Origin of the sequence: Psychromonas ossibalaenae ATCC BAA-1528 (assembly GCF_000381745.1) — a bacterium.
Lineage (GTDB): Bacteria > Pseudomonadota > Gammaproteobacteria > Enterobacterales > Psychromonadaceae > Psychromonas > Psychromonas ossibalaenae.
This window is the reverse complement of the sequence record NZ_KB906978.1, coordinates 57,672-113,638: the sequence shown is the minus strand read 5'-3', so window position 1 is coordinate 113,638 and position 55,967 is coordinate 57,672. Positions and strand designations below refer to the sequence as shown.

The following is a 55,967-nucleotide window of genomic DNA, read 5'->3' as shown; positions in this document are numbered from 1 at the left end:
TTTACAAAGATCAATTCCTCTTTAGCTCAGTTGGTAGAGCAACGGACTGTTAATCCGTGTGTCGCTGGTTCAAGCCCAGCAAGAGGAGCCACATTAAAACCCTAAGTTCTAGCGAACTTAGGGTTTTTTTTTTGTATTTAATAAAGAGAGTGTTTCTTTTTGCAAATATCCGGTACACTACGTACCCAATTCTAAACAGAGTAAATATAACTAAATGACCCTACTTGTGATCTATTTAATACTGGCAATCGGCATATCGTTTATATGTTCGGTTCTTGAAGCTGTATTATTATCCGTTACGCCTACCTATGTTGCACAGATAAGAGAGACAAAACCAACCGGCGCAGCTGTTTTAGAAAAAACAAAAGCACAGTTGGATCACTCCATTTCCAGTATCCTTATTTTAAATACCTTTGCCCATACAATGGGAGCCGCCGGTGTTGGTGCACAAGCTATTCGTATATACGGCGATAAGTGGGAAACATTAATCGCATTTTTATTAACGCTGGCTATTTTATATTTCTCTGAGATTATACCTAAAACGCTGGGGGCTACTTTTTGGCGTCAGCTTGCCGTACCGTCTGCTTATGTAATCAACTTTTTAGTTAAATTAGTTTTTCCGCTGGTGTGGTTGTCGACTCTCCTAACACGCTTATTCAGCGGTAATCGAAACGACTCAATCAGCCGTGAAGAAGTACTGGCGTTTACTGCGCTGAGTTATAAAGAGGGGGCAATCGCAACACAGGAAAACCAGCTTGTGGAAAATATTCTTAAGCTGCGCGAGGCAAAAACCGAAGATATATTAACTCCCCGCAGTGTAGTGCATGCATTATCGGAAATGATGACGGTTAAAGAAGCGCTGAGTGAAGAGCAGACCGCCTTTTTTACTCGTATCCCTGTCTATACCGAGGGTATTGATGCTATTTCAGGCGTGATTATTAAAGGCGAGTTGTATGAGTGTGAGCGTCAAGGTCGTGGTGATACTCTGTTAAAAGATATTAAAATGCCATTACACCGTATATCTGAAAGTTTTCCGGTTCTTAATTTACTTGATCTGTTTATTAAACGTCATGAACAGCTTTTTTTAGTAGAAGATCATTTTGGTCAAACAGCGGGAGTGGTAACGCTGGAAGATGCTGTTGAAACCCTGCTTGGACGAGAAATTGTTGATGAGAGCGATAACGTTGAAGATTTGCAGAAATTTGCTAAAGATAATTACCGGGACCGTTTACGTAATAAAACACAGAAGTCTGCTAAGTAATTAATTCTGCCTGTACCCCTGCCTCTGCTTAATCTAAGCAGAGGCAAACTCTTACCTTTAAGTTATCACTGCATTATCTGTACATTCTTTTTTAACTACCCCTAAAGTATTTGTTATTGTAATATTTTGTAACTATATGTATAGATGCTTGTTTAACAGGGCGGAGATAAGATAAGATCCTATAAATTTCACTGTTAATGGAAAGAGAAAAGAATGGATTCGGTTCAAAATCATGTAACAGCATTAGTAAACAGCGCAGACACACTCTTTATTTTACTGGGTGCGATCATGGTGTTTGCCATGCATGCCGGTTTTGCGTTTCTAGAAGTTGGTACGGTCCGCCATAAAAACCAGGTTAATGCTTTAGTCAAAATCATGTCTGATTTTGGTGTCTCGGCGCTAGTTTATTTCTTCTTCGGATACTGGCTTGCTTACGGGGTGACATTTTTCGACAGCGCCGCTGTATTAGCCGAAAACAACGGTTATGAGTTAGTTAAGTTTTTCTTCCTAATGACCTTTGCCGCTGCTATCCCTGCCATTATCTCCGGTGGCGTTGCAGAACGCGCACGTTTTAATCCTATGATAATCGCCGCCGCTTTATGTGTCGGTATCGTTTACCCTTTCTTCGAAGGTCTTATCTGGAACGGCAACTACGGTTTTCAGAGCTGGCTTGAAAACAGCTTTGGTGCAGGATTCCATGACTTTGCAGGCTCAATAGTTGTGCATGCTGTCGGCGGCTGGATTGCTTTTGCTGCTATTATCATTCTCGGCAGCCGTAACGGTCGTTATCGTGGTGGAAAAGTTGTTGCATTTGCTCCCTCAAATATTCCTTTATTAGCGCTTGGCGCATGGATTTTATCTGTCGGCTGGTTTGGTTTTAATGTTATGTCTGCGCAGGCGATTGAAGGCATCAGCGGTCTGGTAGCGATGAACTCATTAATGGCAATGGTCGGCGGCATTATCAGCTCCTTAGTGGTCGGCAAAAAAGATCCGGGTTTCATCCATAATGGTCCGCTAGCCGGGTTAGTCGCGGTTTGTGCCGGCTCTGACATTATGCATCCAATGGGCGCATTAGTGACAGGCCTGGTTGCCGGTGGACTATTTGTATGGCTGTTTACTTACGTACAGAATAAATTCACTAGTTTTGATGACGTATTAGGTGTGTGGCCTTTACACGGCGTATGCGGTCTATGGGGCGGTATTGCTGCCGGTATTTTTGGCCTGGAAAGCTTCGGCGGTTTAGGCGGAGTTAGTTTTATCAGCCAGTTAATCGGCTCGATAGCGGGTGTATTAACAGCATTGATCGGCGGCTTTATAGTTTACAAATCGGTTAATCACTTTATGCCGATTCGACTCAGCCAGGAAGATGAGTTTAATGGTGCGGATGTTTCGATTCATAAAATCGGCGCTACTAATTTAAATAATAATTAGTCCCTGCTTATTTATCATAGCAAGGCAAATAAAGGCTCGTGATGAAAATCACAGGCCTTTTTTATATATATAGAATTTATTGGGCTGTGAATAGATCACAGCTTTATAATTAAAATTATTCTTATAAAAGGAATCATGATTCAGCATAATTTGTTAGAAAATTCTTTTGTTAGTATTGGTCGGTTTAAAATTTGTATTTGGAGAGAAAAATGAAAGTAGTCGAAGTTAAACACCCGTTAGTTCAGCACAAACTTGGTTTAATGCGTGAAGGTGATATCAGCACTAAGCGTTTTCGTGAATTAGCACGTGAAGTATCAAGCTTATTAACCTATGAAGCAACTAAAGATCTAGAAGTTGAAGATGTTACTATTCAAGGCTGGGACGGAGAAATCGAAGTTCAGCAGATTAAAGGTAAAAAAGCGACGGTAGTGCCTATTTTGCGTGCCGGCCTAGGCATGATGGACGGCGTTCTCGAGCATATGCCGAGTGCAAAAGTAAGTGTTGTTGGTATTTACCGTGATGAAGAAACACTTGAGCCGGTACCGTATTTCTCTAAATTAGTCAGTCAGATTGACGAGCGTTTAGCATTAGTTGTGGATCCTATGCTTGCAACCGGTGGTTCAATGATCTCAACGCTGGATTTAATTAAAGCAAACGGCTGTACAAATATTAAAGTACTCATTCTTGTTGCTGCTCCTGAAGGTTTAAAAGCTTTAGAAGAAACACATCCTGATGTTGAAGTTTACACTGCGTCGATCGACAGCCATCTAAATGAACAGGGTTATATTGTACCTGGTCTGGGTGATGCTGGTGACAAGATCTTCGGTACAAAATAAAACAATAATAGCTCTACTGCCGCTGTCTTAAAACTGCTGGTTTCACCTGCAGTTTTTATTTATTGACAGCTTAAAGAACAGCAATACTGCCGTCCCATGATCTGGACTGCAGTATTGTTTTAACCTTTTGGAGAAAGATATGTCGACTAATTCTATGCAGGAATTAGATGCACAACCCACCCCGCCTATTGAAGATATCACCGCAAATTTAAATGTTGTACAACAAGCCCTTGCCGGCGCACAGATGCTGTTTGTTGCATTTGGTGCTTTGGTATTAATGCCGTTAATTACCGGCTTAGATCCTAACGTTGCTTTATTTACTGCGGGTATCGGTACCTTATTATTTCACTTAGTGACAAAAGGGCAGGTACCAATTTTCCTCGCCTCGTCTTTTGCATTTATTGCACCAATCGCATACGGAATACAAACCTGGGGCATTCCAGCCACCATGTCGGGGTTGTTTGTTTCGGGTGTCGTTTATATGGTGATGTCATATGCGGTTAAACTGCGCGGTGTTGATTTTATTCATCGTTTATTACCGCCGGTTGTGGTCGGCCCGGTGATTATGGTAATTGGTCTCGGGCTTGCGCCGCTTGCTGTGAATATGGCAATCGGTAAAGCGGGTGACGGCAGCTTTGTATTAATTGAACAGAATACTGCGATGATTATTTCGCTTTCTGCTTTGTTGACCACACTATTAGTATCAACCATGGCTAAAGGTCTGTTTAAACTGGTACCAATTTTCTGCGGCGTAATAGTAGGGTACACATTGTCGTTTTTCTTCGGAGTGTTAGATTTTACCCCGATTGCTAACGCGCCCTGGCTGGCTATGCCTAACTTTGTTGCTCCTGAATGGAACTGGCATGCGATATTATTTATGATCCCGGTTGCGATTGCGCCGGCAGTTGAGCATGTTGGTGATATCCTGGCGATTAGTAATGTAACCGGTAAAGACTTTGTGAAAAAACCAGGTCTGCACCGTACCTTGTTTGGTGACGGGGTTGCAACGAGTGCCGCTTCATTATTCGGCGGTCCGCCTAATACTACTTACTCAGAAGTAACCGGCGCTGTGATGTTAACCCGAAACTTTAATCCTAAAATTATGCGCTGGGCTGCTGTTATTGCTGTCTGCCTGGCTTTTGTCGGTAAGTTTGGTGCTGTACTGCAGACAATTCCGGTTGCGGTGATGGGCGGTATTATGATTTTACTATTCGGCAGCATTGCATCCGTGGGTTTAAATACCATGATCCGTCACCAGGTTGATCTTTCTGATGCGCGTAACTTATGTATTGTTTCAGTAACATTAGTATTTGGTATCGGCGGTATGGCATTTGGTTTTGGTGCTTTCAGCCTGCAGGGAGTTAGTTTGTGCGGGATAGTTGCTATCACATTAAACCTGTTATTGCCGAAAATGAAAGATTAATAAGCCTTTAACTTAATGAGTTAGTGTTTACTCTTTTTCTTGACGCGTTTTCATCGGGCTTTCTGGTATTAACCTAAGCAATTTAACCTGACAAACGCAGTATCTGAGAAATCGGATACTGCGTTTTTTTGTTTCTGAAACAAGGGATTTTATGTGTAATTGCAGGCTGCACTCTTTTTAAGGTGAACTAGACTTAACTAACAGACAGAATAACTGGAGGGCTGAATATGAAGGTTTTGCCTGTTTATTTACTGTTAGTTTCTATGTTTTATTCTTTTACTGCTTTGGCTGCCGAGGTCTGGGTTATTCCTGTACAAGGAGCCATCGGTCCTGCATCTTCAGACTATATTAGCAGAGAACTGGATTTAGCAAATAAGAACCATGCCTCTTTAGTTATTCTTAAAATGGATACACCCGGCGGTTTGGATTCTGCAATGCGCGATATTATTCGCGCCATTACAGTTTCATCAGTCCCTGTTGCTACCTGGGTTGGGCCGTCTGGAGCTCGAGCTGCCAGTGCCGGTACTTATATTCTATTTGCCAGTCATTTTGCTGTTATGGCGAACGCCACCAATTTAGGGGCGGCAACTCCTGTATCAATTGGTATTCAGGGCAGTAAACCCTCTCCGGAACAAGAACAAAAGGATAAGCCGTCACAGGAAACTGAGGAATCATCAAGCCCGCCTGTGGCAGACAATAAAAAAGTATCTGCAAAAACCAATATGGAAAAAAAAGTAATTAATGATGCAACGGCCTATATTAAAGGGTTAGCAAAATTACATGGACGCAATGAACAGTGGGCTGAAAAGGCAGTTACGGAAGCTGCCAGCCTAGATGCGCAGGAAGCTCTGGCCGAAAATGTGATTGATTTTATTGCTGATGATCTTAAGCAGTTAGTTAAACTTGCTGACGGGCGCAGAGTTTTAGTTAAGGGAGCTGAAACGCGCCTGGATTTAGATCAGGTTAATTTTGTTGAACGAATACCTGACTGGCGCTTTGCTTTTCTTGCCACAATAACCAATCCCAACGTTGCTTATATTCTGATGCTGATAGGTATCTATGGATTACTGCTGGAGTTTTATAATCCGGGCCTTGGTTTACCCGGCGTATTAGGCGGTATCTGTCTATTAATGGGCATGTATGCACTGCAGATGCTGCCGGTAAATTATGCTGGTTTAGCACTGATCCTGCTGGGAATCGCGTTATTAGCCGCTGAAGCTTTCAGCCCAAGTTTTGGTATTTTCGGGCTGGGAGGTATTGCAGCTTTCGCGCTTGGATCCATCTTTTTGATGGACAGTGAGATGCCTGCATTTCAGATCGCCTTACCATTAATTGCCGGTTTCTCCATAACCTCAGTGCTTTTTACTTTTGTCATTATTGGTATGCTGTTGCGGGTGAGAAGAAAAGCAGTCACTACCGGTGTAAGCTGCATGGTAGGACAAACTGCAGCCGTTGTTAGTAGTTTCAACCAGGGAGAAGGCTGGGTGGAAGTCGGCGGTGAAATCTGGCAGGCACGTTGTGCACAGGATCTGCTGGAAGGCCAGCTGGCGGCTGTTCAGGCCGTTTCAGGTTTATGGTTACAGGTAACTTTAATAACAGAGCAGGAAATTCAGCAGGCTGCGGATAAATAGCCTGCTGATTTATTTATAAGGAGGAAAATCATGATGATTTATAGCGTAGCAAGTATTGTAATTGTTGTTGTCGCACTGCTTATCAGTATGTTTAAAGTTTTACGTGAATATGAACGTGGTGTGGTATTTTTTCTCGGACGTTTTTATCAGGTTAAAGGCCCCGGATTAGTTATTTTAATTCCAGTTATTCAGCAGATGGTTAGAGTTGATCTGCGTACCATTGTATTAGATGTGCCGACTCAGGATTTGATCACCAGAGATAATGTTTCGGTTAAAGTGAATGCCGTGGTGTATTTTAGAGTTGTTGATCCTAAGATGGCGATTAACAATGTGGAAAGCTATTTTGAAGCAACCAGTCAGTTATCGCAGACCACACTGCGTTCAGTATTAGGTCAGCATGAACTTGATGAGCTGTTAGCTGAACGGGACCGTTTAAATAAAGATATTCAGGTTATTTTAGATAAGCAGACCGATAACTGGGGAATAAAAATAGCAACGGTTGAGGTCAAACACGTGGATTTGGATGAAAGCATGGTCCGGGCTTTAGCGAAGCAGGCAGAAGCGGAGCGGGTAAGGCGCGCAAAAGTGATTCATGCAACTGGCGAGCTGGAAGCATCAGAAAAATTAAAACAGGCCGCCTTAGTATTAAATCAGGCGCCGAATGCAGTGCAGTTAAGATATATGCAGACCTTAACAGAAATTACCAATGAGAAAACCTCAACCATTGTATTTCCGATACCGATGGATTTATTAGCCGCTTTAAGCGGGCAGGGCAAAGCTGATAATAAAGAAAATGAGTAAAGTCCGATAAATGCCTCTGCAGGCTTGTTATGTTTATGTATTTATTGTGATCCTTGTCGTTTGTGTCGGTCATTATTATGACTAAAACAACAGCTGTTCTCAGTTTAGTTTCTATACTCATGTGGAACTATTATGGCTAGACTGAGGATGCTATCTGTAAAGTGGCTGCCAGTTTTACTGCACCTGCATTTTGCTCCCGCTCGTGGATACTGGTTAATAACACTTCTGTTTTATCTCCATCACTGTGTTAATTAATTGTTAGATGCTGTGCATTGTTAGCAGATGCACTTTAGTAATAACCATCTGTGTCATAAGGGTATTTGCCAGGTACTGCTGGATCACAAAAGCACCGGCCGTTGATAACAAACTGGTAACTTTATTGATTGCGGTCAATTTATCTGCTGTAAATGAGTCTTACTATTCTAGTCGGGTATTCGTATGCTGTACAAAACATTGGAAGTTAAGTTATGAATTTTTCACAAGTCTATAAAGCCGCACTGCAGCTGCTGGTGTTATTCCTGTTTTTTATCAGCACCTCTTTTTGTGCATTTGCTCTTTTTGTCAGCCCGCCTAAAGATCCCGTTCCTTTTATCCAGGAAGCTTTTCCGCAGTTAACTAAAATTTCTGATAAACAAGGGGATCCGCTTTTATGGACTATTTATCAGGATTCGCAGATATTAGGTTATGCATTTGAAACCAATGATATCGCGAAAATTCCGGCTTATTCCGGTGAGCCGGTCAATATGCTGGTGGTCATAGATCCGGCTGGAAAATATGTCAGCGCAAAAGTACTCGAGCATCATGAGCCGATTATTTTGGCGGGTATTCCCGAGAAGAAACTGTGGGATTTTGTAGATCAGTATGCCGGTCTGCTGGTCTCTGACCGTATCAAAGTCGGAGGAAAGGCCAGTCAGGGGTATGTGCCTATTGACGGTTTATCAGGGGCAACGGTTACTGTGATGGTGATGAATTCAGGCATCACTAAAGCAGCCAATAAAGCGGCCTTGTCGTTAGGATTAATTGAGAAGCAGTCCGAGATTATTCAGCCTGTTTCTACGATTAAACAAGATGTCTTTGTCAAAAAAGACTGGCTGGAGCTGACGGGGGACGGCTCAGTCAGAAAACTGTATTTAACCAATGAGGCAGTCCAAAAGGCATTTGTCGGTACAGAAGCTGAAGATGTTGATAATGTGCCGCCTTCTGAAAATAAAGCGATGTTTGCTGAGCTCTATTATGCCGTTGCTGACATTCCTAGTGTAGGTAAAAACCTTTTCAGTGATTCGGACTATGTCTGGTTAACCAGGGACTTAAAACCGGGTGAACATTTAATTGTGGTATTCGGCAACGGGTATTCTTTTAAAGGTTCAGGTTATGTTCGCGGCGGTATTTTTGACCGTATTCAGGTCCATCAGAATAATAATGAAATTTCTTTTCGAGATTTAGACCATAACCGTGTAACTGATATTTTCAGCAGCGGAGCCCCGAAATTTAAAGAGATGTCGGTATTTAAAGTACAGGGTTTTCATGAATTTGATCCCGGTGCCGGCTGGCAGATAGAGCTGCTGGTACGCAGACAAACCGGTCCGGTTGACAGCCTGTTCAGCAGTTTTAAAGGCGGTTATGATGTTATAGCACAGTATGTGGATACGCCGCCTGCAATTTATCCTGAACCTGAGCTGACCTTAAGCCAGCAGGTCTGGCTTGAGCATCAGGTTGAAGTAGTCGTACTGCTTGCTTTGATTATGGTACTGATGCTGATTCTGTTTTTTCAGGATATTCTGGTTCGGCATCCCACATTTATGCATAACCTGCGTCATGGATTTTTAGCGGTAACGGTAATATTTATCGGCTGGTCATGGGGAGGGCAGCTTTCCGTAGTTAATGTATTTACCTTCCTGCAGGCACTGTTTAAAGGCTTCTCATGGGATCTGTTTTTATTAGATCCGGTAATTTTTATTTTATGGTCGGCAGCCGCCGTAACGATTTTATTATGGGGACGGGCTGTTTATTGCGGCTGGTTATGTCCATTCGGCGCGCTTCAAGAGTTACTCAACGTGTTTGCACGTTATATTAAGATTCCGCAGGTAGAGCTGCCATGGGCAGTGCACGAACGTTTATGGGCGATCAAATATCTTATTTTATTAGCGCTGTTCGGTATCTCCTTAGACTCCTTAGCGCTTGCAGAGCAGTTTGCTGAAGTTGAACCTTTTAAAACGACCTTCCTGCTTAAGTTCGACCGGGAATGGCCGTTTGTCGCCTGGGCGCTGCTGCTGCTGACAGTAAATCTATTTAATCGTAAATCTTTCTGCCGTTATTTATGCCCGTTAGGGGCCGCTTTATCGGTTTCTAACAGTGTGCGTTTATTTGACTGGTTAAAGCGCCGTCCTGAGTGTGGAACGCCTTGTAAGACTTGTGCTAAAGAATGTGAAATTCAGGCCATTCATCCTGACGGGGTAATTAATATGCGCGAATGTCATTACTGCTTAGACTGCCAGATCACTTATTACAATGAAGAAAAATGTCCACCACTGAAAAAATTAGCTTATAAAAACCGTAAAAAAGATGAGTCAGGGATAGCGATAAGGGAGGTGTAGTGCCCGATAACAAGTATAAAAACAATCATTAGAGATAGATATCAAGGAAGTATAAAGCAGAAGTTTATTGGTCTGCTAAAGTCTTTAATGAGATTTTTAATATCGAGTCTAGCTTTAGAAGTATGCGTAGTAATAAGGCGCTAGGTTAATCACAGTCATATACAACAACAGGATGGAGATGTAAGCATGAGTGAAGATAAAACGGATCTACCACAAGAAGAGACACTGCCGAATGCAGAAAGGCGTAAGTTTTTTGGTAAAACAGCTGCTATTGGTGTCGGGGTAGCCGCCGCACCGATGACTGCTGCTATGTTTGCATCGATGGCAAAAGCGCAGGCTGCTGAAGTTGACAATAGTCCTTTTGTCCATCCTGGCGATCTTGATGAATATTATGGTTTCTGGAGCGGCGGTCACTCAGGTGAAGTGCGTATTATGGGACTTCCATCAATGCGTGAGTTAATGCGTATTCCTGTTTTTAATATCGACAGTGCGACGGGCTGGGGATTAACCAACGAAAGTAAACGTGTTAAAGGCGACAGCGCACACCTTTTAGCCGGAGATTCTCATCATCCGCATATGAGTATGACTGACGGGCATTACAATGGTAAATACGTTTTTATCAATGATAAAGCCAACAGCCGTGTTGCACGTATTCGTTGTGATGTGATGAAAACCGATAAGATGATCACTATTCCGAATGTGCAGGCTATTCATGGTATGCGTGTACAGAAAGTACCGTACACAAAATATGTTATCTGTAACAGTGAATTTGAAATCCCAATGGATAATAACGGTAAATCTACGCTGGAAGATGTCAGTACTTACCGTTCTTTATTTAATGTTATTGATGCAGAATCAATGGAGGTTGCTTTTCAGGTAATGGTTGACGGCAACTTAGATAATACCGATGCCGATTACGATGGTAAATATTTTGCCTCTACCTGTTATAACTCTGAAATGGGCATGACACTGGGAGAAATGATTTCTGCTGAACGTGATCATGTTGTTGTATTTAATCTGGCTCGTTGTGAAGCTGCAGTCAAAGCGGGTAAATTTAAAACCTATAACGGTAATAATGTTCCTGTAATAGACGGCCGTAAAGGGTCTGATGTCACTCGTTATATCCCAGTACCAAAATCCCCGCACGGGTTAAATACTTCTTCAGACGGCAAGTATTTTGTGGCTAACGGTAAGTTATCACCAACGGTTTCAGTTATTGCTATTGATAAATTAGATGATCTGTTTGCTGACAAAATCAAAGGTCGTGAAACAATTGTTGCTGAGCCTGAATTAGGCTTAGGTCCACTGCATACCGCCTTTGATAACCGCGGTAATGCTTACACCACATTATTTCTGGACAGCCAGATTGCGAAATGGAATGTGGAAGATGCTATCAAAGCGCATAACGGTGAAAAGGTGAATTATATCCGCCAGAAACTCGATGTGCATTATCAGCCGGGTCATAACCATACATCTCAAGGTGAAACTCGTGATGCGGATGGTAAATGGCTGGTTTCACTTTGTAAGTTCTCTAAAGACCGCTTCCTGCCGGTTGGACCTCTACACCCTGAAAATGACCAGTTGATTGATATCTCTGGTGATGAAATGAAGTTAGTGCATGACGGCCCGACATTCGCTGAACCCCATGACTGCATGATCGTGCACCGCAGTAAATTAAAACCTAACCGTTTATGGAGCCGCGATGATCCTCTTTTCGCAGAGACCATTGCAATGGCTAAAAAAGACGGTGTTGATGTGATGAGTCAGAACAAGGTTATTCGCGACGGTAAAAAAGTGCGTGTTTATATGACTTCCGTTGCGCCTATTTTCGGATTAAATGAATTCAAAGTGAAATTAGGTGACGAAGTAACCGTTGTGGTGACCAATTTAGATATGGTCGAAGATGTAACCCATGGTTTTTGTGTGACCAACCACGGTGTACAGATGGAGATTGGGCCGCAGGCGACTGCCTCAATTACCTTTATCGCCGATAAACCCGGGGTGCAGTGGTATTACTGTAACTGGTTCTGTCACGCATTACATATGGAGATGCGCGGCCGTATGTTAGTTGAAGCCTAACAGCTGAGACATTGAAAAGTGAGCAGGCCTGCTGCTCACTATAAAGTTATACTTTTCTAAACCGGGTTCTTTGTTTTGCTGAGCAGTACAGAGAATCCGCCTTATTCAGGATACATAATCATTTGAATATAAAAACAGCTTTACTGACTGCAATATTAAGCTTGTTCCACTGTTTTGTTTCTGCCGCTGTGCTGCAGGTGGATAACGGTGATTCTCTGCAGTTAACATTAGACTCAGCATCAGACGGTGACAGTGTTATTGTAAATGCTGGAGAATATACAGGTAACTTTGTTATTCGCCATGCTGTTACACTTCGCGGTAAAGACAATCCCGTTATTAACGCTTTAGGTAAAGGTCATGCGCTTACATTATTAAATTCAAATATAAGCATAGAAAATCTTACTATCATTAACTGGGGCGATGATTTAACCGAACAGAATTCCGGTATCTACTCAGATAAAAAATCACAGAATATCAGCATAAAAAACAACAACTTAAAAGGTGACGGATTTGCTGTATGGGTACAAAGAGCAGACCAAGTTTTAATTGCAGACAATCGTATTGAGGGCAACCCGGCGCTGCGCTCTGCCGATCGGGGCAACGGTATTCAGTTATCCGTGGTAACCAATGCGCTGGTTGTCGGTAATAATGTCAGCTTCACGCGTGACGGTTTATATATCATCTCCAGCCAGGACAGTGTATTGCGCGGCAATACTATGCACGATCTTCGTTATGGTGTGCATTATATGTACTCTCACCATAATAAAGTATTAAATAACCAGGCTTACAATACGCGTGCAGGTTACGCCTTAATGAGTTCTAAGTATCTGACGGTGATGGGCAATAAAACCAGTAATAGTGAAGATTACGGCATGCTGATGAATTTTATTACTTATTCAGATATCAGCTATAACCATATTCAAGATGTATGGACCCGCCCGGAAAACAAAGTATTAGGACGTGAGGGTAAGGGCCTGTTTGTTTACAATTCTGCTTATAATACAATTAGTTATAACGTTATCAATACGACAGAAATTGGTATCCATTTAACCGCCGGCTCTGAAAAAGGCAAAATATTCGCCAACAGTTTTATAAATAATCCGGTGCAGGTTAAATATGTTTCCAACAGTGAACAGGAGTGGAGTCAAAACGGTATGGGCAACTTTTGGAGTAACTATCTCGGCTGGGATTTAGATAACAGTGGTACCGGGGATACACCTTTTGAACCCAATGACGGTATTGATAAGCTTATCTGGGTATATCCAGAAGCCAAGGTGCTGCTCGACAGCCCGTCCGTACTAATGCTGCGCTGGATTCAGAAACAGTTTCCCATTTTAAAACCATCCGGGGTTAAAGACAGCTTTCCGCTGATGTCTCAACCCGATTCTCAGGTGCCGTCACTGACCTCTTCAGTGATTACAGGATAATAAATTTATGAGTGAGACGATTATATTATTAGAGCAGGTCAATAAGCATTATCAGAAGATTAACGCGTTACAAGATATTGATCTGAGACTTGAAGCCGGAGAAGTGCTTGGACTATTTGGCCATAACGGTGCTGGTAAAACGACCATGATGAAACTGATTTTAGGCATTATTAAAGTATCTGCTGGAAATATATCGGTATTTGGTCTGGATCCTTTAGATAAACAAGCCTGGGCGAGCCGTAAAAAAATAGGTTATTTACCGGAAAATGTGAGCTTTTATGATCAGCTTAGCGGCACTGAAGTATTGACCTATTTTGCGCGTTTAAAGTCAGCACCGAAGAATCAGATTGTTGAGTTATTAGAAAAAGTGGGGCTGGCAGATGCGAAAGATCGTGCTGCTAAAACCTATTCAAAAGGAATGAGGCAGCGTTTAGGTTTAGCCCAGGCATTTTTGGGGAACCCGAAACTGCTGCTGCTTGATGAACCGACCGTTGGGCTGGATCCGAGCGCCACCCAGGAGTTTTACAGCAGCGTTGATCAGCTTAAAAGCAGCGGTGCAAGTATTATTCTCTGCTCGCATGTGTTACCCGGAGTTGAGCAGCATATTGACCGGGCAATGATTTTATCTGCTGGAAAATCGGCCGCCATAGGGTCGTTACAGGATTTGCGTGATGCAGCCCAGCTGCCGGTGTCGATTAAAACTAAGGGTATTAACGGTGCACTTAAGAACAATGCTCAGTTGGCTGGTTTTATGGTGGCGCATAACCATCTGTTAGTGCCTGAATCACAGAAGGTACAGATTATCCGGCAGTTAATGGAATTTGAAAATATTAGCGACATTCAGGTCGAAGCTGCTAGTCTGGAGCATATCTATCAGCATTATCTTGCAGATAATAAGCGCTCTATAGAGCAGGAGAGTAAACTATGACCCCTATTCTAGCTGTGGCATTAAAAGAGTTTCAGGACGGTATTAGAAACCGCTGGTTTATCTCTATTACTTTAATTTTTTCGCTGTTGTCGATAGGCCTGAGTTATTACGCTTCGGCTGCATCGGGACAGATTGCACCGCCTTCGCTGTCAACGACCATTGCAAGCTTATCCAGCCTGTCGGTTTTTATTATTCCATTAATTGCGCTGCTACTTTGTTATGACAGTTTTGTCGGCGAGCAGGAGTCCGGCACCTTACTGTTATTATTAACTTATCCAATCAGCCATGGGCAGCTGCTGTTAGGCAAGTTTTTAGGTATGGGCAGTATCATAACTTTAGCAACGGTGCTCGGCTTTGGCAGTGCTGCATTATTACTGGGTTTTAATTCCAGTTTTGCAGCCGTATTGCCTGCATTTTCACTGTTTATCTTAACTTCGATACTGCTTGGGCTGACTTTTGTCGGTTTTGCTTTTGTTATTAGCTTATCGGTTTCGGAGAAATCCAAAGCGGCTGGTTTATCGCTAATAGTCTGGTTGTTCTTTATTCTGGTATTTGATCTAGTGCTGCTGGCGTTATTAATCGGTATTGAAAACGGTGTTAGTCAGCAGGGCTTGGTGCAGCTGATGATGCTCAACCCGGCAGATCTGTTTCGATTGATTAATCTGGCGGCTTTAGATACCGGCGATGTTAACGGTGTATTAGCTGTTGCGGTTAACAGCAGTCATTCAGCGATGACTTTACTGCTGGTGATGCTCGGATGGGTAATTGCACCTCTGCTGGCGGCCATGGCTGTTTTCAGTAAAAAAACAATTTAATAAATTTCAACAATTGAATAAATCTTAAATCTAATATTAAAGGACTTAAAATGAAAAATTTTGTACGTTGTAAAACTGTTTTGATATTCACTTTTTTATCACTACTACTCGGCTGCAGTGAAGCTGATACACAGCAGCAGATGGTAAAGCAGGCTGCTGCTATTGAAAACAGCGATGAATGCCATCTCTGCGGCATGATTATTAATAATTTTCCTGGCCCTAAAGGTGAGATTTTTGAAAAAAGCGCCGAGCAGGCGGTTAAATTCTGTTCAACTCGAGATATGTTCAGCTATCTTCTACAGCCGGAAAATCAGCGTCAGGCGCAGCAGGTTTTTGTTCATGATATGAGTAAAACACCCTGGAACAAGCTTAATGACGAGTATTTTATCGATGCGCGTGAGGCATGGTTTGTGGTTGGTTCAAGTAAAAAAGGGGCGATGGGGAAAACATTAGCAAGTTTCAGTAGTCAGGATGATGCACTCGCTTTCAGTAAAGAATTCGGCGGTATGGTTTATCCCTTTGACGAGATCACTATGGATCTGTTGTAACCTTGAACAGAGTTTCAGTTTTTCCTGATATTTAAAGATTTTTTAGAACTACAAATATCAAAAAAGTGTAAAAATATTTCGGATCTTTACACTTTTTTGCTATTAAATTGGCGCAAATTTGTGCACAATATAGGTCGAATTTCACTCAGGTTCAGAAAAATATTTTCAGTGCCTGAGATTCCCATATTATGTGAGCGTTAATTATATCGTTTTAAACAATAAGGAGAATTGAACATGCATACTCTTCATAATATTCATACTATCCATACTCTTGCCATCCTACCTCAGCAGCAGGTCATTGATTCTGTTGCATTATTCAGTCATGAATTTAACAACCGTAATTTTGATTACATACGTTTTTTAACACAGCTGAAACAGGCTGTTGTAGAATCTCAATTTATGGCTGACCATGATAATTCGATGTGGATGCAGAGATGCGGGTGTGATTTTTTTACTAATCCAAAATTGTTTGTTAACGCGCCGTTAACCTATTTATGTGCTTTTTTGGGGGAGTTATTTAATAATTATGAAGTGAAAGAAATTCAGGAAAAAGTCGACGCATCTGTTATAGAACAAGCTTTATTACGCTTGAATGCCTTTAAACTGCACTAATATCACCGACAGTCGCATTCCAGTTTATTTACTGGGATGCTGATTTAAAGTCTTTATCTGTACCCTTATCTCCTGCCTTGATCTTATATCATTTTATCCGCCGTCTTTTTATTAAATCTTCTGATCTTCAGTCTCTTTTTATATAACCTTATTATGTGATATTCACGAGTATTAAATGATTTCATTCTATTTTTATCCGTTATTTGATCTATTCTTTTTTGATGACTATGACTTTTTTGATAAGGGAATTCGATGAGATATTTATATTTTAAACTGCTGGTGATTATATTTGTTTTTAGCGGCCTTAGCGGGTGCGGTAAAAAAGAAAAAACGGTTGAGGTACCTGATATCAGGCCGGTTAAAACCTTTGTGATTATGGACAGCCAGTATTTAGGGGCTCGTAATTTCCCCGGAGTGATTGGTGCTGTGCAGCATGCGCAGATTTCATTCAGGGTCGCGGGTAAGGTATATAAAATAAATGTTAAAGAGGGTGATCTGGTAGAAAAAGGCGATGTGCTTGCAGAGCTGGATCCTACTGATTTTCAGGTGACACTGAATAATAAAAAAGCGACCTTTGAGCGTACGAAGGCTGATTTTACCCGAGGCTCTGAACTGGTCAAAGACGGTTTTATTTCCAAGACACAATATGACAAAATGAAAGCTGACTTTACTTCTGCTAAGTCACTTCTTAATCAAGCCAAAAACGATCTTAAGTACACCAAATTAAAAGCATCGTTCTCTGGTGTTATCGGTAAACGTTATGTACAGAATCACGAAGAAATTCAGGCTAAACAGGAAATATTCAACTTAAATGATATTTCGCAGCTAGAAGTTAAAATTAATGTGCCGGAAAACCTAGTTAGAATGACCAATGAGGAGACTGCTGATTTTAAGGTTTTCGCTACTTTTCCCAATTCAAGTGATATTCAGTTTCCTCTCTCCTTAAAAGAGCTTGCAAAAACGGCTGATCCGCAGACTCAGACTTTTGAAGCAACTTTTGTTATGTCCCAACCGGATGAGTTGAGTTTACTGCCCGGTATGACCACTAGTGTAGTTATGCAGCATGGAAGTACTTCTGTAGCTGAGGCTGTCTTTTTATTACCAGTGAGTGCAGTAAAAGGGGCTTCTGATCTGTCGCCGACGGTCTTTGTTGTGGATCCAGAAAGCAGCACTATACAAGCGAGAATGGTAAAAGTAGCTGATATGAGTGGTTCTGAAATAAAAGTTATTGAAGGCATTAATATTGGAGATCGTGTTGTTACGGCTGGTATTGCATTTTTACGCGAGGGTCAGAAAGTGACTGTATTACCCGACGTTGAGCAGGCTGATCCGGCCACTGCGCCATAACTGAATTGACGGCATTTACTCACGGAGGCCGATTTAATGAATATTGCACAATACTCAATAGCGAACAAAGTTGTTACCTGGCTGGTGGTTATCATCCTGCTGGGAGGCGGATTTAGCGCCTATGATAAAATTGGTAAGCTGGAAGATCCCGCTTTTACCATTAAGGAAGCAAAAGTTATCACGCTTTATCCCGGGGCAACGGCTGAAGAGGTGGAATCTGAAGTTACCTTTCATGTGGAAGATGCTCTGCAGCAGATGGAGCAGTTAAAAGAATTAAAAATGACGGTTAATCGTCCGGGTTATTCTGAAGTAACTATAGAATTCCAGGATAAATATAAGCTAGATTCTATGCCGGCTATTTATGATGAGGTTCGTCGTAAAATTACTGATATGGAAAATAAACTGCCTCCCGGGGCGATGACACCCATTATTTATGATGATTTTGCTGATGTTTATGGTTTATTTCTTACCCTTTCAGGAGATGGTTACAGTTACCGGGATCTTAAAGACTTTGCAGATGTATTGAAAAAACAGCTGGTACTGGTTGATGGGGTACGAAAAATAGTTATCAGCGGGGAGCAGAAAGAGCAGGTCAATATCTTTCTTTCCCGGCGTAAATTAGCTGAGCTGGGTATTAACCCGGAGCAGATAGCCGCTGTGCTGCAGTCGCAGAATATTGCCAGCCCGGCAGGTAAAATTCGGGTAGAAAGTGACTATATTCGTATTCATCCGACTGGAGAGTTGAAATCAGTCGCCGCAATCGGTGAAGTACTGATTGCCAGCGGAGGTAAGCAGCTGATCCGCTTGAAAGATATTGCCACGATCGAACGCCGCTATATTGATGAGCCGAATATGCTTTATTATCGCAACGGTAAACCGGCTCTTGCCCTGGGGATTTCAATGCAGTCAGGTGTAAACGTGGTTGCGGTAGGAGAGCGTTTAACGGAACGATTTGCAGAATTACTGCCGATAACCCCGGTGGGGATGCAGATTGAGGCCGTTTACGATCAGCCCAGTGAAGTTGATAACTCAGTGAAAGGTTTTATTATCAGTGTTGTTCAGGCGCTGCTGATAGTGGTGGTCGTACTGTTGTTTTTCATGGGAATTCGTGTCGGTTTAATTATTGGTGCAGTACTGTTAATAACCGTAGCTGGTACTATCTGGATAATGCAGATGGCTGGTATGGAGCTGCAGCGTATCTCTCTTGGCGCATTAATTATTGCTTTAGGCATGCTGGTGGATAATGCGATTGTTGTTGCAGAGGGGATGCTGGTACGTATTAAAGGCGGCATGGATGCTTCGGCAGCTGCCGGGGAAACCGTTGACCAGACCATCTGGCCGCTGCTGGGCGGGACCATTATCGGTATTCTGGCTTTTTCCGGTATTGGTTTTTCAATCAGCTCTGTCGGAGAGTTTGCCGGCAGTTTGTTCTGGGTCATCCTGATATCCCTTAGTCTCTCCTGGTTTACTGCCATTACTACAACACCTCTGCTGTGTGCCATGTTTATTAAAGTTGATAAAAAATCGCAGGGAGAAGCGCCTAAAGATCCCTATGCCGGTATGCTGTTTCAGGCTTATAAAAAACTATTGTTAACAGCACTGCGTTTTCGTTGGATAACAGTGACGCTGGTTGTCACTCTGTTTGTATCTTCCTTGATTGGTTTTGGTTATATCAAGCAGGGCTTTTTCCCCGATTCTAATACACCGATGTTTTTCGTTGACGTATGGGAAGTGGAAGGTACGGATATTCGCGATACCCGGGATGATGCTCTTAAAGTTGAGCAGTTTTTATCAGCGCAGGCGGGTGTTGTTTCAACTACTACGGTTGTCGGCGGTGGGGCAACACGCTTTACGTTGGTTTACAGTCCTGAGTCTACGACCACCTCCTATGCGCAGATTATCGTGAAAACTGAGAATAGAGAGCAGATTGCTGCTCTGCAGGAAAAAGTCAGCGAATTTATGCGTATTGAGTTACCCGATACCGAACCTAAGGTTAAAAATCTGCGCATCGGGCCGGGACGAGATGCCAAAATAGAAGTTCGTTTCTCAGGACCGGATAAGAAAATACTGCGTGAGCTTTCCGAGCAGGCTCAGGGAATCATGTTTAAAGACAGTGATGCACGAGATATTCGCGATGACTGGCGTCAGCCGGTTAAAGTTATTCGCCCTGTCTTTAATGAGCAGGTTGCCCGCCAGCTGGGTATCAGTCGTAATGATATCACCGATGCACTGCAGCGGTCTTCTGTCGGCAGCAGTGTCGGTACCTTTAGAGACGGTAATCGTTTGTTAGATATTGTGCTGCGTGCACCGCTTGATGAGCGCGAAGATGTCGCTAAATTAAGTGATATTCAAGTGTTCAGTCAGGTGCTTAACCGTTCAATTCCAATGGGGCAGGTGGTTAGTCATTTTGAAACCGTATGGGAAAATAATATAATACGCAATCGTAACCGTGCACATACTATTATTGCCTCATGTAACCCTAAGCAGGAGTTAGCCTCTCCTCTATTTAACCGGTTACGACCGCAGATTGAAGCAATACAGCTGCCGTCGGGTTATATGCTTGAATGGGGAGGAGAGTACGAAGATGGTGTTAATGCTTCAGAGCCTCTGTTTGCAGCACTGCCCGGCGCTTTTCTGATGATGATAATTACCACTCTTTTACTATTTGGGCGAATACGTCAGCCGTTGATTATCTGGATGGTTGTACCTATGGCGGTTATTGGTATTACTGCCGGTCTGCTGATGACCGGCGGCGCCTTTGATTTTATGGCGTTATTAGGTGCACTGAGCCTGGTTGGTTTACTGATTAAAAATGCCATTGTTCTGATCGAAGAGATAGATCTGCAGAAAGAGCAGGGCAAAGAGCTGTTTCTGGCGATTATCGAGTCATCGGTTGCCAGAATGCGTCCGGTATTAATGGCGGCATCCACCACAATATTAGGGTTAATACCGTTGTTAGTTGATGTGTTCTTTGTCAATATGGCGATCACTATTATGGCCGGGCTTGGTTTCGCAACGATTCTTACCCTGATAATTATTCCTGTTTTATATGCGATTTTCTATAAAGCTGAATATAAGGAGATCGCATAGATCAGACTGAAAGCTGATCATTAGTGAATAACAGCACGCTTGTCCCGCACAGGAGTGCTGTTTTTTGTAATGCCTTTTACTAAACTTTAACTACTTTATTAATTTATCAATCCATGCTTTTTAAACAAAAATACAAATCAGGATTCAAAGCAGGTGTTCATTTTCCTGGATTGTGAGACGGATAGTGATTTCATGAGTTAATTTTGCTATTGTTTTGCTTTGTTTTTGTTTCTTTGCTGGTGCTGCATTTTATCTTAACCGGCAGTTATTTTTATAAGGAATTTAGTGTGTTAGCATTTTTTCTTGCCGATTTTAATCTTCCCTATTCGTCAGCATTAGCTATTGTGCTTGGATTAGCATTTATTGAAGGAGCGGGTTTAATTATTGGATTGAGCCTGGGCAGTTTACTGGATGACCTGCTGCCAATGGATCTTGATATTAACGCAGACCCGAATTTGCCGGCTGGCGGTTTAACCGCCGTTTTAGGCTGGTTATATCTTAAACAGCTGCCGTTTCTAGTATGGCTGCTGCTGTTTTTAAGCGGCTTTGGTATTGCCGGACTGACGCTCAATTTTATTATTAATCTACCGCTTTTTCTCTCTCTGCCGTTTGCACTGCTGGCTGCTGTTTTTATCAGCCGCTTACTGGGTAGACAGATTGCTAGAATAATTCCCAAAAATGAAAGTTCCGCATTATCGAATACCTCTTTTTCCGGAAAATTAGCCACTATTACTATCGGCAGGGCCTCTAAAGGTAATGCCGCTGAAGCGGTTTTACATGATGAATTTAACCAGAAGCATTATGTAATGGTTGAGCCGGAACAAGAGTCTCTAGTTTTTGAACAGGGCACTCAGGTTGTATTAATCGAAAAACTAAAAAGCAGCTGGACTGCCGTCGAATTTACACAATAACTACATTACACATAACTAAAATAAGGATTTTAAATGGAAGCTCTTTTCGGGGAAAACATGTTGTTTATCTTGACCATGACTGGTATTGGTCTGGTTGCTTTAATTACTATCGGTATAGTGTTTGCCAAGCTTTATGTGCGGGCAACCAAAGAGATTGCCTTTGTGCGAACCGGCATGGGCGGGGAGAAAGTTGTGAAAGATGGTGGTGCCGTTGTATTACCTGTTCTTCATGAAACTATCCCGGTAAATATGAACACCCTGCGCATCGAAGTTGAAAAAACCCAGAAAGATGCACTGATCACCAAAGACAGAATGCGTGTTGATGTTAAAGCTGATTTTTACTTAAGAGTTGCACCGCATTCCGAAGGCATCTCTATGGCTGCACAAACTCTAGGTACGCGTACTATGCGTGTCGAAGAGCTGAAAAAGCTGATGGAATCTAAATTTGTTGATGTACTGCGCGCTGTGGCTGCGGAAATGAGCATGATTGAGATGCATGAACAACGCTCTGAATTTGTGCAGAAAGTGCAGCAGAGTGTTATGAACGACCTTGAGAAAAACGGTCTTGAATTAGAGTCTGTTTCACTGACCGGCTTTGATCAGACCGAGCTGAAGTTTTTTAATGAAAGCAATGCATTTGATGCCGAAGGTCGTGCGCGTTTAACTAATATCATTGAGAAAAAACGCAAAGAAACCAATGATATTGAGCAGGAAAATCGCATTTTAATCGAGCAGCGGAATTTAGAGGCTGAGAAGCAGTCATTAACCATTAAAAAAGAGCAGCAGGAAGCACAGCTGATACAAGAGCAGGCGCTTGAATTTAAACGTGTTGATCAGCAGGCTGCGATTGTTAAGCAGCGTGAGCTTTGTGAAAGAGAAGAGCGTGAGGCGGAAATTACCAAGCAGCAGGCCGTTGAGTCAGCTGAAATTGAAAAAGCCAAGCAGGTTGAATTTCAAGAAATTGAAAAACGTAAAACGCTTGAGCAGGCGCGTATTCAGCAGCAGAAAGATATTGAAGTTGCAGAGCAGGACAGACGTATTGCGATTGCTGAAAAATCAGAAGAGGAGTCGGCTGCCCGGGCGAAAGCCGCTGACGCTGAAAAGAACAAAGTAGAAAAAGAGGAAGCGGTTATTACCGCAAAAGAGATTGCGGAAGCAAATCGTAGCAAAGAGATTGATGTCATCGATGCTAAAAAAGTCGCTGAGCGTCAGGCGGTTGGTATCACAGTACAAGCCGAAGCGGATAAACGGGCTGCTGAAGATAAAGCTTCTGCGGTGTTAATTGAAGCTAAAGCGACTGCTGATGCGAAAACACTGCAGGCGGAAGCTGATGAGAAAGTTTTAGCTGTTGAAGCGGAGGGGAAACGAGTTTTATATGAAGCAGAAAATAGTTTACGTGACGAGCAGATAGAGCTGCAGAAGGCACTGGCTATCCTGAAAGTATTACCGGAAATTGTAGCTAATTCAGTGAAACCTTTAGAGAACATTGAAGGTATCAAAATTTTACAGGGTTACGGCAGCGGTGCTGCTAATATGTCATCGGGTGCAGCTGGATCTGGCGGTGCGGGTACTGGACTTGCTGAGCAGATCACCTCTGCGGCGCTTAACTACCGTGCTAATGCACCAATGGTTGATGCTATGGTCCGAGAACTTGGCATGGTTGACAGTAAAGACGGGACACTGAATGATTTGTTAAACGGTAATAGTGCACTGATGCAGGATGTATTAGTCGGCAAAGAGTCAGAGCCTGTAGATAAAATTGATTTAAGCTAGTGCTAATAAAAGAATGCGGCAATGGTTAAGATAACCAGAACTGGCTCTTAATCTTCAAGCAGTATAGGTATAAAAAAAGGAACCTCGGTTCCTTTTTTTATGCGGACAGATAAGTTCTGTTAGGTAGAGTTGTTTAACAGAAAAACAGTCAGTTCAGTCTCATTCGACAAATATCTGCATCTCTTCACCGATTTTTTTACGCATTTCCATCAGTTTTTGGGCTGTCTGATGCTCTCTTGAGTCTTCTTCATTTTCCGGGATCCATTCTGGAATACGCACTGCCTGACCGTGTTCATCGACAGCGACCATCACCACAATACAGTGTGTTGTTAAGCGTCGGTTTAACGATTTAGGGTCACAGGCATTAACTTCCAGTGCAATATGCATTGATGATTTTCCGGTATAAATGACCTTAGCTTTTACTTCAACTAAGCTGCCGACATGAATCGGTGATACAAACCGGATACCACCTGCATATGCCGTAACACAATAACGTCCGCTCCAGCCGGCTGCGCAGGCGTAAGCCGCTAAATCGATCCATTTCATCACTGCACCTCCATGCACTTTCCCGCCAAAGTTTACGTCTAGAGGCTCTGCTAAAAATCGTAATGTGATTTCTCTTTGTGGTTTATCCATTATCTGTAATTCCTCGGCTGTTACCTAAGTGATTCAAGCTTCTGTCTTAAGTTCTGATTAAAGGCGGAAGATCTATGATGCTCCATTTTTCCAGTTAAATTCTAACAAGGTTGTAACAATCTTTATACAAAACTTTTGATGCAGATAGCTCCCCTCTAAGACCGATGGCCTTTTATATTCATTTCACTTTTCCATTGGGAACGCTCTCATTACCCCAAGTAAAGCAAAACATTTAATAGTCAAAAGATCGTATTTGCAGGTCATTTGTTGTACAAAACAAAGATCTTAATCACATTTAACTCATAATGCGCTTGATGAAACGGCTTAATTATTTAAAACTCCTTTTTGCAAACGTTCCCAAAAACGTGCTTTGATGCTGCCAAGGCGGCAAATTAACTAAGAAATGGAGATCTATCATGAAAAGAAGTCTATTATCACTCGCTGTATCTGTTGCTGTTACTTGTTCTAGCGCTGTCTGGGCGGAAGGAAGCAACACTGAGTTAGAGCAGAGAATTGCTAATTTAGAACAGCGTCTGGAGAAATCAGAAAAAACAGCTGATCAGGCCTTAAACAAAACTTCTGCTTTTGAATTTCACGGATATGCACGTGCTGGTTTGTTAATGAATGACAACCTGAATGGTGCGACTGGTACCGGACCGTATATGACCGCAGCCGGTTCTCTAGGCGGGGCGGTAGGCCGTCTGGGATTAGAAGATGATAACTATGTTGAAACAGTGCTGGATCATAAGAGTCAGAAAGAAGACGGCTCATGGTCAAAATACCGCATTATGCTGGCAGACAGTGTTGAAACAAATAATGAATGGACTGGTTCTGAATCACAACTGAATGTACGCCAGGTTTATGCGGAAATCGGTAATTTATCTTCATTCAGCGGCGCATTTGAAAATGCTTCTCTATGGGCTGGTAAACGTTTTGACCGTGATAATTTTGACATCCACTTTTTAGACAGTGATATTGTTTTTCTTTCCGGTACAGGTATCGGTCTTTATGACGTGCAGCTTGGTGAAGACTGGAGAGCTAACTTCTCTGTTTATGGACGTGATTTCGGTGCCATTGACAGCTCAAATACAGATGTTGAAAACTATATTGCAACGATGAATAACCGTATGGGGGCATGGCAGTTGATGTTGAGTGCTATGACTGCCACTGATAATGAAGAAAGAAGTGCAGGCAGTGCTGATACAGGTTTTCATGCAATGCTGGCTTACCATGCGGACAGCTTCTATGGGATGAGTGACGGTTTCTCTAAAACGGGCGTGTTAGCTGGCCAGGGATTAGGGGCGGAACTGAAAGGTATTGGTTCAAACGGCAGTCTTAATGAAGATGCTAACGCAGTGCGTCTGTTCAGTTACGGTGTAACTCGTTTTGCAGATAACTGGCGTATCGCACCAGCTGTTTTAGCTGAATATAGTCAAGATCGATTTGTTGAAACTGATGAGTTCATGTGGGCAACAGTTAATGTACGTCTGGCGCAGGAGCTAACCAAAAACTTTGAAATGGTTTACGAAGGTTCATACCAGTATATGGATCTGGATAACGGTACAGACAAGGCTGACGGTAGTTACTACAAAGCGACTATTGCTCCGACCTTTAAGTTAGATACCGCTGCTGGTTTCTTTGAGCGTCCTGAAATTCGTCTAACGGCTTCATATATTGACTGGAGTGATGAGTTGAATAACTACTCTGTAAGTGTTGCCGACGGTGCAAGTACTATGGGAGAGGGTGGTGAATTTGTCGCAGGTATGCAGATGGAAACATGGTTCTAATTAAGCGCAGTACTGCGCCTTATCCGGCGCAGTAATCCTAGTTTGATAAAGTTAGTTGGTTGTATTCTTTTACGGCGGCCCTGAGCCGCCGCTTTTTGTTTTTATTTTTTGTATTAAAGTTAAATGTACTGCTTGCTGTCTGACATATTGCTGATTAACGAAGCCGGCCTGTTTATTCGGAGAAAGTGATGAATTATACCAAAGTCGCCAGTCAGTTGATCGATATGCTTGGTGGTAAAACTAATATTAAAGCCCTGGCTCATTGTGCGACCCGCTTACGTCTTGCTGTGCTGGATGAATCACTGATTGACGAAAAAGCCATAGAAGATCTTGAAGGTGTTAAAGGTCAGTTTAAAGTCGCCGGTCAATACCAGATTATTTTCGGCTCCGGTATTGTTAACCAGGTTTATGCGCAGATGGCCAAACTAACCGGCCTGGAAGAGATGAGCACTAAAGACGTGGCTTCTGCCGGAACTGAAAAACAAAATATTGTGCAGCAGGCAGTTAAAGGTCTGTCAGATATCTTTGTACCTATTATTCCAGCGATTGTTGCCGGCGGTCTGTTAATGGGGATTTTTAATGTATTAGCTGCACCGGGGTTATTTATTGACGGCAAATCTCTGGTTGATGCCAACCCAGGGCTCGCCGATCTAGCCGCTATGATTAACACTTTTGCTAATGCACCTTTTGTTTACCTGCCTATCTTATTGGCATTTTCAGCCAGTAAAAAATTCGGCGGTAATCCGTTCCTGGGGGCTGCATTAGGTATGCTGATGGTACATCCGGATCTGCTTAACGGCTGGGGATTCGGCGGCGCCAGTGTTTCCGGATCGATTCCTGTGTGGAATATCCTGGGTTTTGAAATTCAAAAAGTGGGTTATCAGGGCTCCGTTCTACCGGTATTAGTGGCTGCCTTTATTTTAGCTAAAATTGAAAACGGCCTGCGTCAATTTATTCCTTCCGTATTAGACAATCTGCTGACCCCGCTGCTGGCTATTTTTATTACCGGTGTGATTACCTTTACCATAGTCGGTCCGTTCACCCGTGATATCGGCTTCTTATTAGGTGACGGTTTAAACTGGTTATACGATTCTGCAGGTTTTATCGGCGGCGCACTGTTTGGTTTTATCTATGCACCTTTTGTAATTACCGGTATGCACCATAGCTTTATCGCCATTGAAATACAGCTGCTGGCGGATATTGCTCTGACCGGTGGTACATTTATTTTCCCTATTGCGGCTATGTCTAATATTGCTCAGGGCGGTGCGGCATTAGCGGTCGGATTCAGCTGCAAAGATGCCAAAACCAAAGGTATTGCTATTCCCTCGGGTGTGACAGCGCTGCTGGGGATCACTGAGCCGGCCATGTTTGGTGTTAACTTAAAACTACGTTACCCGTTTATTGCCGCCGTTATCGCAGCAGCATGCTCAAGCGCCTTTATCACCCTGTTTAACGTAAAAGCTGGAGCATTAGGTGCTGCCGGGCTGCCGGGTATTATTTCAATTCGCCCTGAAGATGTAATGCCTTATATCTTCGGGATGCTGATTTCGTTTACTGCCGCATTTGCCTTAACGCTGCTGTTAGGTGCACGTGCCGAAGCGAAACAAAGTAAATAAACAATAAAAATGTTAAGCAGAAGCACAAGGTGCTGCTAAGGAGAATAGGAATTGTTAAATGTAAAAAATGGATTTAAAAATTCACAAAAATTGACCCGCTGGATCACATATGTACTTTGTGTACAGATAGTGACTGCCGTTTTAGCGGTTATATTCGGTGTATTAGAGTACCAGTTATTATCAGCTTTTCAGGACGGTATTTATACTTCTCTGGAGCAGGCTTTTGCTGCTGGTGAAACTGTCATTGAACTACTGCAGGGCATAGGTATCTTTTCTCTTGTTGCCTTTATTAGCTCTGCACTGTTAATTGTGCCGTGGATATATAGAGCAAATTATACTGTCCGCCAGCTTGGCGCTTTGAATATGACTTATACGCCTGCCTGGTCCATTGCTTATTATTTTATTCCTGTGTTTAATTTATGGAAACCCTACCAGGCAATGAAAGAGATCTGGCTGGCCAGTGCAGATTATCAGGATGACACTTCCAGAAAAGTAAGTGCTGTACTGCCTGTATGGTGGGCTCTGTGGCTGACATCGAATATGCTAGGCCAGTTTATCTTCAGGTTATCAGCAGAAACACAGACCCTGTCTGAATTAATTAATTTAAATATGCTGTCGCAAGTTTCAAATGTGCTGGATATTCCTCTGGCGATAGTGACGCTGCTGATGATAAACAGCATTGAGTCTATGCAGAACCGCTGTAAGTAAGCTGTTTATTTGGACGGCTGCGGCCGTCTCTTTTCTTGAGTCTCCTTCTTTTCCCCCCTAATGCAGTCTCTGTAAAATACTGCAGTGTTCTTCTTTACGCCTTTGGTTTTACCTTTGTAAAATACCGCTGTATTTTTCCTGTTTCTGCTTCTCTCTTATTAAAACTGTTATGTTTTGTTTTATTAAAGGACAGTTTTTCCTGCCTGTAATTCTCTGTTAAAAACGGAAGCTGTCGCTAATATCTGCTGAATAATAAATCTGACGGGGTAGTGCGGGAATATTCGCAGAGGATTTTCACTTATTATTCGGCAGGAGAGTTTTTTAAAATAGTGGTATAGATAAAAAATAGAGCAGAAGCGGGTTAGAGGAAGTGAATAAAGTTAATAAAGGGAGCCTTGAGTCGTCGGCTCCCTGATTATGGCTGTTAATCATTCAGATAGCAGCTAAGCTCAGTACTTAAAGGCAGTGCGGTCATTGCTCCTTTCTGCGTGGTGGCTAAAGCACCGCAGCCGTTGGCCCATTTTACGGCATCACGAATGTGTTTGATGTCGTGCCATGAACTGCATTGTGCAAGATAACTAATTAAGCCGCCGACAAATGCATCTCCAGCACCTGTCGTATCAACTGGTTTTACTGCTTTTCCGGCAATAAGCTCCCGTTTACCCGGAGTAATGACTAATGCGCCTTTTGCCCCCTGAGTAATTAAGATAAGCCTATTCTGGTAGTGTTTGATAGCCTCAAGTCCTGCCTCTATGGTTTTTGTTTCCGTTAAAAACAACAGCTCGTCATCAGAAAATTTAAGCACATCAGCCATTGCAGCTGCTTTTAATACCACTGATTTTATTTCACTCGGATCTGCCCAGACTTCATCACGCAGGTTCGGATCAAAACTAATAAATCCGCCTGCTTCTTTGATCCGGCACATTGCCTGAAAAGTACTGCTGCGGCTGGGTTCATTAGCAAGCGCAATAGAGCAGACATGCAGCCACTGATTTTCTGAAAAAGCCGGGATATCAGCCGGCAGCATAAACTGATCGGCACTGGGTTTAACCATAAAGGTAAAACTGCGTTCACCTGTATCATCTAAATCAACAATAACTGTAGAAGTACGCTGCGCTTGATCAAGCCGCATAAAATCTGTATTTACCCCTTCGTTATTCAGTGTTTCTTTCATAAAGCGGCCGAGCGGATCCTGCCCGACACGACCGAAAAATGCGCTGTCTCCGCCTAAGCGGGATACAGCAACTGCCACATTAGCCGGCGCACCGCCTGGACATTTTAAATAACTATTTTCACCATCTGGAATTAAATCAACAACGGCATCACCGCTAACCCAAACTCTGTTCATGAGATTTCCTTTGTTTTGTATACACAAAAACCAGTAATCTGCATTACTGGTTTGGTTATTATAATAATTGAGATTATGCTGAAGCTTGCTGCATCTCTTTTACTTGTTTTTCTTTTTTCGCTTTATCGCGGGCACCTAATACTATGGTTAGTGCAAATGCCACTGCGAATGAAATCAGCATGCCGAATACGTAAGGCATTACATCTTCAGGACGAATTGAGATAATGCCCGGCAGACCCGCCGCCCCTAAGGCACCGGCTTTTACATTAAACAGGGTGATAAAGGCGCTTGAAGATGCCGCTGCAATAATAGCCGCAATAAACGGATAGCGCAGTTTTAAGTTCACCCCAAACATAGCCGGCTCAGTAATACCCAGCAGCGCTGTCACACCTGACGGAATGGCAATACCTTTAGTTTTAGCATCTTTACTGGTAAATCCTACCGCTAATGCCGCGCCACCCTGAGCAATATTAGACATAGCTGCAATAGGGAAAATAAATGTACCGCCGGTCACTGCAATATCTGCCAGCAGCTGTATTTCAATAGCGATAAAGCTATGGTGCATACCGGTAATTACAAAAGGTGCATAGATGAAACCAAACAGTGCGCCGCCTATAAAGCCAGCTGAGTCGTATAACCAGTTTAGACCGTCACCTAAAAGGAAGCCGATGTCACGGGTGAATGGACCGACTATGGTAAAGGTAATCACACCTGTAATAAAAATAGCCAGCAGCGGGGTCAGCAGATTGTCTAATACAGATGGAATAAACTTACGCAGACCGTTTTCAACTTTCGCTAAAATAAATGCCGCCACTAATACCGGCAGCACTGAGCCCTGGTAACCTACTTTCTGAATTTCAAAACCCAGAATGTTCCATACCGGGATATTACCGGAAACAGCAGCGCCGCCGAATCCCCAGCCGTTAAGCAGATCCGGATGCACCATCAGCATACCCAGTGCAGCCCCCAGGAACGGATTACCACCGAATTTTTTACTGGCTGAAAATGCCAGTAGAATAGGAAGGTAAACAAAAGGCGCATTAGCAAAGGTATTAATCATAGCTGCCAGATCGGCGAGTCCCGGGTTTGCATCAACCAGTGATTTACCGTCAATAAATAATCCTGGTGCCACTAATACATTAAACAGACCCATTAACAGACCACCGGCAACAATCGCGGGAATAATCGGTACAAAGATATCTGACAGACCTTTTACCGCCTGCTGCACAATGTTCTGTTTATCAGTTCCGGCAGAAGCTACGTCTTTGGTACTCATCTCTTCCAGGCCGGTTAGTTTTGCCATCTGCGCATAAACCTGGTTAACAATACCGGAGCCGAAAATAATCTGGTACTGACCGGCAACTTTAAACTGGCCTTTAACACCTTCAAGATCCTCTATGCCTTTCTCATCAATCAGTGACTCATCTTCCACTGCCAGACGTAAGCGGGTAGCACAATGGGCCAGTGCTTTAATATTGTTTTTACCACCAAGCATATCGATTAGCTGGCTGGCGACTTTTGGATAATTCATAACTTCTCTCCTAGTGAACGTATCTATTCCTTTAGCTGCAAAAATGACATTTGGCACTCCTTGGGAACGTTTGCAGAAATGAGTTTTAAACAATTATTTCGTTTCTTCAAGCGCATTATGGGGTAAGTGTGATTTGTATCTTCTTTTTGTGTGATAAATGACCTGGCGGTGCGATCTTTTCATCATTGAGATGGTGAGTTTTGTTATGATTACTGCAAACATTCCCAATAACTAGGAAACAGCTCATGGCAGGACTGCATGAAGTAGCAAAATTATCAGGAGTATCGAAATCTACGGTCTCCCGCGTGATTAATAATGAATACGGTGTAAAAGCAAGTACCAAAGAAAAGGTGCAGAAAGCCATTGATGAATGCGGCTATGTTGCTAATCAGGTTGCCAGAGATCTTAAATTACAGAAAACTAATCTTATCGGCGTGATCGTGCCGCGTATGTCTTCCAATGCCACAGCCAAAGGACTGGACGGTTTAAGCTCCGTTATTGAACTGGCGGGCAAGCACGTTTTACTGGCAAACAGCCAGCAGGATAACGAAAAAGAGATTGAATATATAAAGCGCTTTAATCAGAAACGTGTTGAAGGAATACTGCTTTATGCAACACACCTGGATGAGGCGCTGGTAAAAGCAATTAAACAGTCTGCTGTACCGGTTGTGTTAATCGGTCAGGACGGATCGCTGTTTAATATCCCCAGTATTATTCATGACGATGTCGGGGTTGGGTTTAATGCAGGACTGAGGCTGCTTGAAGCCGGGGCATCGAACATTGGTTTTATCGGCGTAAACAGCCAGGATATCGCGGTTGATCAGTGTCGTTTTCAGGGGCTGACGCAGTCTCTGCAGCACTCCAGGCAGATTTCTGCTCTGTTCCACAGTCGTGGTGAATTTACCATTGAATCCGGCTATCAACAGACCAAACAGTTGTTATTAGACTGGCCGCAGTTAGACGGTCTATTTTGTGCGACAGACCGGATAGCAATCGGCGCTATGAAGGCCATCTCGGAAGCGAATAAAATACCCGGTAAAGATATTAAAGTGCTTGGCGTCGGTAATGACGAGCTTGGCCTGGTGTGTACTCCTAGCTTATCAACATTTAACTATGCCTTTGATTTGTCTGGGAAAAAATCAGCTCAGGTACTGCTGGATTTAATTGAAAATAAGCAGGCGGACGTTAGTAAACTGGTGATGAGCTTTGAAAATATCTTTCGTCAAAGCTGCTGATCTGCAGCAGAAGAATACTACTTAGATCACTTTTTGACTGTCCTCACTCAATATTAGTGCGGTTATTTTCTCGCGGCTATTGCAAAGTCAGTCGCTTTTACATATCTTGGGAACGTTCCCGTTTTTATTGGCTGTTGCAGGTGGTGTATGTTCTTATTATCAATTATTGAAGAGTGTGGTGGTATTAGTAATGTGGTTCGTATTCTGAATCCGGATTCTCGACTTATTGTGGAGGTTCGGGATGTCGATCTGTTATCCGCTCAGGCAAAACAGCAGACTTACAATGAAACTCTCAAGCAGCTTACCTATAGTAAAAATATCGCTGCAGATAAAAAAGAATTAGAGCTGCAGTTATTACAAGCCGGGAAGCTGATTGCTGCGCATCAGTTACAGGACAGCGCCCCTTATACTCAGGAAGTTGATTGTGAGTTTCGTCCCGCCTGGCATATCTCTCCGCCGCAGGGCTTATTAAATGACCCCAATGGTTTTATTTATCACCAGGGGGCATATCATCTGTTTTACCAGTGGTACCCCTATGCCTGTGTGCATAAAGATAAGTACTGGGCACATTTAACCAGCAAAGATTTAATTAACTGGGAACGCCAGCCTGTTGCTTTAACCCCGTCGGACTGGTTTGACAGTCATGGTGTTTTCTCCGGTCATGCTCTGAGTCACGAAAATCAGTTAATGCTTTTCTATACGGGTAATGTGCGTATTGATGAGCAGAGAGACAGGCATACTACGCAGTGTTTAGCCACTTCAGAGGACGGTATTAATTTTACTAAGCACGGCCCGGTTGTTCCTGAGCTGCCGCCGGGGGTTACTGCCCACTGCCGCGATCCTAAGGTTATTCGTCATAATGATCATTGGTTAATGCTGGTAGGTGCACAGCGTGAAGACAATATCGGCCGTCTGGCTGTTTACCAGTCAGAAGACCTTAAAAACTGGACATTTCTTACTCTGTGCGGCGATGAGTTAGGTGACTTTGGTTATATGTGGGAATGTCCAGATTTTTTTACTTTAAACAATCAGGACTTTATTGTTGTCGGGCCTCAGGGCATTGAGTCGGCAAGTCCGAGCCATACTGTTGCGCACCATAACGGTATTGTTAAAGCTGAATTTACTCAAAACGGCCGGGTGTTGTTATCTGATTTTCAGAATTTAGACCATGGCTTTGATTTTTATGCACCGCAGTCCCTGCAGACGCCGGACGGACGCAGAATTATGTCGGCCTGGATGGGCCTGCCCGATGAAGTTGATCACCCCAGCTCTGATAACGGCTGGATACATCAGTTAACGGCGCTTCGTGAATTAACCTATGAAAACGGCAGGCTGATACAAAAGCCGCTTAAAGAGCTGCAGAAGTTACGTTTAAAGCCCGTTAGTGTGCCCGCACAGGCAAAGTCTTTTGATTTAGAAAGTAAAACCTTTGAGTTAAAAGTGTCAATGGCCTGGGGAAGCTCGCTGCGTTTACACCAGTCGGATCTGGGATATTGTGAAATTCGCTTAGATAAAGCGGCTAAGACTCTGTTTTTAGACAGAGCGAATACTCTGATCCGTGAAGGGGATACTCTGCGTGAGTTAGCCCTAACTGATTCAGAGTCGGTGCAGTTACAGATCTTATCCGATAACTCCTCTTTGGAAATATTCATTAATAACGGTGAAGCGGTTATGTCGGCACGTATTTTCAGCACGGCTGATGCCACTAAGTTCAGCCGGGAAGGGCTGGTTGATATAGTCGACTGCTGGTTATATTGAAGGAGAGAGAATACAGCTGCTGTGTTGTGAAATATACGCCAGCAGGCGTGTATTTTATCTAATTTCTGCCTCTTGCGTCACTGATACTTAAATTTGTAAATCTAATATCTTTCTAGGTAATAAAATGATCTGTCTTTTTATCTAGAATGGTATAAGTGTACCGTTTTATTGTTGTAATTCTCTTACAGTAAACTCCCCAAACCCGGACAGCTTGACGATACGTTTAACCCAATTTCGGCTATTCGCGCCTATTTATTCGGTTAAGTCACAAATCATAATTTAAACTCTCTTTTTTTTGATGTTATTTTCACATTGTATATTAATATCTATTTTATCTTCTGCTAAGTGGATTTTAGTTGTTAGCGAAAAGCACAGACTGTATTGAGAATAAACAGAACGCCCGGCGTGACGGCTATTCGAACCTATTGAGATTGAGATAAGGAGTTGTGATGAGATCTGCTATAGCAATTATTCTGCTGTTGATTTATCTACCGTCCGCAGCTGCAGATCATATAACTATATTCACTCATAATTTATCCGGGCAAGCAGAATGTGAACAGTTAACTTGCAAAGGAAAGCTGCATCAGGGCAAAAGAAGTTTTTATGTTGAAGTTATCAACGAGCTGACCAGTTACCTGCACTATGACAATAGTATGCGCGAGGTATCTTTTAAACGCGGTTTACATAACGTTCAGCGCCATGACAATATGGTTTTTTTTGCAGTACAAAGGACTCCTGAAAGAGAAAATACCGTGAAATGGGTTGGTCCGATATCACAGGCAGAAGATTATTTTTACGAATGGCAGGGTAGACCTACCGGAATACAGAAAATAGAGGATGCGAAAAACCTTAGAGTCTGCGTATTAAACGGATCGGTACATGATTCTTTGTTGTCTGAAATGCATTTTACTAAGCTCAGCAGAAATTCAAGTTATAGTAACTGTTTTAAAATGTTAAAGCTCAATAGAGTCGATTTAGCGATTACATCGAATGATACCCTGCAGGATAAATTAGCGGAAACAAATATCCCGCTTCAGTTAGTTCGACAGACATCAGTACTAGTACTCTCGGGTAATATCTATATTGCGCTGTCGAATAATATTTCTGATCAGGAAGTAAATAAATGGAATTCTGCTCTGCAGAATATAAAAAACGCCGGAAAATTCGATGAACTGACAGCCTTGTATCTTAATCCTTCCGTAAGCAGGCATGACTTTTAAGGGCAGAAAAATCCCTCCTGTCTTAATCGATATTCTGTGATTCTGTATAAATGCGTTACAATATCCGCTCTTTTTAATTAAGAATGACTATGAGTAAAAAACCTGATCGTAAAACAGCCATGCTCCATATTATTGAAATGGTTAAAGATGATTTCCCTTTTGATGATCCGGACAGGCAGATATGCGGCACAAGCTGTGTCGGCTGCCCTAAAAAATTACTGGAGTTAATTGAAACCGAAATTATGCATTGGGAGTCAGTTATTGATCGGGGAGAGGTGCCTGACTTTGGTGAAATATCCCGCTTTGCAAAACTATGTAAAAATGTACGCCGTGGTTTAGTACGTAATGGTTTAGTGGAAAAAGAGGCTGCACCACTCCGGAATTAAGCTGCCGATTTTCATTCCTTAACTTATTCTTTGTTAATTCCCCGGTAAACTTTATTAAGCAAATGAGAGTTTGCCTTTGTTTATTTGCCTGCGGCTTATTTTTGAGAACTATAATTAGTTGTGGTTGCATTCAGTCTGTTATTTTCATCGGATTAGTTAACTTTAAACGACTATTAATGGAGTGGGTTATGGAGGGTTTTAAAATTAAGACCATCATTATAACCTTTATATTGGTTGTTATTTTAAGTAACTCATCACATGCTTTACCCGTCAGCAAGAATCAGAAGCCGATCAAAATTATTATTAATGATTGGTCTAGCCAAATTGTTCTCGCAAAAATAACGGGTGAGATATTTAAAACACTTGGGTACAAGGTTGAATATATACAGTCTTCATCTAATGATCAGTGGTTTAGATTGAAATCAGAAAAATTACATCTGCAGGTTGAGGTTTGGGAAGGGACCATGGCTGTTAAAGCTAACCAGCTTCTTGAAGCGAAACGCATTATTGATGCAGGAAATCATGATGCTAAAACTAGAGAGGAGTGGTGGTATCCAAGTTATGTTGAAGAGTTGTGCCCGGGGCTGCCTGACTGGAAAGCATTAAACAATTGTGCTGAGTTATTTGCAACGCCGGAAACAGCCCCAAAAGGCCTCTACCTTGGAGGTCCATGGGAAAAACGTGATACGGTTAGAATTAGAGCGCTGAGCTTGGATTTTAAAATTATCAGGGTAAAACATGGTGATGATTTATGGCTGGAATTAGAAAAAGCGATGGCTAAAAAACAGCCGATTGTATTATTTAACTGGACTCCTAACTGGGTCGATGCCCGCTATGATGGTAAATTTATAGAGTTTCCTGAGTATACGCCTGCATGTGAAACTATTCCCGAATGGGGGAAGAGTAAAAAATGGTTATGGGACTGCGGTAATCCTACAGATGGATGGTTAAAAAAAGTAACATCTGTCAATTTTCCGAATGACTGGCCTTGCGCTTTCAGTACCTTAAAAAATATAAATTTTAACAATGAAATGCTTTCTGAAATAGCTGCGTTTGTGGATGTGAACAGTCTGAGCTACGATGAAGCCGCGAAGTTATGGATTAACAGTAATCAAAAACTCTGGCGAAGCTGGATACCTGTCAGCTGTGAAAAGTAAATATATCGAAGATGCAGGGATCTGCATCTTCAGGTAGTTTTGGTATCAATAGAAATTATTATAATCTTGTTGCGGCCAGTGTTGTGCCGAAACTGATAAAAAGCCCGCCGCTGATATAATTCAGCCACTTAGATGTTTTAGGCGTAGTCAGCAGTGTTTTCAGTTTTGTTGCGAACAGGATAACCACTAAAAACCAGCCGGCAACCACCAGCGCCTGAACCAGACCTAAGATCAGGCTTTGTTCTAATATATGCTGGGGTGAAATAAACTGAGGGAAAATCGACAGGTAAAACAATACAATTTTAGGATTAAGCAGATTAGTCAGTAGTCCTTTGTAGAAACTACCGGCCAGAGACGGGTTAATATTACCTGGATCGGTTTTCAATTTCAGGTTCGACATCCGTAAGCCGTTTCTAATATTGCTTAGCCCTAGCCATAGCAGATAAGCGACACCAAACCATTTAAAAATATTAAATGCGAGGGAAGATTGTGCCAGCAGCAGGCTTAACCCCTGAGCCGATACAAAAGCATGAATAATAAATCCTACAGCTACACCTAAAATATTAATAAAGGCGAGTCGCCGGCCTTGAGCTAAAGAGGTGTACAAAATAAGCAGTGCATTGGGGCCGGGAATGACAGCCAGTAAAAAAACGATGCCGGCAAAGGCAATCAGGGTATCTATGGTCACTCTTTAAACTCCAGTAATTTATTATACCCATGTTACCTCAAGATGCTTTGTCAGGCTCGAGATTGCAGAGCAGAGCAAGGCGCAACATGAGGTAATGGTTACTCTCTTTTCGATTGTTGCAACGTGGGGCTGGTTTTCAAGCTCAAGCCCCGTAGGGCAAGGCAACTTACACCAATCTGCGTTATTATAAAATCTCTATGTAGAGTAACTATAAAAGAATTAAAGTCTTTATCTTAATTCTACCGAAAGAGGATTAACGTAGTTAATCACTCGAAAGGTTCAATTTTATGCCTAGCATCTCGGCACAATTTGCCTTGCTGACTTTGCATCTTGAAGTATCATGGGTATATGCACAGCGGTATGCAGTTTTAAGCGCTGCCGGGTGAAAATATAACCCGGCAGCATCAAGTGTTCAACTGCAGACTTTAATAATCCGCTTTATGTGCACTGTATAAGGTTTGTGCCGCCAGCCATAGGTCGCCGATTTTACCGTTACCTACGGGGCTGCCGTCTATTTCAACAACCGGTGCAATCTCTTTACTCGAGCTGGTTAACCAGACTTCATCAGCGTTAAAGACTTCATCCATAGTGACAATGCGCTCTTCAACTTTAATACTGCTATGGCGGGAAAGAATATCAAGCAGCATAAAACGTGTAATGCCGGGTAAAATCTGATTATCTAACGGCGGAGTAATGACCATGCCATTTTTAACTATGTATGCGTTGCATGCACTGCCTTCGGTCATTTCATTATTGTTATTAAACAGGATGGTTTCATTGTAACCGCGACTGAAACCGTGCTGAAAGTGCATTACATTACCTAAAAGCGCCGTTGATTTGATATTACAGCGCTGCCAGCGCAGATCTTCTGTGGTTGATACCTTATAGGTTTTCGCTTTACTTTTATCAGCTATGCTCGCCGCCGGAATCTCAAAGGCAAATGCGTAAACAGTCGCGGGCAGATCTTCAGGATAAGCATGGAAACGCTTAGTATCGGCACCGCGGCTGATATGCAGATAAATGCCCAGATTGAGACCGTCGTTTTTTTCAATAAGCTGCTCGCAAATCTCCCGCCATTCTTGCTGTTCTCGGCTGCAGTTTATGCCGATTAACTGCAGGCCCTCATTTAAGCGCTGGATATGCGGTGCAAAACCGACCAGCTTACCATCGTAAGAGGGGATCACTTCGTAAATACCGTCTCCAAATAAAAATCCGCGGTCCATTGGAGAAATTTTAGCTTCCTGCATCGGCAGATATTCGCCGTTTAAATATACAATGCTCATAAATAACCTTTTGAGTAGCCCGTCTGATTGTTTTGATTGTATATCATAGGGAGTCGCGCGGCTTAAGCAACTTCGCATTTTGTTAATTACTTGCTGTTAAAGTATTTATTGATTTATCAGGTAGTTAAGGAAGACATGGTAGAAGTGATTTTCTCGGACCTAGTGACAGTCCGAGAAAGAGCGCTAGTCAGCCGCGTTGAAAAATTTTCTTAATAAGTGCACCAGCTGCTACGATTAGAAAGATGCCGAATTTTTTAAAGAAGATCAGACCCATGGCTAAAAATCCGGTTTTTGCCAGTACTTTTCCGGCAACCAGCGCACCTAAGCCATAGGCGGCCATCTGATCAACTTGCGGATCAAAATTTTCATATTTGGCTTGCGGTTCAAATTCAGCGAGTGCTAGAACCGTATCTAACTCCGATTCAATAAGTTGTTTCTGGTCAATTTGAGCAATAAAATTAAGCACCAATACGCCCTTTCTGCCTAATACTCTTATGTTGTAATTAAGTGTGTTAACCGTTTCATTACCAAATCTGATTTCTTTAGCCCAGTGCAGTTTATGGCTCTGTGCATCATAAAAAGGCGCTGAAGCCCACCCTATCAGCTCAACTTCTTCATAGCCCTGATTAACGCGTTCTTTACTAGCATCGGCCGTATCGTCCTGCATCTGTTCTAACAGATCTGCATAATCAATATTATCGGCGTCTTGAACGGAAACATAACCGTCTTCTTCATATTCGATGGTGACTGCCCATGAGCCCATATCAAAGGGGGTCATTCCAGCAGGAAATAACATACCCAGGTTGTTTTCCTGAGGCGGGTTGCCCCAGACATCAACGAGTATTTTATCGGCATCGGCCGGGCTTAAATAATAAAAATCATCGGGAACATTTAATACAGCTGCTGCGCCCGGTAGTTTAATTTCTCCGGTTAGAGGGTTTAAAGAATCTAAGATTCCGTTTGCCCATGCAGTGTACTGCTGCTCTTCGCTAAGTTCGGTTCCCGTGCCGGCAGCGACACCAAGAGGCATTAATATTAATAGTGAAAAGAGCAGGTGTTTAATATTCATCAAAGTTCCTTTTTGATCTATTTTAAGTTGACTGGGTTGTGGTAAAAAAGTCATTGTAATAGCTGTTTGTATTTTTATGATGATGCATGTCAATTTTGCGTGATGTTTCTAATGTAAATATCAATTAAAAGTGCCTTTCTGATTGTTGTGACAAAAGAGGGGGCTGGGAGTTATGTATGAAAACTAGAGGGGATAAAACAGAAAGAAGCGCTGCTTTTTGCTGTAATAACAGGAAAAGGGCGCTTCTGCTGCTTAGTTAATAATTTATAAACTGCGTGGCTTTGCTATTGCAGGGCTATCTATGCTTGGCTGTACCTCATCGGAATTAAGCATGTAACGAGCCAGCCAGGCGGTGATCGGAATGGTTAATACAATGCCGATACTGCCGGCAAGTGCATGAATAATACTTAATGAAATAACCGGGCTATTAAGAAATTGTGTGATGGGCATATTTAATCCCCATACCATCATGATGGTTGTCAGTGAACTGCCGGCAAATGCAAGAATCAGTGTATTGGTCATTGTTCCCATAATGTCGCGGCCTATATTCATGCTTGAGCGCATAAGTTGTGTCGGTGTGAGTTTGGGATCGGCGGCTTTAAGTTCGTTATAAGCGGAAGCAATAGAGATAGCGACGTCCATTACTGCGCCAAGTGCCGAGACCATAATAGCGACGAACATTAACCAGCGTATCTGGATAGGCTGGGTTGCCAGATAAATAACATCTTCACCTTTATCAAGGTAGATACCGGACAGATTCGCGAATTCACCGAAAACTTGTGCCATGATACCTGCTGCAATTACGCCTAGCAGGGTGCCGGCCATGGCACAGAAGCTCTTTTTGTTATAACCGGAAACTAGAATAAAGTTAACAACAATTTTTAATCCCATCAGCACTATGGTGATCAGTACAGGATTCCATCCTGCAAAAATAGACGGGATCAAGACACCAATAACTAATGCAGCGGTAAAATATAAAGAAACGACTGAGTTTAATCCCTCTTTTTTGCCGAAGGATAATAATAGTAGTAAAAACGCCAGCGACATCCAGTAGATGGCTGGCGAACGTTTATGATTGTATGCCCAGTAAACAGTACCGTTATTGGCTGTTTCCCGGATCATCATAATAAAAGTGTCACCTTCACCAACCAGTACATTATGTTGACGACTGATTGGGTTCTCGACTTCAACAACAAGGCCTTGTTTTTCACCTTCTAAAATTCTGGCTGTAAATACCTGCCTGCCCGTTAAAATTTCTGGAACTTTAGCATCGGGGGCTAGGTTATTTGAGATGATATTCACTACTTCAGCATCAACGAATGTCTGCTCAAGGGGCGATTTAGGTCGAAAAGATTCACTCAGGCTAGGAGAAAACTGAAAAATCAGTGTCGAGATAAGGGTAATAAACAGAGCAAATCGGTAGGTTCGAAACATATATATCTGGTTTCCAAATAAAAAATAATATAATAAAGCCTGGGGGTAACTTATTAGATTACCACCCAGGCTTTAAATCAGAATGAACAATCAAAGTGTATTACTAAACTCTGATTAAACACCGATTATTCAGGTACACAACCAGCATCATCTTTGCTTGCATTTACGAAATATGATGTAGCATCATTCAGATTTAATGAGTTGATAATACCTGGGTATTTAGGGTTACCAGCATCAATTGTGATACAAATTTCTTTTGCTACAACCTGATCCCATAAATCTTTTGCCGGGCCTGCTGTAGTACGAAGATCCTGCATTGTTTGATATTGTTTGATTTCCCAGTTTTGGTTATCAAAGTCAGCACTATTAACACCACCAGTGGTTATAACATGCTCAGTCAACATATCACGGATTGCATATGCAGATTCATTCACTGAGTCATAGAATACATCAGCATCGGATGCCCAGCCATATTTCTGAACTTGCGATCCTAAACGATAACTGTTCACTGCGACTTTATAAACGGCAGTTTCATCAAATGGTTTACCATCAATTTCAGAGATCTCAATGCGGCTGCCTTCATTAGTAACTGCATAGTTCTCATCCATTGCCAGTGCATCACCGGTTAGATCTACAACAAATGTAACCGCACCGTCAAACTGGTCATAGTTATAAGCTTTAGCACCTTCTCTGAATGATACTGTTAGATCGCCTTCTTCATACTGATTAAAGTAAGAGTAAGACCATTCCATGTAACGTTTCAGATTTTTACCCGTCATATTTACACCGAGTAACTTATTATCGTATTTATATAGGTTAGTTGAGTCTTTTTTAGCGTACTCAGCACCATCAACGAGGTTGGAGTTATCAGAGAATAGAGAAGCTGCTGATATAGTCGCACCTGATTTTTTCAGCTGGATCTGATTGATAAAGTCCATTAACGGGGTATCAACAATTTTCGCTTTATGGATAGTTGTATATAAGCGACCAGTAACAAGGTTATTTACTTCACCTGTCGCATCATCTACGCCTAAACCACGTGTAAAGTCACCCGAAACGGTGCCGATAACTTCTTGAGCATCAGCTTTAGAGATATCATCAACATATTGGAATTGTGCTTTTAACCCTTCGTGCTCAGTGACACCCACATATTTAGCGACTTCAGTAGAAATATTTTCTAATGTTGTATCAACCATCACCCATTTGTCATTAGCATTTTTCTTCAGTTTAATGTCAGCACGAGCCAGTGCAGACCCCCATTTTCCAGGCTCCATAATTTTCACACTTTCAGCACGGTTATCTTCGTTATATCCGACAAGTGTTTTATCTTCAGCTCCGCCTTTACCATCAACAGAAATATCAGTTTCTTCGCCTGCTTTATCTTTAGCGATACTTTCGATATAGGTAGCGTGCTCATGGCCCGCTAAGATAACATCAAATTTATCAGCCATTGCCGCTGCAATGTCACGTACACCTGAACCACCTTCTCCACCACGACCTAAGTGGAAAGCACCAACGATAACATCAGGGTTATATTCGCTAATTAACTCATCTACAGCTGCGCGGGTAGAAGTTAGTTCTTCATCAAATTTTAGGCCGGCGAAGTGACTTGGTGCAGACGCTTCCCAGTTTGGAACATTAGATGGAGAAACACCCACAATTGCTACTTTCGCACCATCAACTTCAAAGATTTGGAAGCCGCGGATGTAGTTGGCACCATTTGATTCCCATTTGATATTACTAGAAACAACAGCTCCGTTAAAGTGACCTAGATTACGATCAACAAAAGCGCGTTCAAAGTTGAATTCATGGTTGCCTGGAACCCATAGGTCAAAATCTAATGCATTTAGCGTTGATACAACAGGGTGAGTAGGGTCATCATTAAATAGTTGTGCAGAGTTACCCTGCACCGTGTCACCGATATCAAGCAGAATCATATTCGGGTGATCTGCTTTTTCGGTTTCCAGCAAGGTAGCAATACGTGTTAAACCAGCATCAGAGTCTTCGCCGTCAATCGCGTAGTCATAACCGAAAATGCGGCCATGAAGATCTGATGTAGCCCCAATGCTGATCGTTACTTCATCAACAGGCGTATCCGTTGTACTTTTAACGATAATATCTGGCGTATTGCTTAATGTTTTTCCTTCAGTTGCAACGGATGCATAACCATTGTCAGTAGTGACTGTGACGATTTTATCGACGACTGTTTCTTCAACGACGATTTTTTCGTTGGTGATAATTTTTTCATCATCTGAACATCCGCCTAACGCGGTAAGAACAGCTAAACACAGCACACTGCGGTTTATCATTTTCATTATAAATTCCATCTTATTGATTATAAATACAGAGAAAATCTTATTAACCCTTTTAAATTGGGGTTATTTACCGAATGCAAGTGTAACGAACTGTAACAATTGTGCAGTGATGTGGTTCACGCTGAATACCGTGTTTTGACTATGTTCTTGTGATTTAGCTCTAATAATGAATTAAATGGCAGCGTTTACAAGGGGCATATGTTCATAGTTCGTCATATGTCACCATCAGGTAAACGGTTTGACAGAAAAGTGCAGAGACGTGCTTAAACAGTTGTGTCGAAGAGTGACATTTTAGGGCAATATTAGATCGCAAAATCAATGCTGTCGGCAGTATGATTGTTGATATTATCTTTAGTCTTAGCGCTGGAAATCCGGTTGAATTTATCCGCCCTGCATATAAATGCATCTACAATAACCGGATCAAACTGTATACCTTTCTGCTTAAGGATTTCATTCACGCTGTCCTGGTGCGTCCAGGATTCTTTATAGGGGCGTTTCGATCTTAGTGCGTCATAGACATCGACGACAGTGACAATCCGGGCAGAGAGGGGGATAGATTCACCACGCAAACCACATGGATAACCTGTACCGTCCCATTTTTCATGGTGGTATAAAGCAATATCATGAGCTAAGGCAAGGTAGCTGTTACGTTTGAATATGTTTTTGTAATCATTATTCGCAAGGCTTAAAGCGCTGCCGGCAACGGTGGTATGAGTTTTAATGATCAAAAATTCCTGCTCGGTTAATTTTCCTGATTTAGTTAAAATTTCTGAGGGAACTGCTGTTTTACCAACATCGTGAAGCAGGCTGGCTAATTTCAAATCTTTTACATAGTTTTTGTTGTTTGATAGATAATTTGAATATGGGGAGTCTTTAAGCAGCTGCTTAGCCAGCAGTTCAGTATAACATTGTATTCTTGTTAAATGAGCACCGGTTTCGTTATCGTAATACTCTGCTAAACTGGCCAGCGCTGTGATGGATATTTTTTGAGTAACAGAAATGTCTTTGGTCTGCTCGTTTACCCTTGTTTCTAATAATTGCTTGGCTTCAAATAACTGCTGCTCTGCTTCTCGGCGCTGCAGTATCTGCGTGCTGACTTTATTGAGTATTAACCCGACGCTTAGCAGCAGCAGTAGAGAGAGCAGATAGATAACGGTTAAGGTTTTTGCTACTAGCTGGTCTAAAGCGCTTTTTCTTGTTGAAATATCGTAATAAATTTCCAGGGCGCCTTGGAAATTACCCCTGTCCATCACCGGAATATAGATTTCGGCTACATCTTTGTGAATAATGCGGCTTTCTAAGCTTTTACTTCCTTTCTCAACAATTTTGGAAAAACGCTGCCCATAAATGACTTGTTTTAAAAAATAATCATTTTTGTTGATCGCGCCAATATCTTCAGCATCTGTGGAAAAAACAACTTGGCCCTGTTTATCAAAAACCTTTAGTTTGTCTAATTTTAAATGCTCCTGCGCATATTCAATTTTTTTACTAAGCTCCGCAGTGAATAATTTAGCTGTTACCGGGTAAGGTGAATTTTCATTTGGATTGATATGCAGCAGATGAGAAGCAAGATAATCTGCGCTTCGTGCTGCTTCTGTTTCAATATTATTTAACAGCAGATTTGAAAAAAACGGCATTACATAAAACTTGCTGTAAGCAACTAGGGTAGCTGTAATGGAAAAGCAGATCAGGTAAACCAACAATAACATAGGGGTTTTGAATATATTCAGGCAGCTGTGCGTAGAAAAAAATTTAGTAACCATGGCGATTCCTTATCCTGAACTTTCTATTAACACTAGTCTTTAATTCCCCAAACTGCTCAAAAATAAGTTTCTACTGCTTTAGCCGCTGAAGGGGGGATTAAACCGCTGCATAAACAAGCGAAAAGAACGGTTGCTTCAGGGGAAATACAGCTTTATTTAATGGTTACATAAAGGGGAGTTTAGCAATAAATACAAATGGTCAGTAGGTTGTGCTTTTTCGGTTGTTTGAATTTTAAATTGCTTAGTAAAATATCACTTATTTTTGATTGCCTATAAAGTCAGAGGCACTGCCTATACTGGCACAAGGCCGAGGGTAAACTATAATCTTCTTACTCCTTAGCCATTGTGATCGACTATAAAAATAATGGAGGACCGGGTATGAAGCTATGGAAACTCTTTCAGATATTTATCACAACATTTTTGTTGTCCCATTCTGTGTTCGCAAAAGATAATAAGATTAGAGTATTTACCTGGGAAGGATATGTCGAAGCACAGGAAGTTCAGGAGATTAATCGAATTTTACTGCAAAAAGGTTACGGCTATAAAATTGAAGTGATCCGGCCATGGGCTGCCGGGCCGGAGCAGATGTTTGAAGTATTGAGAAAAGGAAAAGCTGATATCTCTTTTCTGACGCTTAATTATATTAATATGCAGAGCCGAAGAATAGGCAAAATTCTGCAGCCGATTAATATTAATTCACCACGTCTCCCAAATTACAAAAGACTTATTCCTGCTTTAAAAGATATTCCGTTTGGTATGCACAAAGGTCAACATCTTTATGTTCCCTGGGGCGGAGGTGCATACGGTATTTGGGCCAATATGAGTGTGTTAAAAGAGAAAGAACTGCCCGTTTCGGTGAAGGATCTTTGGAGCCCTAAATGGAAAGGCAGATTGTCACTTACGGCAGGGCAAGTTCAGCCAAACATCTCCCTTGTTATGCTGGCACTCGACAAGCCGCCTTTCTACCTGAATGATGTTAAAAGACACGAGCTGCAGCTGTTAACGACGGTGAACAGTGAGATTCAAGTAAAGACCAATCAGCTGTATGCTAACGTTGGTCACTTTTGGGACGCCGGGCCAGATTTCAGTAAAAAAGATCTGGTACTGGTATCTTCTTATGGTATCGGCGCTTCTGCTGAAAACAGGCAAGGGGGTAAGTGGAAACTACTGCCGTTAATAGAAGGTAATACCGTCTGGCTGGATACCATCAATATCCATAAAAGTGTTAATGGTAGAAAGCTGGAAGCTGCAGAGATATTTATCAATTACTGGCTTGGGGCTAAAGTACAAAATAGAGTGGTTAATGATCTGGGCATGGTGAGCGCTTCTCTGGATGTTAGTAATCCACTGCTTAGTGCCGATCCCGATTTTTTTAAGCAGGGATTTTTTTGGCCGCCATGGGAAAAACAAGCAGATAATGTAATGCGCAGCATTTCAGATAATGCCATGGGGAAGTGATTCATCTCCGCTAAGTCTCTGGAAAAATTCACAGGCGAAAAAGCTCAGCAGGGAATATTCACTCTACTTCAATTTGAAGTAGAGTGAATATGACATTTAAATAAATGCAAGTTTAGCAATAAACACAATGGCCAGTACGTTCATGCCGAAAGAAACATCCTTGGAGCGGCCGGTAGCATGTTTGATAATTGCAAATGATAAGAAACCTAAAATAATGCCGTCTGCAATGGAATAAGTAAGCGGCATCATGATCGCTGTGATAGCTGCCGGTACGTAGTCGGTAAACTCATCCCAGTTTACCTTGCTTAAGCTGCCGACCATTAAGAAAGCAACATAAATTAAAGCACCTGCAGTTGCATAACCAGGAACTATTTGTGCTATCGGCGCAAAAAACATGGCAGCTAAGAACAATAAGCCGACAACAACGGCGGTTAAACCTGTACGTCCGCCTTCTGCAATACCTGCGTTACTTTCGACATAGGTAGTCACTGGAGGACAGCCGACAACTGCACCGGCAACACTGGCGAGACTGTCAGCAGTAAGGGCTTTATTGAGGTTTTTAATTTTGCCGTCTTTATTATAAAAATGAGCACTGTCAGCAACACCGATCATAGTTCCGGCAGTATCAAACATATTTACAAACAGGAAAGCTAAAATAATACTAACCATAGAAACATCAAGTGCTCCCATCACATCCATCTGCATAAATGTTTTTGATAAACCGGTCGGCAAAGACACTACCTGTTCAGGCATTGTAACTAAGCCCATCAGAGAGCTGATAGCTGTGACAGCAATAATACCTATCAGTACGGAGCCGAAGACTTTACGTGATGCAAGTACTGCAATAATAATGAAACTTAATGCGCCTAATACTACCTTAGGATCATGAAAGTCGCCCATGGTAACGAGTGTTGCCGGACTGGCTGTGATAATACCGGCTGCTTTTAAGCCGATAATGCCGAGAAACAGACCCACACCTGCGGTCATTGCATAGCGCAGGCTTGTTGGGATGCTGTCAATAATCCAGCCGCGTAATTTAGTCACACTCATAATGACAAAAACCACACTGGAGATAAATACCGCGCCTAACGCGACCTGCCAGGAATACTCCATGCCTTTTACAACAGCAAAAGTAAAGAAGGCATTCAGGCCCATACCCGGTGCTAAACCGACAGGCCAGTTTGCATAAAGCCCCATAAAGATACAGCCTATAGCCGCACTTAATGCAGTGGCAACAAATACCGCCTGGTAGTCCATACCAGCGATTGACATGATATCCGGGTTGACAAAAAGGATGTAAGCCATAGTAACAAACGTTGTGATACCAGCAGTTACTTCAATTTTTATATTAGTATTGTGGGCTTTTAATTTGAACAGCTTTTCCATTAAGGATGCAAAAGCGGAGGTTTTGATAGACTCTGTGTTAGGTGTAGATTGACTAGCCGTTTCCATGGGGATAACTCACTTTTTTTTCATCACCTTCAAGAGATCTCCTAATTTTTATTAGGAAGATAAATAAAGATGACTGGTCGTTTAATAAACAGTGGTCGCTCAGCAGAAAAGTGGAAAGTTCTGAGCTGACAAATTATTAAATAACCCGGGTTAAAATTAGGTAAAGATTACCTGTTATTTATTCACATTTGTGAATGGGCGGGATTATGGGGCAATTCGACCAGGATTGAAATATATTTATGTAAAAATCATGTTTTTGTCATAACTCAGTGAAATGTGAACTAGAGAGGTCTTTTTTCGGTCTACTTTCTCCCGCAGTAATGCTTTATTCCTCCATTTACACCTGCGCCTAAATCGAGCGCCTAGATAACAGAATTACTAGGGCCTGTTGATCTTTCAAGGTTGTTTTTGCAACAGTTTGCTGGCTATTTGTACAAGGCAGAGTCTATGTAGTGTAGTTATTCTACATAAATAGACGATAACACAGTAGAAATTGTCAGCAAACGTTGCCCTTCGGGTTCATCTCAAAGCGTTTTGCTCTTTGTTGAACGAAATTCACTTAGATGACTAAGCTACATCTCGTTCGTCGCGATCAAAACGCTTTTAGATAGAACAAAAATTAACCGGCAAAGTTCAACAGGCCCTAAAAGCCATTGTCTTCATACAAACCTGTACAAACAGGTACCAAGACATACACAAAGAAGTGCAGTATCAACTTATAATCCCCTGCTTCAAAACAGTCAGTCAATATGACTCTCTTTTAATCCTGCAGGATCATTTTATTATGCTGTCAAATAACGAAAATAGTCATTTAGTCACTACAAAGGATATCTCACAGTCTATTTTTAACTCCCCGGCACCCTATAAAGCGATTGCTTCTCATGCTTATCCTAACAGCCTAAAGAACCAGCTAAAATGTCGACTGCGTATGAAAGTGCACAAAAAAAGTACCCTTGATGTACTTGAGCTTTATCAGGAACAGCAGTTAGAGTTATTTGTCTGCCGTTACCCTGAGCAGCTGGTTAAGCATCTTAGGCCTTATTTTTCAGTTGTTTCAACGCCTGTGCAGCGTATTGAGATAATGACCAAACATTATCAGTTATTAAGGCTGCGTCTTGCCCATTGGATTCAGCCGGCTTATTTAGAAGAAGGACTGTTAATTACTGATTTAGATGAAGAATTTTCTCTAGTTATTAAATTTGAGCCGACATTTCGCCGTGAAGGTGAACTGACATTGTCGGTGATAAACCGGTCTGGGCAGCGTGTCTACAGCTGCGCTTTTGTATTTAGCGGCAGCCGGCGGCAGTGTTCAATTATTATGACGGCAATCCAGGGCCCTGAGCCCAGTATTGAAGAGCCGATGGCTGTTGTTCGTGACTTAACAAAAGCTGCACATGGTTTAAGGCCAAAACCGCTGCTTATTACAGTGATGAAAGTTATTGCTAAAGCGCTGGGAAGTGAGGAAATATACGCCTTATAAAGCCATGCGCATGTTTATAATTGTCGAAAATACCGTAAGAAGTTTTTGCAGATAAAATTTGATTATAATGCCTTGTGGCAGGAGCATGACGGCAGACATTTTGACCAGACTATGATGACGCTGCCGACATCTCTGCAGTTACGCGCAATTGAAGAGGTTAAACGCAGCCGGCGTGCTCAACATCGCCGGCGCTATCTATGGTTGGAGGAGCTGGCGAAAAAGACTGCAGTACTTACCCGCTGTGATTAATGAAGATATGGGCCGGCTTTTATTTATTTTTCTGTAAATTCAAAAGTAAAATCCCAGTCCTGTGGGGGCGGCGACACTTGGAAAATAGCGATACGCTGCCGGTATATTTGACAAAATTCACTGTCTTCGATTAGCGCTAATTGATCCAGCTGTTCAAGCGCTTTCTCCCATTTCTGAGCCCGGTAAGCGCTTAACATAGTGCTGCATATTTCAACTTCTAGCCACTGTGGCTGGCTGATTTGTGATAATAGAGCGACTGGTCTGTAAATGGCAACGGCATTTTGTTTACCTTTTACCCGAACCCGGTCAATCTCCTGATAAACAAAGCTGTCGGCGGCAGTTCGGGTTGATTCACTGACTAAAACCGGTAAATCATAAAATTTAGTCAGACCTTCTAGTCTTGAAGCTAGATTAACATCATCACCGATAACGGTGTAGTTGAGGCGGTCCGGCGATCCCATATTTCCCGCAACGACCCGGCCGGTATTTAAGCCGATGCCAATTTTTATTGCCTTGCCGAATTTATCTTTATTTAGTTTCTGCAGTGCCTGATTCATTGCTATTGCCGTGGCAACGGCATTATGTGCGTCATTACCGTGGTTAACGGGGACACCGAAAAGCGCCATAATGGCATCACCGATATATTTATCAATAACTCCATGATTAATCTCGATAACGGCACTCATTTTGGTTAAATAAACATTTAACATTGTTAATATTTCCTGTGCTGGCGCACCTTCACAAAGGCTGGTAAAGTCCCGAATATCGGAAAACAGTATGGTCGCTTGTTTTTCTTCACCGCCTAATTCTATTTTTCTACACAGAAGCTCCTCTGCAACTTCTTTGGAGACAACTTTTCCAAGCAGGTTTCTGACTTTTTCTTTTTCTTCGAGTCCTTTTGCCATCTGGTTAAAGGAGCCGGCCAGCTGGCCGATTTCATCTTTCTGCTCAGTGATGATTTTTGTATGGTAATCACCCTGTTCAATCTTCTGCACGCTAAGCGTTAGGGCCTTAACCGGCTTGGTTACTTTCCTGGCAATAAACAGTGCGCCCAGCAAAGAGAGAAGCAGTCCGAACAGCATTAATATCTGTAATGTCTGTCTGAGCCTTAAGTAAGGTTTTAATGCTTGATCCAGCGATCGCTGCAGCATGGCGAAAACGGTTTTATTTTCTGCCAGCTGTGTGTATAAAACGATATATTCTTCGTCATCAAGAGTGAAAGTCTGCCCCTGATTAAAAGACAGTTCCTGCTGTTTGTTTTTACGCATTAAGCTGCCGGCTTTATCTTTATCAAGCGTGCTCCGGGTAAGTCTCCACTGCTTACTGTCGGAGGAAACAAAAAATGAAATTTCGCTGTTGATCATCTGCTTAAGGTCATCTGCCACCTGCTGGTCGATCGCAAAACCTAATAATATCCAGGCGTTAATATCAGGGGAGAGGTAAGGCACAACGATTATCTGAAAAGGCAGATTCTCGATCAGAACAACAGCGGTCGCTTCGGCGTAATCATTCTGCTCTGCTCTTTCAATCAGCGCCGGCCAGGCGACTGTTTCGCTTGTTATTTCAGGACTGCGGGTATCGGCGATGATTTTTAAATCTAAATCGACCAGTAACATAATGTCGGCATCTTCTATGCGCTGTAGGTGATTCTCCAGGGCGGATAAAATTGTAGGCCGGTCATCAGAATAAAATGCCGGTTTAAAAGCATAATCAGAAGAAATCAGCCTGGCGTGCTGGAACAGGTTACGTGTTCTTTCTTCAATCAGCCGGTTAAATACACTTGAGCCGACCTGCAGGTTTTCTTTAATAACCTGCCTGGCATTACGAATGTTCGCATCATTAACTGCTAAAAAGACGGTCAGCTGCAGCAGTGCCAGCAGCGCAACAAAGAAGACAATCAGACGGGTTTGGAAGCGTTTAAACTGCATAGTCATATCGGGGCATGATTAATCGGAGTAGCGGCCGAAGCGCGTTTTCATTTTTTGTCTTTTCTTGATTAACTGCTTGAGCTGTAGTCTGATTTTGACGGTTTCAATAGAATCCTGCTGCAGTTTAATCTCACGGGAGATAAGTGTTTTTTTTAAGCGCGGATGCCAGAAATCAACTCGATAGGTTTCTTCCGTTAGCTCCTGAATTACAGCAGCCCCTTTTTTGTCGGTTAACGCGGCGAAAGGAGTCTCACTGATATAAACGTAACCGCGCATCCAGTCGTGAATATTACAGCCTAAAGTAACCGTGCCTTCGCTGTTAAATTCGACCGGTGGTGCCGTACTGCCTTCATATAACGGCAGCTCAAACTGTTTCGCTTTAGAAAATGAATAAACGTGATGCCTTATATTGTCTTTATTGGGAAATTTGACTGACGAGCCTTTGCTGATTATGACTACACGGGGAACGTATTCTTTATTGATCTGATCGATAATTTTTGTCTGTTTAACGATTTCAACTTTAGAAAACAACGGAGTTGCAGTAATAACCGCATTTTCCACGGGTTTGTTCTGTTGATCGATCGCCTGAATCTTTAATACTGCCGCCTCGACCGGGCCACCGACAGTAAAGCAGAAAAAAACAGTTAATACTTTGCTTAGCAGCTTCAGGCTGCGGTTAAAAAACATTTAACCTCCCAAAAAATTTAGTGGAGACTTGTCGAGTATAGGTCAGATTGACGGATTGAGAGGGAACTGTCAGATACTTAGCCGGCCCATTTATTATGGAGCTGCTAACGGGTATGGGGAAGCTGCTGCGTGTTGTACAAAAAAAAGACCGCCTCTTGGGCGGTCATTGGATTTAACGGTGTTTTTAGCTTAAAGCTTTAACTCCAGGTTAAGCTGCTTATCGAAATCAGGAAGTTTGATGTGCAGCTGTGTACCTCGCTGTTCAAATTTCAGATCGCCTAAGTTTGAACTAACCCTCTTAATTTTCTTATCTGAAGGCAATATCCAGTTGATAGTATTGATGGTTAATTTACTGCCTGCCGTGCGCGAAAGAAGCACTTGTTTGTTTTTACTGTGCAGCTGAATCTGCTGGTATTTTCCCTGCTGATAAGCACTGCTGGCACCGTCATCGTCATACCAGGTAAACTGCTGCTCACCAAAACCGAATATTTTTAAGCTGTTTTCTTTATTGATGCTCTGCGGAATCAGCGCACCTTCTTTGGCAAATAACGGCAGAGTGAGAATCTTATTAATATATAGTTCCTGTTTGAACCATTCTCCTTGAGAAACTACGCGCTTTCCTGAACGGAAGTCATACCAGGTGCCTTTAGGCAGGTAGGTGGAGCTGTCTTTCTGTCCTTGTTCAGCAACCGATGAACCAACCAGGAACGGACCGACCATTTTTATATGACCTAGGTTTTTAGCCTGCTGATCATTAGGGTAGTAGTACTCTAGAGACGGGAAAAGCGGCTCTGCCTGCGAATAAGCACGGTAAGCTAATGAATAATAATACGGCAGCAGCTCATAACGTAGTTTAATGCTGGCACGGTTACTGTCCATATCACCGATACGATCCGGCGTCGTTTCTTTGCAGTTACACAGGTTTTCAGTGTGTGCTCGTACCGGCACTTCATACAGGCTTGAATAGGCAAACCACTGCGTATACAGCTCATCCATGGCCTGCTCTTTAGTCTGCTCCATATCTGAGTTGAGCAGTGCTTTGCGGTGGAAACCGCCGATGTCAGAGCCGTAATAATCTAAACCTGACCACATCATGTGTGTCTGCTGCGGCATTTGTGCCGCTAGAGATGCATAATCACTGCCGATATCGCCAGACCAGATAACCGCGCCTAATGCCTGCATACCGATGCCGCCTGAGCGGGACATCATAAACGGACGTTTTTCAGGATTATTACGCTGATAACCGTCATAAATACTCTGCAGCCAGATCATGTTAAATGAATTATGAATCATCTCATGATCCAGTCCGTCACCGTATTTGAAATCAGGGTTATGCATTTCCGGCTCACCAAGATCGGTCCAGTGACCCGTTACGCCAGCATCAACCAGCGCCTGGCGGCGGTAGTCATGCCAGAAGTTACGGCCTTCCTTGTTGCTCCAGTCCATCATGCCGCCGTGTCCCCACCAAGCACCTTCCTCGGTTACATCCAGGCTGTTACCCTTATTATCATGAGCAAGAAAACCGCGTTTATCCAGCTCCTTATATTCATCCAGGCCCTTACTGATATAGGATTCTTCGATCACTATCATGTCGATATCAGCTTTCTTATAGGCTGCAATTTTATCGGCAGGTTTAGGAAAGTTTTTCAAATCCCAGGTAAGGCTGCCCATCTGGCTGTTCGCATCTTCAGTAATGCCGCCGAACCACTGCAGGTCCAGTACCGCACCGCTGACCGGAAAGTTGTTCTGTTTTAGTGTCGCTATTTTATCATCAAGTTCGGCCCAGTTTTCATAGCCGTATTCTGACACCCATAAACCAAATGCAGATTTCGGCGGAAGCAGAGGAGTGCCCGCCATCAACATGTAGCTGCGGCGAATATCGGCAAGGGTCTTACCGGTAAGTACGTGTATTTTAAAATCACCGCCTTCTACGCTGAGCTTATAAGGCGCTTCACTAAAGTCCCAGCTTTGCGGGTAGCGGTTATCGAGAATAAGTGCAAAAGGCTGCTTATGTGCGCTTTCAGGAAAATCAAAATATGCAATCGGGAATAGTGTATTACCATTGTAGCCGCGGTTAAATCCGCTCATGGTATTTTTACCGTTACGTGTATCACCCAGGCGGTTTGCCGTAGTGACACCCGGATTGACAAACTCCTGCCCCAGGCCAAGTATTGAGTCAGCATCGGTTTTTAAATAAGCACTTTTACTTTCACCGTTCTGTGAACCGGAGCATAACTCAAACAGCTGCACATTTTGTGATGCTACCTGCAGGCACTGGTTACTAAAAGTGGTTTTCAGCTGCGGGGTTTTATTAAGCTCTGGTAACTGCAGCCAGCTTTGTTGAGTAAATGCATTCTCATCCTGCTGATAATCGCCGTCACTGATAACCAGACTTAACAGCGGGTTTCTTGCTTCAATGCCGTAGCTGACAGCCGGCATTTCGGCTTTGCCGGTTAATGTCTCTGTCATTGCATGCTGCTTGCCTATTGCTGTTTCTAACGCACCTTCAAACTCGGCGCGGTTATTAAATACAACATTACGCAGTGTTTTTAAACTATTCTGCTCTTCTTTGTTTAACTGCTTGCGCAGTTTGAATAAAGTCGCACCATTAAGTTTATATGTCTGTTCTTTAGCCAGCCATTGAATATCAGCCCAGCTCTGGGCGCTGAATAATAAGGTTAAAAATAATACAAAAATACGCATGACACATTCCCTGTTAAAATTTTGTTTATTTATTAAATGTTATACGTCGAAAAGATAATGTTTTTGCACCTGGGGTTCAAGATAATTTGGCTCTATCATCATGTTTTTAAAGATAGTTGTGAGCTGGCTTTGCTCTTGTGGAAAAGGCCTATAAAGGGGTAAACGTTTACCCCGTGTGGTGCTGGTGGTTATATACAGAATGCTCACTGTGAGGCTTAAATGAAGCCTTTAATAAACAATTTAAGCGTTCTTTCTGGCAGGGTAAAAGGCTTTGCTTATAGTGACTTGAATCGCTGTGGCGATAAATCGTTGGCGGATGTAAACGCTGACATTGTTTATTATATTTTCTTCGCCGTTTTTTCTGCACTTATTATATTAAGAGCAGCAAAACATATTGATCACAAGGCACCCTTTGAGATCTATACTGAAATACGTAGCACATTTCCAAGTTGAACACCGCTGACATTAAGTTCTGCTGAAAGGTTTGGCTGTTCGGCCTTGCTATGACTCAGCAGAAAAAGGGAACAGTTAATGAAAGGGTTAAACAGCACTATAAGCAGTATGACTTA

Annotated in this window: 41 protein-coding genes, 1 tRNA gene and 1 pseudogene (1 of these 43 only partly in view); 29 read left to right on the top strand and 14 right to left on the bottom strand. The window is 42.5% G+C overall.

The window, feature by feature from the left end; all coding sequences use genetic code 11:
• Positions 1–15 precede the first annotated feature (15 nt).
• From G327_RS0108235 to G327_RS0108205, 7 genes are all read left to right on the top strand, one after another.
• Positions 16–91, top strand: a tRNA-Asn gene (locus G327_RS0108235).
• A gap of 135 nt (positions 92–226) precedes the next feature.
• Positions 227–1,261 carry a CNNM domain-containing protein gene (locus G327_RS0108230; protein ID WP_211217217.1) on the top strand — a complete coding sequence of 345 codons (1,035 nt, stop codon included), beginning with the start codon at positions 227–229 and terminating at the stop codon, positions 1,259–1,261.
• A gap of 213 nt (positions 1,262–1,474) precedes the next feature.
• Positions 1,475–2,692 carry an ammonium transporter gene (locus G327_RS0108225; protein WP_019614284.1) on the top strand — a complete coding sequence of 406 codons (1,218 nt, stop codon included), beginning with the start codon at positions 1,475–1,477 and terminating at the stop codon, positions 2,690–2,692.
• A 209-nt stretch (positions 2,693–2,901) separates the two neighbouring features.
• Positions 2,902–3,528: a uracil phosphoribosyltransferase gene (gene upp / locus G327_RS0108220; RefSeq protein WP_019614283.1), complete on the top strand. Its 627-nt coding sequence runs from the start codon at positions 2,902–2,904 to the stop codon at positions 3,526–3,528.
• A gap of 139 nt (positions 3,529–3,667) precedes the next feature.
• Positions 3,668–4,951 (top strand): uracil-xanthine permease family protein, encoded by a 1,284-nt coding sequence (locus tag G327_RS0108215; RefSeq protein ID WP_019614282.1) that lies wholly within the window; start codon positions 3,668–3,670, stop codon positions 4,949–4,951.
• A gap of 227 nt (positions 4,952–5,178) precedes the next feature.
• Positions 5,179–6,582: an NfeD family protein gene (locus G327_RS0108210; RefSeq protein ID WP_019614281.1), complete on the top strand. Its 1,404-nt coding sequence runs from the start codon at positions 5,179–5,181 to the stop codon at positions 6,580–6,582.
• A 30-nt stretch (positions 6,583–6,612) separates the two neighbouring features.
• Positions 6,613–7,383, top strand: coding sequence for a slipin family protein (locus G327_RS0108205; RefSeq protein ID WP_019614280.1), 771 nt, complete (start codon positions 6,613–6,615; stop codon positions 7,381–7,383).
• Between the two features lie 258 nt (positions 7,384–7,641).
• Here the strand turns inward: G327_RS0108205 and G327_RS27515 are convergent, their stop codons facing one another.
• Positions 7,642–7,776 carry a hypothetical protein gene (locus G327_RS27515; protein ID WP_019614279.1) on the bottom strand — a complete coding sequence of 45 codons (135 nt, stop codon included), beginning with the start codon at positions 7,774–7,776 and terminating at the stop codon, positions 7,642–7,644.
• Positions 7,777–7,850: 74 nt separating this feature from the next.
• On the opposite strand from G327_RS27515, the gene nosR reads away from it, so the two are divergent.
• The 11 genes from nosR to G327_RS0108145 all read left to right on the top strand — a co-directional run bounded on the left by nosR (position 7,851) and on the right by G327_RS0108145 (position 23,507).
• Positions 7,851–9,977, top strand: coding sequence for a transcriptional regulator NosR (gene nosR, locus G327_RS0108195; RefSeq protein ID WP_019614278.1), 2,127 nt, complete (start codon positions 7,851–7,853; stop codon positions 9,975–9,977).
• Between the two features lie 186 nt (positions 9,978–10,163).
• A complete protein-coding gene (gene nosZ / locus G327_RS0108190) occupies positions 10,164–12,056 on the top strand; it encodes a TAT-dependent nitrous-oxide reductase (RefSeq protein ID WP_019614277.1) in 1,893 nt (630 codons plus the stop codon).
• A 122-nt stretch (positions 12,057–12,178) separates the two neighbouring features.
• The gene (locus G327_RS0108185; RefSeq protein WP_019614276.1) at positions 12,179–13,483 is read left to right on the top strand and encodes a nitrous oxide reductase family maturation protein NosD; all 1,305 of its coding nucleotides are present in this window, start codon (positions 12,179–12,181) and stop codon (positions 13,481–13,483) included.
• Between the two features lie 7 nt (positions 13,484–13,490).
• Positions 13,491–14,411, top strand: coding sequence for an ABC transporter ATP-binding protein (locus tag G327_RS0108180; protein WP_019614275.1), 921 nt, complete (start codon positions 13,491–13,493; stop codon positions 14,409–14,411).
• Entirely contained in the window at positions 14,408–15,226 is an 819-nt protein-coding gene (locus G327_RS0108175) for an ABC transporter permease (RefSeq protein WP_019614274.1), read from the top strand. The genes G327_RS0108180 and G327_RS0108175 overlap by 4 nt, the downstream gene beginning before the upstream one ends.
• Positions 15,227–15,276: 50 nt before the next feature.
• On the top strand, positions 15,277–15,774 hold the full coding sequence (locus tag G327_RS0108170; protein WP_019614273.1) for a nitrous oxide reductase accessory protein NosL: 498 nt from the start codon (positions 15,277–15,279) through the stop codon (positions 15,772–15,774).
• A 234-nt stretch (positions 15,775–16,008) separates the two neighbouring features.
• Positions 16,009–16,386 (top strand): hypothetical protein, encoded by a 378-nt coding sequence (locus tag G327_RS0108165; protein ID WP_019614272.1) that lies wholly within the window; start codon positions 16,009–16,011, stop codon positions 16,384–16,386.
• Between the two features lie 252 nt (positions 16,387–16,638).
• Positions 16,639–17,733 carry an efflux RND transporter periplasmic adaptor subunit gene (locus G327_RS24245; RefSeq protein ID WP_019614271.1) on the top strand — a complete coding sequence of 365 codons (1,095 nt, stop codon included), beginning with the start codon at positions 16,639–16,641 and terminating at the stop codon, positions 17,731–17,733.
• Positions 17,734–17,769: 36 nt separating this feature from the next.
• Positions 17,770–20,823: an efflux RND transporter permease subunit gene (locus tag G327_RS0108155; RefSeq protein WP_019614270.1), complete on the top strand. Its 3,054-nt coding sequence runs from the start codon at positions 17,770–17,772 to the stop codon at positions 20,821–20,823.
• 287 nt (positions 20,824–21,110) lie between these two features.
• Complete coding sequence (locus G327_RS0108150; protein WP_026339261.1) at positions 21,111–21,734, top strand: OB-fold-containig protein; 624 nt, start codon at positions 21,111–21,113, stop codon at positions 21,732–21,734.
• A gap of 33 nt (positions 21,735–21,767) precedes the next feature.
• Positions 21,768–23,507 (top strand): flotillin family protein, encoded by a 1,740-nt coding sequence (locus G327_RS0108145; protein ID WP_019614268.1) that lies wholly within the window; start codon positions 21,768–21,770, stop codon positions 23,505–23,507.
• Positions 23,508–23,666: 159 nt separating this feature from the next.
• Here G327_RS0108145 and G327_RS0108140 read toward each other — a convergent pair whose 3' ends face one another.
• Positions 23,667–24,143 (bottom strand): acyl-CoA thioesterase, encoded by a 477-nt coding sequence (locus G327_RS0108140; protein WP_019614267.1) that lies wholly within the window; start codon positions 24,141–24,143, stop codon positions 23,667–23,669.
• A gap of 416 nt (positions 24,144–24,559) precedes the next feature.
• Here G327_RS0108140 and G327_RS0108135 point away from each other — a divergent pair, with 416 nt between their 5' ends.
• From G327_RS0108135 to G327_RS0108125, 3 genes are all read left to right on the top strand, one after another.
• Positions 24,560–25,930, top strand: coding sequence for a carbohydrate porin (locus tag G327_RS0108135; RefSeq protein WP_019614266.1), 1,371 nt, complete (start codon positions 24,560–24,562; stop codon positions 25,928–25,930).
• A gap of 188 nt (positions 25,931–26,118) precedes the next feature.
• Positions 26,119–27,546: a sucrose-specific PTS transporter subunit IIBC gene (locus G327_RS0108130; protein ID WP_019614265.1), complete on the top strand. Its 1,428-nt coding sequence runs from the start codon at positions 26,119–26,121 to the stop codon at positions 27,544–27,546.
• A gap of 51 nt (positions 27,547–27,597) precedes the next feature.
• Positions 27,598–28,254, top strand: coding sequence for a DUF4328 domain-containing protein (locus G327_RS0108125; protein ID WP_019614264.1), 657 nt, complete (start codon positions 27,598–27,600; stop codon positions 28,252–28,254).
• 424 nt (positions 28,255–28,678) lie between these two features.
• Here G327_RS0108125 and G327_RS24240 read toward each other — a convergent pair whose 3' ends face one another.
• Both G327_RS24240 and G327_RS0108115 read right to left on the bottom strand, forming a co-directional pair.
• On the bottom strand, positions 28,679–29,602 hold the full coding sequence (locus tag G327_RS24240) for an aminoimidazole riboside kinase (RefSeq protein WP_019614263.1): 924 nt from the start codon (positions 29,600–29,602) through the stop codon (positions 28,679–28,681).
• A 73-nt stretch (positions 29,603–29,675) separates the two neighbouring features.
• Positions 29,676–31,133 (bottom strand): sucrose-specific PTS transporter subunit IIBC, encoded by a 1,458-nt coding sequence (locus G327_RS0108115; protein WP_019614262.1) that lies wholly within the window; start codon positions 31,131–31,133, stop codon positions 29,676–29,678.
• Positions 31,134–31,378: 245 nt separating this feature from the next.
• On the opposite strand from G327_RS0108115, the gene G327_RS0108110 reads away from it, so the two are divergent.
• The 5 genes from G327_RS0108110 to G327_RS0108090 all read left to right on the top strand — a co-directional run bounded on the left by G327_RS0108110 (position 31,379) and on the right by G327_RS0108090 (position 36,889).
• On the top strand, positions 31,379–32,368 hold the full coding sequence (locus G327_RS0108110) for a LacI family DNA-binding transcriptional regulator (RefSeq protein WP_019614261.1): 990 nt from the start codon (positions 31,379–31,381) through the stop codon (positions 32,366–32,368).
• 147 nt (positions 32,369–32,515) lie between these two features.
• Positions 32,516–34,126 carry a glycoside hydrolase family 32 protein gene (locus G327_RS0108105; RefSeq protein ID WP_019614260.1) on the top strand — a complete coding sequence of 537 codons (1,611 nt, stop codon included), beginning with the start codon at positions 32,516–32,518 and terminating at the stop codon, positions 34,124–34,126.
• Positions 34,127–34,575: 449 nt separating this feature from the next.
• The gene (locus tag G327_RS0108100) at positions 34,576–35,346 is read left to right on the top strand and encodes a substrate-binding periplasmic protein (protein ID WP_019614259.1); all 771 of its coding nucleotides are present in this window, start codon (positions 34,576–34,578) and stop codon (positions 35,344–35,346) included.
• Positions 35,347–35,435: 89 nt separating this feature from the next.
• The gene (locus tag G327_RS0108095) at positions 35,436–35,732 is read left to right on the top strand and encodes a hypothetical protein (protein ID WP_019614258.1); all 297 of its coding nucleotides are present in this window, start codon (positions 35,436–35,438) and stop codon (positions 35,730–35,732) included.
• 188 nt (positions 35,733–35,920) lie between these two features.
• The gene (locus G327_RS0108090; protein WP_019614257.1) at positions 35,921–36,889 is read left to right on the top strand and encodes an ABC transporter substrate-binding protein; all 969 of its coding nucleotides are present in this window, start codon (positions 35,921–35,923) and stop codon (positions 36,887–36,889) included.
• Positions 36,890–36,947: 58 nt separating this feature from the next.
• Here G327_RS0108090 and G327_RS0108085 read toward each other — a convergent pair whose 3' ends face one another.
• The 6 genes from G327_RS0108085 to G327_RS25995 all read right to left on the bottom strand — a co-directional run bounded on the left by G327_RS0108085 (position 36,948) and on the right by G327_RS25995 (position 45,441).
• Positions 36,948–37,577, bottom strand: a complete 630-nt coding sequence (locus tag G327_RS0108085) for a LysE family translocator (RefSeq protein ID WP_019614256.1) — start codon at positions 37,575–37,577, stop codon at positions 36,948–36,950.
• A 425-nt stretch (positions 37,578–38,002) separates the two neighbouring features.
• Entirely contained in the window at positions 38,003–38,860 is an 858-nt protein-coding gene (locus G327_RS0108075; protein WP_019614254.1) for a D-amino acid aminotransferase, read from the bottom strand.
• A gap of 187 nt (positions 38,861–39,047) precedes the next feature.
• Complete coding sequence (locus tag G327_RS0108070) at positions 39,048–39,929, bottom strand: DUF2167 domain-containing protein (RefSeq protein ID WP_019614253.1); 882 nt, start codon at positions 39,927–39,929, stop codon at positions 39,048–39,050.
• Positions 39,930–40,193: 264 nt separating this feature from the next.
• Positions 40,194–41,363: a YibE/F family protein gene (locus G327_RS24235; protein ID WP_019614252.1), complete on the bottom strand. Its 1,170-nt coding sequence runs from the start codon at positions 41,361–41,363 to the stop codon at positions 40,194–40,196.
• Between the two features lie 125 nt (positions 41,364–41,488).
• Positions 41,489–43,678, bottom strand: coding sequence for a bifunctional metallophosphatase/5'-nucleotidase (locus G327_RS0108060; RefSeq protein WP_019614251.1), 2,190 nt, complete (start codon positions 43,676–43,678; stop codon positions 41,489–41,491).
• A 302-nt stretch (positions 43,679–43,980) separates the two neighbouring features.
• On the bottom strand, positions 43,981–45,441 hold the full coding sequence (locus tag G327_RS25995; RefSeq protein WP_019614250.1) for an HD-GYP domain-containing protein: 1,461 nt from the start codon (positions 45,439–45,441) through the stop codon (positions 43,981–43,983).
• Positions 45,442–45,819: 378 nt separating this feature from the next.
• On the opposite strand from G327_RS25995, the gene G327_RS0108050 reads away from it, so the two are divergent.
• Positions 45,820–46,899, top strand: a complete 1,080-nt coding sequence (locus G327_RS0108050; RefSeq protein WP_019614249.1) for an ABC transporter substrate-binding protein — start codon at positions 45,820–45,822, stop codon at positions 46,897–46,899.
• A gap of 96 nt (positions 46,900–46,995) precedes the next feature.
• Here G327_RS0108050 and G327_RS0108045 read toward each other — a convergent pair whose 3' ends face one another.
• Positions 46,996–48,351: an NCS2 family permease gene (locus tag G327_RS0108045; protein WP_019614248.1), complete on the bottom strand. Its 1,356-nt coding sequence runs from the start codon at positions 48,349–48,351 to the stop codon at positions 46,996–46,998.
• A 784-nt stretch (positions 48,352–49,135) separates the two neighbouring features.
• Here G327_RS0108045 and G327_RS27340 point away from each other — a divergent pair.
• Positions 49,136–50,080, top strand: a pseudogene (locus G327_RS27340) (DUF535 family protein).
• A 23-nt stretch (positions 50,081–50,103) separates the two neighbouring features.
• On the opposite strand, the gene G327_RS0108030 reads toward G327_RS27340, so the two are convergent.
• The 3 genes from G327_RS0108030 to G327_RS24225 all read right to left on the bottom strand — a co-directional run bounded on the left by G327_RS0108030 (position 50,104) and on the right by G327_RS24225 (position 55,398).
• The gene (locus G327_RS0108030; protein WP_019614245.1) at positions 50,104–52,014 is read right to left on the bottom strand and encodes an adenylate/guanylate cyclase domain-containing protein; all 1,911 of its coding nucleotides are present in this window, start codon (positions 52,012–52,014) and stop codon (positions 50,104–50,106) included.
• Between the two features lie 12 nt (positions 52,015–52,026).
• On the bottom strand, positions 52,027–52,695 hold the full coding sequence (locus tag G327_RS0108025) for a methylamine utilization protein (protein WP_019614244.1): 669 nt from the start codon (positions 52,693–52,695) through the stop codon (positions 52,027–52,029).
• A 189-nt stretch (positions 52,696–52,884) separates the two neighbouring features.
• On the bottom strand, positions 52,885–55,398 hold the full coding sequence (locus tag G327_RS24225) for a TIM-barrel domain-containing protein (protein WP_019614243.1): 2,514 nt from the start codon (positions 55,396–55,398) through the stop codon (positions 52,885–52,887).
• 531 nt (positions 55,399–55,929) lie between these two features.
• On the opposite strand from G327_RS24225, the gene G327_RS27035 reads away from it, so the two are divergent.
• Positions 55,930–55,967 carry the 5' portion of a hypothetical protein gene (locus tag G327_RS27035; protein WP_019614241.1) on the top strand. Its footprint extends 109 nt past the window's final position, so only the first 38 of its 147 coding nucleotides appear in the window; its start codon is at positions 55,930–55,932; its stop codon lies off the right edge, out of view.

Coding starts and splice junctions, on each gene's coding strand:
- G327_RS0108225 (WP_019614284.1), top strand. CDS start 1,475: ATGGATTCGGTTCAAAATCATGTAACAGCATTAGTAAACAGCGCAGAC.
- upp (WP_019614283.1), top strand. CDS start 2,902: ATGAAAGTAGTCGAAGTTAAACACCCGTTAGTTCAGCACAAACTTGGT.
- G327_RS0108215 (WP_019614282.1), top strand. CDS start 3,668: ATGTCGACTAATTCTATGCAGGAATTAGATGCACAACCCACCCCGCCT.
- G327_RS0108210 (WP_019614281.1), top strand. CDS start 5,179: ATGAAGGTTTTGCCTGTTTATTTACTGTTAGTTTCTATGTTTTATTCT.
- G327_RS0108205 (WP_019614280.1), top strand. CDS start 6,613: ATGATGATTTATAGCGTAGCAAGTATTGTAATTGTTGTTGTCGCACTG.
- nosR (WP_019614278.1), top strand. CDS start 7,851: ATGAATTTTTCACAAGTCTATAAAGCCGCACTGCAGCTGCTGGTGTTA.
- nosZ (WP_019614277.1), top strand. CDS start 10,164: ATGAGTGAAGATAAAACGGATCTACCACAAGAAGAGACACTGCCGAAT.
- G327_RS0108180 (WP_019614275.1), top strand. CDS start 13,491: ATGAGTGAGACGATTATATTATTAGAGCAGGTCAATAAGCATTATCAG.
- G327_RS0108175 (WP_019614274.1), top strand. CDS start 14,408: ATGACCCCTATTCTAGCTGTGGCATTAAAAGAGTTTCAGGACGGTATT.
- G327_RS0108170 (WP_019614273.1), top strand. CDS start 15,277: ATGAAAAATTTTGTACGTTGTAAAACTGTTTTGATATTCACTTTTTTA.
- G327_RS0108165 (WP_019614272.1), top strand. CDS start 16,009: ATGCATACTCTTCATAATATTCATACTATCCATACTCTTGCCATCCTA.
- G327_RS24245 (WP_019614271.1), top strand. CDS start 16,639: ATGAGATATTTATATTTTAAACTGCTGGTGATTATATTTGTTTTTAGC.
- G327_RS0108155 (WP_019614270.1), top strand. CDS start 17,770: ATGAATATTGCACAATACTCAATAGCGAACAAAGTTGTTACCTGGCTG.
- G327_RS0108145 (WP_019614268.1), top strand. CDS start 21,768: ATGGAAGCTCTTTTCGGGGAAAACATGTTGTTTATCTTGACCATGACT.
- G327_RS0108140 (WP_019614267.1), bottom strand. CDS start 24,143: ATGGATAAACCACAAAGAGAAATCACATTACGATTTTTAGCAGAGCCT.
- G327_RS0108135 (WP_019614266.1), top strand. CDS start 24,560: ATGAAAAGAAGTCTATTATCACTCGCTGTATCTGTTGCTGTTACTTGT.
- G327_RS0108130 (WP_019614265.1), top strand. CDS start 26,119: ATGAATTATACCAAAGTCGCCAGTCAGTTGATCGATATGCTTGGTGGT.
- G327_RS24240 (WP_019614263.1), bottom strand. CDS start 29,602: ATGAACAGAGTTTGGGTTAGCGGTGATGCCGTTGTTGATTTAATTCCA.
- G327_RS0108115 (WP_019614262.1), bottom strand. CDS start 31,133: ATGAATTATCCAAAAGTCGCCAGCCAGCTAATCGATATGCTTGGTGGT.
- G327_RS0108110 (WP_019614261.1), top strand. CDS start 31,379: ATGGCAGGACTGCATGAAGTAGCAAAATTATCAGGAGTATCGAAATCT.
- G327_RS0108105 (WP_019614260.1), top strand. CDS start 32,516: ATGTTCTTATTATCAATTATTGAAGAGTGTGGTGGTATTAGTAATGTG.
- G327_RS0108100 (WP_019614259.1), top strand. CDS start 34,576: ATGAGATCTGCTATAGCAATTATTCTGCTGTTGATTTATCTACCGTCC.
- G327_RS0108095 (WP_019614258.1), top strand. CDS start 35,436: ATGAGTAAAAAACCTGATCGTAAAACAGCCATGCTCCATATTATTGAA.
- G327_RS0108090 (WP_019614257.1), top strand. CDS start 35,921: ATGGAGGGTTTTAAAATTAAGACCATCATTATAACCTTTATATTGGTT.
- G327_RS0108075 (WP_019614254.1), bottom strand. CDS start 38,860: ATGAGCATTGTATATTTAAACGGCGAATATCTGCCGATGCAGGAAGCT.
- G327_RS0108070 (WP_019614253.1), bottom strand. CDS start 39,929: ATGAATATTAAACACCTGCTCTTTTCACTATTAATATTAATGCCTCTT.
- G327_RS24235 (WP_019614252.1), bottom strand. CDS start 41,363: ATGTTTCGAACCTACCGATTTGCTCTGTTTATTACCCTTATCTCGACA.
- G327_RS0108060 (WP_019614251.1), bottom strand. CDS start 43,678: ATGAAAATGATAAACCGCAGTGTGCTGTGTTTAGCTGTTCTTACCGCG.
- G327_RS25995 (WP_019614250.1), bottom strand. CDS start 45,441: ATGGTTACTAAATTTTTTTCTACGCACAGCTGCCTGAATATATTCAAA.
- G327_RS0108050 (WP_019614249.1), top strand. CDS start 45,820: ATGAAGCTATGGAAACTCTTTCAGATATTTATCACAACATTTTTGTTG.
- G327_RS0108045 (WP_019614248.1), bottom strand. CDS start 48,351: ATGGAAACGGCTAGTCAATCTACACCTAACACAGAGTCTATCAAAACC.
- G327_RS0108030 (WP_019614245.1), bottom strand. CDS start 52,014: ATGACTATGCAGTTTAAACGCTTCCAAACCCGTCTGATTGTCTTCTTT.
- G327_RS0108025 (WP_019614244.1), bottom strand. CDS start 52,695: ATGTTTTTTAACCGCAGCCTGAAGCTGCTAAGCAAAGTATTAACTGTT.
- G327_RS24225 (WP_019614243.1), bottom strand. CDS start 55,398: ATGCGTATTTTTGTATTATTTTTAACCTTATTATTCAGCGCCCAGAGC.